The following is a 57,275-nucleotide window of genomic DNA, read 5'->3' on the forward strand; positions in this document are numbered from 1 at the left end:
CGCAGGCCAGCGCCAGTTCCAGCAGCACGCCGGCGAAACAGCTGCCGGGCTCGATCAGGGCGATCAAACTCCGGCTGGTGACGTCGAGCCGTTTCAGCGTGCGCTTGTAGTAGTGCCGGATTTCGGTGGACAACCAGTCGTTCGCGCCGAGGACACCGCGCTCGTTGGCCAGTACCGCTTCGAGATCGCCTTCGGTCCGCAGGACCCACGTTCCGAGCTCCGGTTCGTTGGTGCGCAGGCGAAGGATGACGTCGTCGAGTTCGCGCGTCATGGCAAGGAGCCAGTCGGGCTCGTCCATGCCCCGGACGGTGATGGTGACGGCGCGAAGACCGCGATCGACCTTCGCGGAGACGAAGCGGTACTCGATCGAGTCCGCCGTTTCGACGCGTTCGAGCGGATCCAACTCGATGCCTCGCGCGTCGTCGGGGCGGCCGCCACGCGCCGCGAGTTCACGAGCCCGCTGGGCGACCGCCTCGCGAAAGCCCTGTCGTGGCACGAGTTCGTCGACCAGTCCCCACTCCACCGCGGTACGTCCCTTGACCCCGTCGGGACGCGTGGCGAAGACGTCGGCGCGGTCCTTCCGGACCCGCCGCTTGTCGACCAGACGGGTCAGGCCACCGGTGCCGGGCAGCACGCCCAGCAGCGGCACCTCGGGCAGCGAAACGGTGGACGAACCGTCGTCGACCAGCAGAATCTTCTCGCAGGCCAGGGCGATCTCATAGCCGCCGCCGGCACAACTTCCGTTGACCGCGGCGAGGTAGATCTGACCGGAGTTCTCGGTGGCGTCCTCGATCGCGTTGCGGGTCTCGTTGGTGAACCTGCAGAAGTTGACCTTCCACTCGGGAGTCGAGGCGGCGAGCATCCGGATGTTGGCTCCGGCGCTGAACACGCCCTCCTTGGCGCTGGTGATCACCACCGCGCCCACCTCCGGATGCTCGAACCGCAGGCGCTGCACGGCGTCGTAGAGTTCGATGTCCACGCCGAGGTCATACGAATTGAGCTTAAGCTCGTAACCGGGGACCAGGCCGCCCTGCTCGTCGACGTCGAGCTCCAGCCACGCGATCGGCGGCTGAAGGCCGAGCCGCCAGTGACGGTAGCGGTCGGGCCGGCGATCGAACGAGACCGTACGCATGGGAATAATTCTCTACACAGAATTGGCGAACGTCAATGTTGTGTAGATCTTTTGCCGCAACGCGAACTTGACCGGCTGTTTCCCGGCAAGAACCCGGCATCGGAGTTCCACTGCGCAGCCGCCTACGCGACTAATCTTGTCGCATATCTGCGAACTGGCCCCCACGGCGACGGATCCGCCTTAGCGTTGACGCCATGTTCACCACCATCAGGTCGGATCACGCTCCCGAGGTGACCGCGCCGGACGGTTCCACCGTCCGCCAGTTGTGTGTGCTACCGGGGGTCGCCACCTTCGCCCGGTTCGAACTCGCGCCAAGCCAGGTTTCCCACGCCGTCTCGCACGCCTCGGTCCAAGAGGTCTGGTACGTCATCAGCGGCGGCGGCAGGATGTGGCGGCATCAGGACGGCCACGAGGAGATCACCGAGCTGGAGCCGGGCGTGTGCCTCACCATCCCGCTCGGCACGCGGTTCCAGTTCCGCGGCGGCCCGGACGGCCTTCACGTCATCGCCATCACCGCCCCGCCCTGGCCGGACGGTCCGGACGAAGCCCAGCGCGTCCACGGCCCCTGGTAGCCCCGCACACGGCCACGGCCGCCTCGCCGCCGGTGACCGGCGAGACGGCCGTGGTGCGGGCCTTGATCAGGACTCCGTGGTGTAGGGCATACGTTGGTCGACGGTCGATGTCCGGCGCACCTCTTCCGCACCGGTTATCGGGTCGACCCTCGCCTCGCTGGTGCGCTGGACCGGCGCGTTGATGCGGGCCTTGACGTTCTCCGCCACTTGTTCTTCGCGCATCCGGGTGAGCACCCCGAGCGTGATGGCGTGCGCCAAGGCCAGCACCAGCAGCATGACGCCGACCCGGCCGATGATCCCGGCCATCGAGCTGCCGCCGGGGAAGTCGATGGTCGACATCAGCGCGAGCACGCCCAGTACGACCAGATGGAACAGCACGGTGACCAGATTGGTCATCGAGCTGCCCGCCTGCCGGTCTCCCTTGTCCAGAAAGCGCTTTCCGCTGTGGTAAATGATCTGGCCGTCGATCACGACCAGGATCACCCCGACCACCAGGAAGGTCACATAGGCATTGGTGTCCACGACGGGCTCCTCTCCTACCAGCAGTGGGCTACCCGCCACGCTGAGGCGCGAAACCGCTTTCCCGCCCGTTCGGCCGTGCCTCACACCACCGTGTGACCCGGTGGAAGTCGTCATCCCGCGAGACGGCGGGTGCCATCCTCCTGCCGTGTGGTGACCCGCCGGGCATCGAGCAGTTCCAGGAGCGGCACGGCGACCCTGCGGGTGGTGCCGAGGGCACGCCGGGCCTCGCTCACCGAAAACGGTTGCGGCAGCTCGGCGAGGATCTCCACGGCTCGTTCGAGGGCGTCCGGGCCGAGCACCACGCCGTCGGAGATCCGGGTCAGCCTGCCCGCCCGGACCGCGGCCGCCAGTTCCCGGCCGCCGAGCCCCAGGCGCGCCAGATCGTCGGCTTCCGGCGCCCGGAACGGTTCCGTCGCCAGCCCCCGTTCCACGACCCGGACCGCTCGGTCGACCTCTGGGGGTAGGCCGGCTCCGGGTCGTCGCACCAGGCCTTCGGAGATCACGAGACCGGTCCCGGCGAGCAGTTCCGGCACCAGTTCGGCGCTGGGCAGGGCGGCGGCCTGCCGCAGGACCTCGATGGGCATTCCCGCCGCGACGGGATGTTCGGCGGACCAGCGGCCGAACCGGTCGATCGCCTCCCGCCTTCCGCGCGACCAGCTCTCCTCGTCGACGACCCAGTCACCGACGCGCGTTCCGGACACGGGAAAGCCCATCGCGCGCAGGTCCACGGCCTTGGCGAAGGCCGGTGGCCGTGCCCGTCCCGACGCGAGTTCCTCGGCTCGTGCCCGCGCGGCGCCGCGACGGTCCAGTGCCGGCGGGCGAACGTCCAGGATCTCGATGCCCGCCGCGATGCGATGCTCGCCCGGATCGCGGAGTAGCCCGACGTCCCCTACGCGCAGCGGAAGGCTTCTCGCGAGCCGTAACCGCGCCGCGCTCGCCCCCAGCGGCCTGACCCGCACCGGGACCGAAGCCGACCCGAGATGCAGTACCAGGTTCCGGTGCAACTGCCCCGCCGAACGCAACGCCACGTCCACCTCGTCGGTCGCGCGCCAGGCCCCCGGGGTGAGCAGCACCTCGCCGCGGCCGATGCGGCGCCGGTCGAGCCCGCGCAGGTTGACGGCGACGCGGGCGACCGCGCTCACCTCGTCGTGTGACTCGCCGAGCGATTGCAGGCCCCGCACGCTCACCGGCTCGCCGGCATGCTCCAGGACGTCACCCACACGAATGGTCCCGGCGGCGAGCGTTCCGGTGACCACGGTTCCCGCGCCGCGCACGCTGAACGCGCGATCGACCCACAGGCGAACGTCCGCCTCGCGGTCCGGGGCCGGGAGGCCCTCCGCCAAGGTGACCAGGCCGGAGCGGAGTTCGTCCAAGGACGTCACCACCGGCGAGGCGGCGAGCGAAGTCCCGGCGAGCGCCTCACCGGCCTGCCGGGCGGCGGGCGCGGGATCGGCCAGATCCGTTTTGGTGATCATCACCAGCCCGTGCCGCACCCCGAGCGCGTCCAACGCGGCCAGATGCTCGCCCGACTGCGGCATCCAGCCCTCGTCGGCCGCCACCACGAACAGCACCGCGGGCACCGGCCCGACCCCGGCGAGCATGGTGGCCACGAAGCGTTCGTGACCCGGCACGTCCACGAAAGCGAACTGCCTTCCCTGGATGGTCGTCCAGGCGAAACCCAGGTCGATGGTGAGACCGCGGCGCCGCTCCTCTTCGAGTCGATCGGGCCAGATGCCGGTCAGCTTGTGCACCAACGTCGACTTGCCGTGGTCGACGTGGCCCGCGGTGGCTACGACGAACATCGCCGCATCGCCCTGAGCAGGCTTTCGTCTTCACGGGGGTCGACGGTGCGCAGGTCAAGGAGGCAGCGGCCGCGCTCGACCCGCCCCACCACGGCGGGGTCGCCGGTACGCAGGCGTGCCGCCCACGAGGCGGGCAGGCTGACCGCGACGCTGGGCAGCGTGACGCCGGGCGCTCCGCCTCCGCCGACCTCCGCGACACAGTCGGCCACCGTGGCCTCCGGGATTTCGGCCACGAGCCGTTCCGCCCGGGGGCGCAGGGCTTCCTGGTCGAGTTCGAGCGTCCGCGCGACCGGCGGACGCGGGCCGCGCAAGGTCGCTTCGAGCGCCGCGAGGGTCAGCTTGTCCACGCGGAGCGCGCGGGCGGAAGGATGACGGCGCAGTCGCTCGACCAGTTCCGCCCTACCGAGCAGAAGCCCGGCCTGAGGACCGCCGAGCAGCTTGTCACCGCTGGCCGTGACCAGGTCGGCCCCGGCTTCCAGAACGCTCGTCGCGTCCGGCTCGTCCGGCAGCAGCCGATGCGGCGTGAGCAGGCCCGATCCGATGTCGACGACCAACGGCGCCCCCAGGCCCGCGAGCTCGGTGACCCCGGCCCCGGCGGTGAACCCGGTGACACGGAAGTTGGACGGGTGCACCTTGAGCACGAACGCCGTCTCCGGGCCGATCGCGTCGGCGTAGTCGTTCAGGGTGGTCCGGTTCGTCGTACCGACCTCGCGCAGGCGCGCCCCGGTGGACTCCAGCAGCTCCGGGATCCGGAACCCGTCGCCGATCTCCACCATCTCACCGCGGCTGAGCACGATCTCCCGCCCCGCGGCCAGGGCCAGCGCGACCAGCAGCAACGCAGCGGCGTTGTTGTTCACCACGTGCACTCCGCCCGCCGCGGGAACGGCTTCGGCCAGCGCGGCGAGCGCACCGCGACCCCGGCGGGCACGCCGGCCGGTCTCCAGGTCGAACTCGACATCGGTGGCTCGGCCCGCGGCGGCCACGGCGTCGAGCGCGGCGCCGGAAAGCGGAGCCCGGCCAAGATTGGTATGGACCAGAACGCCGGTGGCGTTGATGACCGGCCGCAGGCCGGACGCGGTGGCCGGCAGCGTGGCGATCACGTACTCGGTCACCGCGCCGGGTTCGATCTCCCCGGCGCGGGCCTTGTCCTGCGCCGCCCCGATGACCGACTTCACCAGCGCACGGCCCAGCGCGCGTTCGGCTTCCGCGATCGCGGGGTGCGCGAGAATCGCGTCGGTCCGCGGCACCAGCCGCCGACGATCGGGACTAGGCATGGCGGAGGCGGACGGGAATCGAACCCGCCAGCGGCGGTGTCCACCGCTCAACGGTTTTGAAGACCGCGCCGGCCACCAGACCGGATACGCCTCCCTGACTCATGCGCACATCCTCGCAACCCGGCGGGGAACGCGCGAACGGAGCACCATGGAGGCATGGCTTACCGGCTCACCCAGTACGCGCACGGTGGTGGTTGCGCCTGCAAGATCCCTCCTGGCGAACTCGAAGACGTCGTACGCGGCCTCACCGGCGCCCGGCCACGGGACCCGCTCGGCGAACTGCTGGTCGGCTTGGACGACGGGGACGACGCGGCGGCCGTGGCCGTCCAGCCGGGACTGGCCCTGATCGCCACCACCGACTTCTTCACCCCGGTGGTCGACGATCCCTACGACTGGGGACGGATCGCGGCGGCGAACGCCCTGTCCGATGTGTACGCGATGGGCGGAAAGCCCGTCGTCGCGGTGAACCTGCTCGGCTGGCCCCGGGAAGTGCTGCCGTTCGAACTCGCCACCGAAACCCTGCGCGGCGGGCTCGACGTGTGCGCCGAGGCGGGTTGCCATCTCGCGGGCGGGCACAGCGTCGACGATCCGGAACCGAAGTACGGTCTCGCGGTCACCGGCATGGCCGACCCCGAACGCTTGCTGCGCAACGATTCCGGTCGCCCAGGGCTTCCCCTTTCCTTGACCAAGCCGCTGGGCATCGGAGTACTCAACGCCCGTCACAAGGCGACCGGGGAAGTGTTCGGTGCGGCCATCGACGTGATGACCACCCTCAACGCCGACGCCGCGCGGGCCGCGCTCGAAGCCGGGATCACCTGCGCCACCGATGTGACCGGGTTCGGCCTCCTCGGTCATCTGCACAAGCTCGCCAGGGCCAGCGGGGTGACGGCCGTTGTCGACGCCACCGCTGTGTCCTATGTGGACGGTGCGAGGGAGGCGCTGGCGGCCGGGTACGTCAGCGGTGGTACCCGGCGCAACCTCGACTGGGTCCGCCCGCACGCCGGCCTCTCCGCGGTCACCGAAGACGAGGCGTTACTGCTCGCCGACGCGCAGACTTCCGGCGGGCTGCTGGTCGCGGGCGAGATCCCGGGCGCGCCGGTGATCGGCGAACTGGTGCCCCGGGGCGAGCACACGATCGTGGTGCGCTAGGCAGTGTTTCATCAAAGGCGCGCTAGGCCGCATTGCGAAGGCACGTCGGCCGGGATTGGAATACCGCCCCGCGCGGCGAGGTTCACCAGGGTGTGGACCTCGCTGAACGCGCCCTCGCCGCCGCCGACACGATCGCGGTCGTGGGCCTGAGCCGCGACCCGCGCAAGGCGGCGCACAGTGTGCCGGCGACGCTGCGGGCCGCGGGATTCCGGATCATCCCGGTGCACCCGTCGGCCGACGAACTGCTCGGCGAGAAGGTGTACCGGTCGCTGGAGGACATTCCCGAACCGGTGGACCTGGTGGACGTGTTCCGCCCCGCCGCCGAGGCCCCGGGGATCGCGCGGCAGGCCGTGGCGATCGGCGCGAAGACGCTGTGGCTCCAGCAGGGCATCGTGTCCAGAGAAGCGCGGCGGATCGCGGAGGACGGCGGCCTCACCTACATCGAGGATCGCTGCATCGCCGTCGTCCGCGCCCTCGCCGGAATCACCAAGGACTGACTCGGTTCAGGCTCCCGGCGGCGGCCCGTAACCGGGAGGCGGCGGCCCATAGCCGGACGACTGGCCATATCCGGGCGGTGGCCCATAGCCGGGCGGGGGCCCATACGCGGACGGTGCGGCGGACTGCTGTTTCGTCCAGGCGAGCCAGCGTCCGGTGGCGGGCAGCACGACCAGGATCACGGTCGCGATCGCCGGAGCCAGCACGACGAGCAGCCCGCCGACACCCGCGCCGGCCACGGTCGCCCGCGACTTGTCCGGAATCAGGTTGTGACTGAGCGAAAGCATCGCGATCACCGCGACGATGCCCTGCACGATCTGCACCAGGCTGCCGGCGAGGACCAGCCACCTCCCGGGAGTCCTGCGCACGAACAGCAGGATCGAGCCCGGACCGAGGGTGACCACCTCGATCGTGTAGGCGATCGCCTGCATCCACACCACCCACGCGACCTTGGCGCCCGCGAGATCCTTGGCGCTGCCGAAGTCGATGAGCGCGAAGACGATCCCGAAGAGCGCACCCAGAACGCCGAGCACCCCGGCGGCGATCGCGGTGCCTCCGCTGGGCTGCTGCCTCAACTCCGGATCGGCGCCCCCGGGGTACTGGGGCATGGGCGGGGGGTACTGCCCGGGTGGCTGCGGAAACCCTCCCGACCCCGGATTTCCGGGCTGGGGCGGATACGTCATGTCGATGTCCCCTCAGTCAAGCGCCGCGGTGACGGGCGGCGACTCGAAGAACAGTACAACGCGGGACAACCAGGGCGGTCAACTTTCCTTTCGCCACCCAAAGGTGCGCACTTCCCGTTCTCGGGCATCTTTCACCGAAATCTCCTTTTGTTCGCGATACGGTGTCCGCCTCGGGGCCCGGCCGGGACCGGGTCACCGCGAGCGGAGAGCGAACTCGTATGTCACAGGGAGGGTTCCGGCTTACGCGCCTGGCCCCGGTCACATCGCTCGTCCTCGCACTCGCCGTCGGCTGCGGCGACGCACCGGAGCCCGGCCCACCCCTTCCGAGCGGGGAAACCCCTGTGACACAACGGGAAATCAGGTTGCCGGCGGTCGATGCCGTCGTCGACTACCAGTTGGGTGGCGCGTACTCGCCCCCGGCGGGGGTCTCCGAAGTGGTCCGGGACAGTACCGCGAGCACCGTTCCCGGGCTCTACAACATCTGCTACGTCAACGGGTACCAGACTCAGCCAGGAGAGCGGGAAACGTGGCTCGCCTCCCGGCGTGACCTGCTCCTCAGCGGCCCGGACGGCCGGCCGCGGACGGACCCCGACTGGCCCGACGAGTTCCTTCTCGACACCTCCGCCGAAACGAAACGCCGACGGCTCACCGATATCGTCGGTCAGACGATCCGTGGTTGCCGCCAGAGCGGATTCGACGCCGTCGAAATCGACAACCTCGACTCGTTCAGCCGGTCAGGCGGCGCGCTCACCGCGGAGGACAACCTCGCCTACGCGGCCGAACTCGCCGGCGTCGCCCATGCCGCGGGCCTCGCGGTCGCCCAGAAGAACGCCGCCGAACTCGGGCCTCGTGCTCGACGGCAGGCCGGATTCGATTTCGCGGTGGCCGAGGAATGCGCCGCTTTCCAGGAATGCGCGGCCTACCGATCGGCCTACGACGACCGCGTGATCGACATCGAATACACCGACAACGCGCCTGCCTCTTTCTCCGAGGTGTGCGCAGATCCGGCGACGCCGAAGTCCACGATTCTCCGCGACCGCCGGCTGGTCCCGGCAGGCGATCCTTCCTACACCTACCGGCATTGCTGACCATGAGTGTCCGATGTAGACGCGACGCGGTGCCGGCCCGGCGTTCCGGATCAGAGTATTCCGGCGCGGGTTCTGCCCTTTCGGACCGGCGTCACCAGACCGGGCTTTCACCCCGCAACCTGTTCGACGACAAGGCGTCCAGAGGCAAGAAGCGACCAAACGAAATGACAGGGGTACACGCAATGACCAAAAGGCTGATCGCAGTCCTCCCGGCCATGGTGGCAGGAGTGGCGCTGCTGGCCGCGTGCGGGTCCGTGAGCGGAAACAACGCGCAGCCGGGCAACGCACCGGCCAGCGCGCCGTCATCACAGAGCGCCGGCAGCAGTTCTCAGGCTCTGGCCGGCGAGCGCACCGGGAGCAGCAGCGACCAGCCCACCACCGGCGGCATCGACTGCGGCGCCGTCACGCTGCCCAACGGCCAGCCGAGTTCCCTCATCGCCGATTCCAGTGACGCGGGCGTCGTCGGCTGCACCGAAGCGTTCAACGTCCTCGACGAATACCTGAAGGCCCCCGGCAACGGCAGCGGAACCCAGCGCAACAAGACCCTCTCGCGGGGATGGTCCTGCGCCGTCGACGCCGGTGCCGGTGCCACGGCCAGGAGCATCATCTGCTCGAACGGGAAGGACGACGGGCAGGGCGGGAAGACGGGCGGCGTCTCCTTCCACACCGAACCGGGCTGAGAGCAGGTGGTCAGGCGCCCGATGACCGGGTGTTCGTCTCGTGCTCGTGGAACCACTCGAGCGCCTGCGGGTTGATCTGTTGTCGCAACCCGGGTTTCTTGGTGTTGAAGTAGGCGGAGTAGGCCTCGGCGAACCACTCTTTGGGCGACGAGTACTGATAGTTCGAGATCTTGTAGGCAGCGCGTTGTGCTCGAAGGTAGCTGACCCACGTGTCGTACTGGTCGATGTGGTAAACGCGGCCGTTGACCTCCAACGCGGTGGCGCCGCCGTCGGGGAAGGTCCACGGCACCGAGATCGCCGTGCGCAGGAACCCGAGCACCCGCTGCCGCTGGGCCGGGGTGGGCGCGGGGTTGAAGCGTCTGAGGAACCGGTCGAAGGTGCCGTCGTCGAGTCGCTGGGCCACTTCCCCCGGTCTGAGGAGCGGGGCCAGGGACTCGGCGGCGGTCTGGTGCCCGGTGAACGTGACGCCGGTCAATCCGGCCTTGGCGAGGATCGCGCCGGCGACCTGGATCTCGGTGGTGAGGCCATAGGATTGCCAGCCGCCGAAGCGTACTTCCGCCGCCAGATTCTCTTCCCAGCCCACTTTCTGGTCGACGGCATGGCCGACCTCGTGCCGGACCGTCCACTTCACGAGGTTGCCCTGCTGCCCGAAGATGGTGCGGTTGCCCGCTTGCTCGACGCCGTATTCGGCGAGCAGCGCCTTGTCCATCTTCCGGCGCTGCCAGTCGATGTCGGTGTTCAGCATCGCGTAGAGGAACTGCGGGGCGCGGACGCCGCCGGCCAGGACAGGCTTGACCACGCCGACGGACTGGGTGGTGCCGTGGTAGAGGGTCGCGCTGCCCTCGGGGTTCGTGTCCAATTCGATGGCCAGCAGCTCATCGTTCGTGCGCACGTCGATCGTCGGTAGCTGGGCAAGCGCCGCATCGATGCGGTCGAGGAGCTTGTCGGAGAAGTGGCGGACGTCCGGTCCCGGCGCGGGGCCGATGCGGATGCCGTACTTGGTGCTCAGCCCGCGTTCGCGGGGGTTGAGCGCGCTGAGGTCCGTGCTCGTCGCGGACGGGCCGTTCTCTTCGCCGATTTCGGGGACCACCGGGTCGCCGTCGCTGCGTTGCACGGCGAGCGCGGCGCTCACCGCGGCGTTGCCCACAGTGCGCTGCAGCATGGCGACGCGATCGGCGGCGGTGCCGCCCATCGCCGGCGAGGGAGTCGGCCGCGGAGCCGACCGTTCTTCGTACCGGTCTTGGTGTTTTCGCACCCGCATTGTGCCCACTCTGCCGGGCGAGAGCGAAAAGGTGACCGGTCGCGAGGGCAAAGCGAAGGGCAGACGTCCGGGGTGTTACCAGCCTCCGCAGGGTAGCTCGGTGATCCTGCGCCCCACGGCCGACGCGACATGCCCGGTTAGCCGTGTGGTCGGAACGGAGCCGACTAGGGGACTCGAACCCCTGACCTGCTGTTTACAAGACAGCTGCTCTACCAGCTGAGCTAAGTCGGCAAGACCTGCCCATCGTAGCAACCGCTGCGGGCGCGCCGAGACCGACGGACCATGGGTGAAGTGGCGTAAACCACCGGATCGAGGCCGTTACGGTCGCGCCCCTGCGGCGATGTCCAAGGTGGGAAAGGGAGGTCGATGCCGTATGACGAGCACCCAGCGCGTGCGCGGTCCGGTGAACCGCAGACGCGGCTGGCACATTCTGGAGGCGCCCCGGGATCCGGCGGTCAGCCGGTCGAACAGGCGCAAACGTCCGACCGAGCCGCGGCAGCGGGCTTGGCACATCCTCGAAGCGCCGACCGGCGAGCAGCCCGCCCCGGACGCCGGCGCCGAGCACGGTCCGGCACTGCCCGACGACGCTACGGTCAACTTCGTTCTCGATCTGGTGCTGCGCATCGGTGAAGTGCAGATGGCCAGTGGTGCGGGCGCCTCGGACGTGACCGCCACGATCCTGGCCCTGACTTCCGCGTTCGGTTTGCCGCACTGCGAAGTCGACGTCATTTTCACGTCCATCACGGTCACTTGTCACCGAGGCACCGAGCTGGCGCCGGTGAGCGCGCTGCGCGTGGTCCGCTCGCGCGGCCTCGACTACACCCGGCTGTCCGCGGCGGAAATGCTGGTGCGGCAGATCATTCGCGGCAATGTCAGTGCCGAGGAAGCCCACGCGGAACTCCAGCGGATCACCTCCGCGCCGCATCCGTACCCGCGCTGGGTGGCGACGCTGGCCTGGGGCGGCATGGCCCTGTTCGTCACCCTCATCCTCGGCGGCGGCCCCGACGTGGCCGCGGGGGCGTTCGTCATCTCGGCGCTGGTGGACCGGCTCGGCCGCCTGCTCAACCGGTACTCCCTGCCGTTCTTCTTCCAGCAGGTCGTCGGCGGGACCGTGGCCACCGGGCTGGCCACGATCGCCGTGGGCACCGGGCTGGTGCCGATGCGCTTTTCGACCCTGGTCGCCGCGGCGGCGATCACGGTGCTGTTGTCCGGCCTTTCCACGGTCTCGGCCGTGCAGGACGCGATCACCGGCTACAACGTGACCGCGGCCGGACGCACCATGGAAACCGTCCTGATGAGTGCCGGGCTGATCGCCGGAGTGGCGCTCTCGCTGAACCTGGCGAACGTCTTCGGCCTTCCCCGGGTGGTGCCCGACCTTCCGGCGCAGACCGCGCTCGGCCTGCCGGTGGTCACCATCTCCGGCGCGGGCGCCGCGGCGTGCTTCGCGCTGGCGAGTTATTCCACCCTGCAGTCGATGCTGGTCGCCGCGGCGGCCGGGGCCATCGGAGCGGGAGCGTGGGGCGGCCTGATGGTGCTTTCACTGGATTCGATCAGCGCCTCCGCGCTGGCCGCGACCCTGGTCGGGTTCGGCGGAGGCGTCCTGGCACGGCGGCTCAAGGTCACCCCGCTGGTCGTCGCGGTGTCGGGCATCACACCGCTGCTGCCCGGATTGTCCACCTATCTCGGCCTCTACGAGCTCGCTACCAGGGCAAGCGGGGTCCCGACCCTCATGCGAGCCGTCGCCAGCGGGCTCGCGCTGGCCGCCGGAGTGGTGCTCGGCGAATATCTTGCCCAGCCGGTGCGCACGGGATTGGGCAGACTGGAACGCAAGCTGGCCGGTCCTCGGATGGCCGGGCCGCTGCGTCCCGCGAAGCGGCGACTGGAGTAGGCGGCGTTGCCCCAGCGTGCGGTATCGATCTTGTTTCCGGCCACGGGATAGTGTGGTCGGCGACGAAGCGCACAGGGAGCGGGTGACGTGAGCGAATCAGCGATCGGCCAGGGCTCGGCGGACTTCGTCGTGGTCGCCAACCGGCTGCCCGTCGACCTCGACCGGGGAGCCGACGGTACTCAGCGGTGGACGGCGAGCCCCGGCGGGCTGGTCTCCGCGCTGGAACCCTTCCTCCGCTCCCGCAAGGGCGCCTGGGTGGGCTGGCCGGGCGTGCCGGGCGTCGAAGTGGACCCGTTCGCCGACGAGGGCATGGTGCTCTATCCGGTCACGCTCACCAGCGAGGACGTACGTGACTACTACGAAGGCTTCTCCAACGCGACGCTTTGGCCGCTCTATCACGACGTGGTCGAGCGGCCGGTGTTCGACCGGCAGTGGTGGGAGGCCTACGTCAAGGTCAATCGCCGGTTCGCCGAGGCCAGCGCGGAGGTCGCGGCGGGCGGCGCGACCGTGTGGGTGCAGGACTATCAGCTCCAGCTCGTCCCGAGCATGCTCCGTGAACTGCGCCCGGATCTCCGGATCGGCTTCTTCCTGCACATCCCGTTCCCGCCGGTGGAGCTGTTCATGCAGCTGCCGTGGCGGGCCGAGATCGTCCGCGGGCTGATCGGCGCCGACCTGGTCGGCTTCCACCGCCCGGGCGGCGCGCAGAACTTCCTGTGGCTGGCCCGGACCCTGGTGGGCCTGGAACCCAGCCGTGGCGCGGTCGGTGTGCGGTCGCGGCCGGGCATGATGCAGGTGGGCAACCGGACCGTGCGCGTCGGCGCGTTCCCGATCTCCATCGACGCGACCGGCCTCGACGCGCTGGCCCGTACGAAGGAGGTCGCCGAGCGCGCCGCGCAGGTCCGCCGCGACCTCGGCAACCCGAGAACGCTGCTGCTCGGCGTCGACCGGCTCGACTACACCAAGGGCATCGACCTGCGCTTGCAGGCCTTGCACGAGTTGTTGCACGAGGGCCGGGTCCGTCCGGAGGATGTCACCTTCGTCCAGCTCGCCACCCCCAGCCGGGAACGGGTCGAGCACTACCAGCGGATGCGTGGCGAGATCGAGCAGATGGTCGGCCGGATCAACGGCGAATTCGCCCGCGTGGGCCACCCTGTCGTGCACTATTTGCACCAGTCGGTGAACCGTACCGAGCTGGCCGCGTTCTTCTCCGCGGCGGACGTCATGGTCGTGACGCCCCTGCGCGATGGGATGAATCTGGTGTGCAAGGAGTACGTCGCCTGCCGGCACGATCTCGGCGGCGCGCTCGTGCTTTCCGAGTTCGCCGGCGCGGCCGCCGAGCTGACCAGCGCCTTTCTGGTGAATCCTCATGATCTCGATGGGGTGAAAAACGCCTTGGAGGCGGCTATTACCCTCGACCCAGCCGAGGGCAGGCGTCGCATGCGCGCGTTGCGGCGTCAGGTCCTCACCCATGACGTCGACCGATGGGCGAGATCGTTCCTCGAAGCACTGGGGTCGGAACCTGTCTCGTAAGCTTCGCCCACCTGTCACACTGACACTTTGATGCTTAGAGCTCCTGAGGAGGAGTGTTGACCGCCGAGTCCTTGCCCGCCGAATTGCGTCGCGCGATCGTGCAGATCGCCCGCACGCCGCGACTTCTGGTCGCGTGCGACTACGACGGGACACTGGCTCCGATCGTGAGCAACCCGGACGAGGCACGACCGCTGCCCGAATCCGTGGGCGCGCTCCGCTCGCTTGCCGGGTTACACGAGACGACCACCGCGGTGATTTCCGGCCGCGCCCTGCGTGACCTGGCGATTCTCTCCCGCCTGCCGGGCGAGGTGCACCTGGTCGGCAGCCACGGTTCGGAATTCGACATCGGCTTCGTGCACGCGCTCGACGCCAAGGCCCGCGACCTGCACCGCAGACTGGAAAGCGAGCTGAACCGGCTGGCCGAAGGCGTGCCCGGGGTGCAGATGGAGGTCAAGCCGGCCAGTATCGCCGTGCACGTCCGCCGCGCCGAAGAAGAAGCGGCGAAGGAGGTGCTCGCCTCGATCCACAGTGGACCTTGCACCTGGCCCGGGGTCACCACCACGGACGGGAAGCAGGTCGTCGAGCTGGCGGTGGTCCAGACCGACAAGGGCCGTGCGCTGGACACGCTGCGCCACCAGGTCGGCGCCACCGCGGCGATCTTCCTCGGCGACGACGTGACCGACGAGAAGGCGTTCGCCCGGTTGTCCGGGCCGGACATCGGCGTGAAGGTCGGCAACGGGGAAACCCTTGCCGGATACCGGATCAGCGGCCCCGAAGACGTCGCGACCGTGCTCGCGTTCATCCTCGAAGAGCGCCGGAACTGGCTCTACGGCGAGCAGGCGCCCCCGATCGAGCGGTTGTCGATGCTGGCCAACGAGCGCTCGGTGGCGCTGGTCACCCCGGACGCCCGGTTGACCTGGCTGTGCCACCCCGGCCCCGACGCGCCCGCCCTCTTCGCCGACCTGCTCGGCGGCAGCGGCGCCGGCCATTTCTCGATCAAACCGCATCGCAACGGGCTGCCACTGGGGCAGCGGTACCTGCCGAACACGATGACCGTGGAAACCCGCTGGTCGCGGCTGCTGGTCACGGACTACCTCGAACCGGGCGGCCCGGCACACCGCACCGATCTGGTGCGGGTGATCTCCGGTTCGGCCGAAGCGTCGGTCGTCTTCGCACCACGTCCCGAATTCGGTGGTGTGCCGGTGCGGCTGGTGGCCGAAGAGGACGGCCTGCGCGTGCTCGGTACCTCCGAGCCGATCGTGCTTCGCGCCCCGGGGCTGTCCTGGGAGATCACCTCCGACGGCCTGCACGACACCGCCTCCGCCGTCGTCCAGCCGACCGCGCAGGACCCGGTCGTGCTCGAACTGCGGTGTGGCACCACCAGCCTCGGACCGCACGAGCTGTCCGAAGTGGATCGGCGTGCTCGCGCGGGCGCGTTCTGGAGCGACTGGGCGTCCGGGCTCAAGTTGCCTCACGTGGAGACCGAACTGGTCGCACGGTCGGCGCTGACCCTGCGCGGGTTGTGCAACAGCGACACCGGTGGCGTGCTCGCCGCGGCGACGTCGTCGCTGCCGGAGGAGATCGGCGGCGTGCGGAACTGGGACTACCGGTACTGCTGGATCCGCGACGCCGCGATGACCGTGCGGGAGCTGGTCGGCCTCGGTTCGGTGCAGGAGGCCGAGGGGTATCTGCGCTGGCTGCACGACGTGCTCGGCACGCTGGCGGGACCCGAGCGACTGCATCCGCTCTACACGATCTCGGGCACGCAGCTGGGTGCCGAAGCGGTGATCGAATCCCTGCCGGGGTACGCGGGTTCGCGCCCGGTGCGGGTCGGGAACCTGGCCAACCACCAGGTGCAGCTGGACGTGTTCGGCCCGGTCGTCGAGCTGGTGTGCTCGCTGGCCGAGGTCCGCGGCGAGCTGCGCGACGAGGACTGGCAGCTGGTGCGGGCGATGGCCGAGGCGGTCAGCAGGCGCTGGTCGGAGCCCGACCACGGCATCTGGGAGGAACGGCACGTGCCGCGCCACCGGGTGTATTCGCGCGTGATGTGCTGGGTGACCATCGACCGGGCCATCAAACTCGCCGATATCTACGAACGGCCGATCACCGAGGGCTGGCCGGAACTGCGCGACGCGATCGCCACGGACGTGCTGACCAACGGCTGGAACGGCGAGGTGCAGGCGTTCACCACCGCCTACGACGGCACGGACCTGGACGCGGCGTCGTTGTTCGTCGGGCTTTCCGGGCTGCTGGATCCCTCGGACGAGCGATTCCAGCACACGGTCACCGCGATCGAGGCGGAGTTGCGCAGCGGGTCGACGGTGTACCGGTACCGGCGCGACGACGGCCTGCCCGGTGGTGAAGGCGGCTTCCACCTGTGCGCGGCCTGGCTGATCGAGGCCTATCTGCTGTCCGGGCGCCGGACCGAGGCGGAGGAGCTGTTCGAGCAGCTCATCGACGCCGCGGGGCCGACCGGTCTGCTGCCCGAGCAGTACGACCCGATCGCCGAACGCTCCCTGGGTAACCACCCTCAGGCCTACTCGCACCTCGGCCTCATCCGCTGCGCCAAGCTTCTGGCCCAGTAGGGGGTTTTTGGAGGAGGCTCAGGCGTGGTGGGCGGCGTTGAGGGCTTCGGCGACGTTGGCCACCTCGAGGACGCGGATACCGTCGGGAAGTTTGCCGGGATCCGGCGGCACGATCGCGTGGGTGAAGCCGAGGCGCACGGCCTCGGCGAGCCGGCGCCCGACGCCGGTCACGCGCCGGATCTCCCCCGCCAGCCCGACCTCGCCGAGCGCGACCAAGCGGGGCGAGAGCGCCACGTCGTCCGAGGAGGACGCGATCGCCAGCACGACCGCGAGGTCGATCGCGGGCTCGGTCACCTTCATGCCGCCGACGGTGGCCGTGAACACGTCCTGCTTGCCGAACTTGATTCCGCCGCGTTTCTCCAGCACCGCGAGCACCATCCCGACCCGCGCCGAGTCCAGTCCGCTGACCGCCCGCCGCGGCTGCGGCAGGCTGCTCTCCGCCACGAGCGCCTGCACTTCGCACAGCAGCGGCCGCTTGCCCTCCACGGTTACCGTGATCGCGGTGCCGGGAACGGCCTCGGCATGCCGGTTCAGGAACAGCCCCGACGGATCGGGAACGCCGATGATGCCGTCGTCGCGCAGTTCGAAACAGCCGATCTCGTCGGCGGGGCCGAACCGGTTCTTCACGCCGCGCACCATCCGCAGGGTGGAATGCCGGTCTCCCTCGAACTGCAGCACGACATCGACCAGGTGCTCCAGCACGCGCGGGCCCGCCACCGAACCGTCCTTGGTGACATGCCCCACCAGAACCACCGGCAGCCCACGTTCCTTGGCCAACGCGACCAGTCCGGCGGTGACCGCCCGCACCTGGGTGACCCCGCCAGGTGCCCCTTCGGCCTGGGGCGAGGACATCGTCTGCACCGAGTCCACGATGAGGATGCCCGGTTTGACGGCGTCGACGTGCCCGATCACGGCCGCGAGATCGCTCTCCGCGGCCAGGAACATGCCGTCGTGCAGGTTTCCGGTGCGCTCGGCACGCAACCGGACCTGCCCCGCCGACTCTTCCCCGGTGACATACAAGGACGGGGCCGACACGCCATCACGTGCCGCCCAGCGGTAGGCGACTTCCAGCAGCAGCGTGGACTTGCCCACACCCGGCTCACCCGCGAGCAGCACGACCGCGCCCGGTACGAGCCCGCCCCCGAGCACGCGATCCAGTTCGGGCACGCCGGTGCGCCTTGCCTGCGCCGACTCCAGGTCGACCTGCGCGATCGGCCGGGCCGGCGCACTGGGCGCCCCGGCGGCGACCCTGGCTATCACCGGCCGGGCGTCGCCGCGCTCCTCGAGCGTGCCCCACGCCTGGCATTCGGGACAGCGGCCGACCCATTTGGCCGCCTCGTACCCGCACTCGCCGCAGCGGTAGCTGATCCCCTTCTTGGCCACTACGGCAAGCTAGCGGCACCCACCGACAGTTTCGGCCGGGTCAGCCGCCCGCACCGGCGGGCCGGGCGGCGGAGGCGCACGAAAGCGGTTTCGACGGGGACGCGATGGGCAGGTTGAGCGTGACCGGCCCGGCGTCGCGGAAGACGAACGTAACCGGCATCAACTGGCCGGGCCACACGACCGACTTCAGCCCCTGGAGGGTCACCGAAGCGTGCCCGATCTTGTTATCCGCGGCCTGGGTGACGCCGGTACCCGCGGCGGGACCGACCACGAGGGTGCTGCCGGCGACGACGGTCTTCTGGCCCCCGATGGTGCTCCCGGCGGCGTTCGGCGAGGTGACCGAGACCAGGTCGTCGTCCTTCGGGCCGCTGTTGGCGATGGTCAGCTTGAGCGGTGCGTCGGAGCCGGCGGTGTAGGCCTGCTCGCACTTGTCGTTGTTGGCCAGGCTCGCGTTGCGGACGGCGATCTGCCCCGCCTGTCCGAGCGCGCCGTTGACCGCAGGCAGCATGGTGTCGGTCTGGGTGATCTGGCCCGCGCCGCAGCCCGCGAGCATCAGGGCGGCCCCGAGGCCGAGCACGGCCGAGCCGAGCACACGACGTTTCACGGTCTTCAGTCCCTCCTAGAACCCGCACTACCAGTGGGCAGACTAGCCGGAGCCACGCGGGGTGGCGGAACCGGTGCCGATCCACACCCCCACGACCGTCCACAATGGATTCTTGATCAACCGGTGGACCACCTGCATGAGCACGCCGCCGGTTGGTTTGTCAACCCCCCGACTGGCCCGCAATACGGCCCTGACCTGCGAGGACGATCGCGGCCCGCTAGGTGGGGTCAGGACCGGCGTGGTAATATGGAGCCAGCGAAAGGGGCAGAGGACACATGGTTTTCAAGGTCGGAGAGACCGTCGTCTACCCGCACCACGGTGCCGCACTCATCGAAGCCATCGAGACCCGGGTGATCAAGGGCGAGGAGAAACAGTACCTCGTCCTCAAGGTCGCGCAAGGGGATCTCACGGTTCGCGTGCCCGCCGACAACGCCGAGATCGTCGGCGTGCGGGATGTCGTAGGCCAGGATGGTCTGAACCGCGTTTTCGACGTGCTGCGGGCGCCGCACACCGAAGAGCCCACGAACTGGTCTCGACGGTACAAGGCCAACCTGGAAAAGCTCGCGTCGGGTGACGTGAACAAGGTGGCCGAAGTGGTGCGCGACCTTTGGCGGCGCGAGAAGGATCGAGGCCTTTCCGCTGGCGAGAAGCGGATGCTGGCCAAAGCCCGGCAGATCCTGGTGAGCGAGCTCGCCCTCGCCGAGGGAACCGACGAGGGTAAAGCCGAGACACTGCTCGACGAGGTGCTGGAGACCGCGACGGTGTAGGGCCCGTTCCGAGAAGTCGCGTGCCCGGGGTGAAAAAGACCACGTGCACGCCGATGCCGGAAAGTATGGCCACGTCCGCCGTTCATGCGGGGTCGCGGGAAGCCCCCGTGGCGGTGGAACACGGTCATATGACGGGAACGAAACGTAATCGTCCCAACGCGCGGTGTGCAGCGATACGCGCGTCAGGTCGTCCGGCATGAAGGTGGCCGCTCTACTCATCGCCGACACCACGGCGGTGGACGTTCGAATCCGCGGAGAGGCACTGCTCACGCATGCCCTTCGCGGTTTTGGGCTATCCGATCACATCGACCGCGTTGTCGTCGCGGCACCACCCACCGCCGAGCCGCTCGTACGGACGGTGAGCGGGTGCCTGCTGCTCCCGGCCGGTGCGACTCGTGCCGAGTCGGTCCGGCTGGCCTTCGAGGCGGCCGCAAGCTGCGACGTTTTTCTGGTGCACGACGCCGCACGTGCTTTCGTCCCACCGGCCACGATCGAAGCCGTGATCCAGGCGGTCTGCCAAGGGGCGGAGGCAGTCGCTCCCGTGTTACCCGTGACCGACACGGTGAAACTCGTCGGCCCCGACGGCGTCATCGCCGCAACCGAAGACCGCACCCGGCTTCGCATCCTCCAGACCCCGTTGGGCTTCGCCGCCAAGGTGCTGCGAGAAGCCTGCGACGCGGGACTCGACCCGTTGTCCTCCCCGCCGGGTACCGTCCTCCCGGTCCCCGGGCATCCGAACGCGATCAGGCTCGAGACACCCTTCGACGCTGCGGTGGCCGAGGCGTTGCTGCGCGAGGAACGAGACGAGGAGAGCGGACGAGCGTGAGGATCGGCACAGGGACCGACGTGCATCCCGTCGAGGACGGGCGCGAATGCTGGATCGCCGGCCTGTTCTGGGAGGGTGTGCCGGGTTGCGCGGGCCATTCGGACGGTGACGTGGCCACCCACGCGCTGTGTGACGCCATGCTGTCCGCGGCCGGGCTCGGCGACCTCGGCGCGGTCTTCGGGACCAGCGACCCGCGCTGGGCCGGAGCACACGGCCCGGCGTTCCTGGCCGAGGTTCGGCGCCTGATCGAAGCGGCGGGGTGGCGGCTCGGCAACGCTTCGGTGCAGGTCATCGGGAACGCGCCACGAATCGGAACCCGCCGTGCGGAGGCGCAGGAGGTGCTGAGCGAGGCGGCGGGCGGCCCGGTCAGCGTCAGCGGCACGACCACCGACGGACTCGGGCTGACCGGGCGTGGCGAGGGCGTGGCGGCGGTGGCGAGCGCGCTGCTACTTCCCGCGACGGCTACATCACATGTCGGGCCCGCCTGACCTTCCGCCCGGCTAGCCTGGTCCTGTGACGATTCAGGCCGTGATGTTCGACTTCTCCGGCACGGTGTTCCGGCTGGAGCAGGACGCGAGTTGGCTTGCCGATTTCACCGACGAAGACGGGGTCGCCTTCGATGTGGAGGCGCAGACCGAAATCGTGCGGCGGATGACCGCCCCCACCGGTCAGGTCGTGCAACTTTCAGAGGAGTACCAGTACGCCTGGGACAACCGCGACCTCGATCCCGGACTGCACCGCAAGATCTACCTCGAGGTCCTGCAACGCTCCGGGCTGCCCGCCAAGCACGCGCACACGCTCTACTCCAGGCTGATCGATCCCCATGAATGGACGCCTTATCCCGACACCGAAGCCGTGCTGAAAAGCGTGTCCGGCAAGGGACTGAAAGTGGGCGTGCTGAGCAACATCGCTTTCGACATCCGGCCCGCCTTCTCGAGTCGCGGTTTGGCCGAGCACGTCGACGAATTCGTGCTCTCCTTCGAGGAAGGGGCCATCAAGCCGGATCCGGTGATCTTCGAAACGCTGCTGGACCGGCTGGGCGTCCCGCCGGAGAACACATTGATGGTCGGTGACAGCGAGGAGGCCGACGGAGGCGCGCGGGCGCTCGGTTGCCCCTTCGCACTGGTCGAGCCGCTGCCGACACACCAGCGTCCGGACGGCCTGCTCACCGCGCTTCGCGAGCACGGGGTCCTCTGAGAATAAGGGGGAAACCGGGCGGCCCGCCCGGTGCCGGGGGCCAGCCTCTACCATTTCAGGGTGGCCCTTCACCTTTACGACACCGCGACCAGGAGCGTGCGGGAATTTCACCCCGTCCGGAGCGGAATGGCGTCCATGTACGTCTGTGGGGCCACCGTGCAGGGAGTGCCGCACATCGGGCATGTGCGAGGCGCGCTGAACTACGACGTCCTGCGCCGCTGGCTGATCCACAATGGACTCGAAGTCCGGCTGGTGCGCAATGTCACCGACATCGACGACAAGATCCTGACCAAGGCCGCCGACGCGGATTATCCCTGGTGGGAGTGGGCGTTCCAGCACGAGCGAGCGTTCGAGGACGCCTATGCCGTGCTGGGCTGCCTGCCCCCGTCGATAGCGCCGCGCGCGACCGGGCACGTGACACAGATGGTCGAACTGATGGGGCGGCTGATCGACTCCGGTCATGCCTACGCCTCCGGTGGCGACGTTTATTTCGCGGTGAAAACCTTTCCGGGCTACGGCGAGCTTTCCCGCCAGCGACTCGACGAGGTCCAGCAGGGCGAGACGCTGGGCGAAGGCAAGCGGGATCCGCGTGACTTCACGCTGTGGAAGAGCGCCAAACCCGGTGAGCCGTCCTGGCCGACGCCGTGGGGGCAGGGCCGGCCGGGCTGGCATCTGGAATGCTCCGCGATGGCGACCGCCTATCTCGGCGCCGAGTTCGACATCCATGGCGGTGGGGTGGATCTGGTCTTCCCGCACCACGAGAACGAGCGCGCCCAGTCCCAGGCGGCCGGCGACCCGTTCGCCCGGTACTGGCTGCACAACGCCTGGGTGACGCTGTCCGGCGAGAAGATGTCGAAGTCGCTGGGCAACGTCGTGTCGATCGAGCACATGCTCGAGCGGCACCGGGCGGCCCACCTGCGTTACTACCTGATCCAGCCGCACTACCGCTCGACCATCGAGTACTCCGACGCCGCGCTTTCCGAAGCGGCCCAGGGCTACCGGCGGATCGAGCAGTTCCTGCGGCGCGTGACCGGCCGGACCGGACCGGTCACGCCCGGCAGACTGAGCGCTCCGTTCGTCGAAGCGATGGACGACGACCTCGCCACCCCGGCCGCGATCGCCGCGGTGCACGCCGTGGTGCGCGAGGGCAACGCCGCCTTCGACAACGGCAACGACGCCGAGGCCCGGTCCGCGGCCGGTTCGGTGCGCGCGATGATGGGCGTGCTCGGGCTCGATCCGCTGGCCCCCGAGTGGGCGGAGTCCTCCGATTCGGGTACCCCCACCCGGCAGGCGCTGGAGAAACTGGTGGACGACATGCTCACCGAGCGCCAAGAGGCCCGGGCGGCACGTGACTTCGCGCGCGCGGACGCGGTGCGCGATCGTCTGCTCGAGGCCGGCATCACCGTCGAAGACACCCCCGACGGTCCATTGTGGACTGTAAAGGACGTTTGATTCTCATGGCTGGCAACTCCCGGCGCCGGGGCGCGGTGCGCAACACAGGTTCGAAGAAGGGTGCCGTCGTCGGTTCCGGCGGCCAGCGCCGCCGGGGCCTGGAAGGCAAGGGGCCGACTCCGCGCGCGGAGATGCGTCCCGGCCATCCGGCCCAGCGGCGCGCCGCGGCCGCCGCGAAGGCGGCACAAGGCCGTGACCGCAAGCCCGAAGGGCCCGAAGTGATCGCCGGACGCAACCCGGTGGTCGAGGCCCTGCGCGCCGGCGTGCCGGGCACGACGTTGTTCGTCGCGCTCAACATCGACGCCGACGACCGCGTCACCGAAGCGGTGCGCCTGGCCGCGGACAAGGGCATCTCGGTGCTGGAAATCCCGCGCGAGGAGCTTGATCGCAAGACCAACCGCGCCGTGCACCAGGGCCTCGGGCTTCAGGTGCCGCCGTTCGAGTACGCGCACCCCGATGACCTGATGGCGCTCGCGCGTGACTCGGGTGAGCCGCCGCTGCTGGTCGCGCTGGACGGGGTGACCGATCCGCGGAACCTGGGCGCGGTGGTGCGGTCGGCGGCGGCGTTCGGCGCGCACGGAGTGCTGCTGCCCGCGCGACGCAGCGCGGGCATCACGGCCGTGGCGTGGCGGACGAGCGCCGGGACCGCGGCGAAGCTCCCCATCGCGGTCGCCACGAACCTCACCCGTCAGCTCAAGGCGTGGGCGAGCGAAGGACTGATGATCGCCGGGCTGGACGCCGACGGGAGCGTCGACATCGACGGTCTGGACCTCGCGGCCGATCCGCTGGTCGTGGTGGTCGGCTCCGAGGGACGGGGGCTGTCCCGGCTGGTCCGGGAAACCTGTGACGTCACCGTCTCCATCCCGATGGCCGCCGGAGTCGAGTCGCTCAACGCGTCCGTGGCCGCCGCCGTCCTGCTCGCCGAGGTCGCGCGCCGCCGCCGTATCGCCGGGCGGGTCTGAGCCCGGCACGCGCCCGGTCAGTCGGCGAAGGTGCGGAGCGCTTCCGGGCGGTGGATGGTCAGGCGCCGGCGTGCGGTGCTGATCACGCCCGCTTCGCGGAGCGCCCGGAGGGTACGCGCGGCCGCCTCGCGCGAGGCGGCCACCATGCCGGCGATGTCCTGCTGGCTGATCCGCAGCGCCACCACCACACCGTCCGACGTGGTCACTCCATAACGGTCGGCGAGATCGGCCAGCAGTTCGACGATCCGGCCCGCCGTGGTCCGGTCGGCGAACTGGCGCCGCCGCGCGTCGGCCGCCCGCAGCCGGCCGGTGATGACCCGGGAGACGACGGTCGCGATGCCGGGGTGCCCGCGCAGCAGACGGCTGAACTGCTCGGCGGTCAGGTAGAGCGCGGTCACGACGTCGACCGCGATGACCGCGCCGGAGCGTGGGCCACCGTCCATCGCCGCGATTTCGCCGATGATGTCGCCGGGTCCACAGACGTTGAGTACTGCCTCGTGCCCGCCCGGTCCGGCCGTCGTGACCTTCGCCCAGCCCGACACGATCACCAGCACCGAACGCGCCCGGTCTCCCTCGCTCATCAGCACGGTCCCCGAGCGGAACCGGCGCACGAGCGCGGCGGCACGGATCACTTCCCGCTGCGTCGGGTCCAGCATTCCCCAGAAATCCGTGGAAGCCATAGCGGCCCCTCTCCCACCGGCGTTCCTTCTGACGATGGTATGGACAAAATGCCGGACGGGGTAGCAGGTCCGGACATCACCACCGCTTCCGGACACCCGTGCGCCACGGCCCTCAGGCCGATCGAGGAGCAGCATGCACGTGCGGGGACGGTTCCAACGGAACGGACTCGGCCGCCGACCGGGAATATTCGCGGAGCCGTGACCGCCGTGGCCCACCCCGTGTGCCCCACTGATCCGGCTCTGGCTCACGAGCCGCACCCGGAACCGGAATTCGGAACGCGGAGGTCCTACGACGGCAAGCGCCGCTGGGCGAACCCGCGATTGACGCTCCAGAGGACTCCCGTAGTGGACAATCATCGCAACGATACTGGCCACTTTTTGACCAGTTGACCGCCGGACGCGGCCGGACGCAGGGCCGAACAGGTGAACGCGGCAGGGGCAGATGGATCAGGCATGAACACCGTCCAAGACTGGTCGACGTGGCGACACCCCACGGCCGGTGGCCGGTCTTCAGGCGCCGTGCCCGTCGAGCCGGCCGCACCGGTCCCGGCCGTCGTGGGGGCGGCCGGGACCGGAGGTGGTCGCCATGCTCGCGAAGGATCCGGACTCGGTGAGGAAGACATGACCTGATCGGGCGGACTGTGTCAGTTGACACGGAAACCACGGCGGTTTCCCGGAAAGCTCGTCCCCGTCGAGGACGGATACCGGGGAGAGGAGGCGCCGGCGTGGAACCACATGCCTTCGCTGTGTTGACGACGTTGCCGTGGTGATCGCCTCCGGTGGCCACGGCCGCCTAGAGGGGGCGGTGGGGCAGGCTTGGGTGTCGCCGGTCCCACCGTCGTGAGGGGGCGGACGGCCGTCTTCCCAGCGCCGCGACCGGCGCGGGGAAGGCGGCTGTTCGTGTCTCAGTGCTTGCTGTGAACGCGCCCAGCCGGTTACTTTGCCCAGGTAACTCGCGATTCGCAGAGGGTCTGTCAGCGCCACTGGACGCCGTAGCCGAGCCCCTGCGTCAGATTCCGGAACTCCCAACGGACTTCGCCGGCCGCGTCGGCCGTCAGAAGCTCCCCGCACGGACGGCCGTCATCCACCACGCGCATGGGAACCCCGGCGACCAGCCAAATCGACCCCGGCACGCGCGCCGGGTCGAACCGGACGCGCACCTCGAACCGGTCGCTGCGCCGGTAGGGCACGAGCACGTAGTGCGGCCGCATCGGCTGCCCGGGCGGAATCCGCATTTCGATTCCGTAGTCGTGGGCCTGCCCCGCGCTCAGCGAGGTGGGCAGCGCGATGGCGAAGCGGAAATGGCTTTCCGACGGATGTTCCCGCCGCACGAGCCGTCCGCCGTAGAGCACCGAAACGCCGAGTTCGTGCGCGGTCGTCCGGTCGGCGGGATGCCGGGGCACGCTCACCGACGGGATGATCTCGTCGACGCCGTCCCTGGTCGCGATGATCCTGCGCCGCTCCTGTACCACCGGCGACAGCGAATCCAGGCGCACCAAGGCATCGAAGGAGGCCACGTACCAACCGTCGTCGGGAACGCTTTCCCCGGCGGCTTCGGCGAGCAGCGCACAGGCCTCGTCGGCGCGCCTGCGCGCCGTGCGCTCGTCACGGCCGAGATGCGCGGCCAACCAGTTCATCCGCTCCTTGAGCAGCGCGTGGCGGGCCTCGGGGTGGATCGCCAGCGCCGCGGTGAGCGCCAGACCGAGGTCGCCGGGGAGCCGCGTGGCCAGTTCGCCGAGACGCCGGCCGAGCTTGCGCCGCACGACGGCGGGCTCGTCATGTTCGGCGATGTTGCACAGCAGACGCAGCCTCGGCCCGGCCAGGACCTCGATGTTCGGAGCGAGCACACCCCGGCCCCGGCGCAGGCGCTTGAGTTCGTCCACCAGTGTCGGCATCGTCTTCAGGCTAACGGGGGCGTCAGGCTAAGGTCAGCACGCTTGTCCGTAACACGGGGGGCCATCACACCGATGTCGTTCGTCTCGCCACTGTTTCTGTGGTACTTCCTGCCCGCACTGCTCGTCGCGGTGCTGGTTCTACCACGAAGCTGGCGCAACGGCGTGGTGGCGGTGGGCAGTCTGGTCTTCTACGCCTGCGGCGCGGGCGCGTTCACGTTCCTGCTCCTCGCCTGCATGGTGGTCAACTTCGTGGCCGGAACGGTGCTCGAGCCACAACGCTGGGGCAGCCCCACCACCCGGCGGCCGCTGCTGATCGGCGTGATCTGCTTCGACGTCGCGATCCTGCTGGTCTGGAAGTACGCCGGCTTCGCCACCCAGCAACTCGACTTCCTCGCGAAGGTCTTCGGTGGGGACTTCCCGGTCCTGCGCCTGGCGTTGCCGATCGGCATCTCGTTCTTCACCTTCCACCACATTTCCTATGTGGTGGACATCTACCGCGGCGAGCGCCCGGCGCTGCGGAACCCGGTGTCGTTCATCACCTACATCGCGATGTTCCCGCAGTTGGTGGCCGGGCCGATCGTGCGCTACCGCGAAATCGCCGACCAGCTCCCGCAACACCGCTCGCACCGGCTCGACGACATCGCCGCCGGCTTCCCCCGGTTCGCGCTCGGCCTGTGCAAGAAGACGATCATCGCCGACTCGCTGAGCCCGATGGTCGAGGCCTGTTTCGCCACCTCGGCGAACAACATGACCTTCGGCATCGCCTGGCTCGGCGCGGTCGGGTACACGCTTCAGCTGTTCTTCGACTTCTCCGGCTACTCCGACATGGCCATCGGCCTGGGCCGGATGCTGGGCTTCCGGCTGCCGGAGAACTTCGCTCGCCCGTACTCGTCGGTCACGGTCACCGAGTTCTGGCGGCGATGGCACATGTCGTTGTCCCGCTGGTTCCGCGACTACGTCTACATCCCCTTGGGCGGCAACCGGTCCGGCGCCGCGAAGACCTACCGCAACCTGTGCGTCGTGTTCGTGCTGACCGGTCTGTGGCACGGCGCGAACTGGACTTTCCTGGTGTGGGGCTGTTATCACGGCGCGCTGCTGATCATCGAGCGCGCGTTCGCCCTCGACGAGACCCCGCAGGGCCGCGTCCCACGGATCGCGCGGCGGGCGCTGACCCTGGTCCTCGTCGTGTTCGGCTGGGTGTTCTTCAAGTCCTCCGACATCGGGCACGCGCTGACCATGATCGGCCACATGTTCCTGCCGGACTTCTCGGGTCTCACCGACGTGGTCGGCGCGGCGCTGACCCATCAACGCCTGGTGATCCTGCTCGCCGCGCTCGCCGTGGTGTTCCTGCCCGCGCATCCGGTGACCGGCCCGCTCCTGGAGTCCTCCCGAAGCCGTCCGGCCACCAGCCTGCGCGTCGGCGTGATGACCGCCGGCCTGGCCTACGCCGCGATTCTGGTGGCCAACGGCACCTTCAGCCCGTTTCTCTATTACCAGTTCTGAGTCTTCCGTCCGGCCGAGGACCGGATAACGGACACGTCACGAATTGCTCGTGAGGGATTCCCCTCCGATCCGTCAAAGAAGATGACCGGCCAGGCAAAAGCGATCCGATTCAGTGGTAAAGGGCACGACAAAGGGTGCGGGCTCGACGAGCCCGCACCCTTTGTCAGTGGTGCCGGTTACGGCTCCAGAACCGCTTCCGAAACCTCCAGTTCGGTGCGCTCGGCCTCGATCGCCTCGTGGACCTCTTCGGTCCGCATGGCCTGGGTGACGGCCCAGTAGAAGATCACGAGGTTGAACACGACCACCACGCCGAGGTCGACCCACTCCGGCAGGAGGTTGATGTTCCCGCTCTCGCCGTAGCGGCCGAGATAGCCGATCAGCACGTTGCCCGCCAGCCACGGCACGATCCACAGCGCGTTGCGCGGCGAGAGCTTCGGCCGGTCGGACTTCGATTCGGTGGCCCGGGTGACGAAGAGCACGATCAGGCCCAGGACCATGGTGACGACGATCTTCCAGGTGATGTCGAAGCCGCTCCAGTAGATGATCAGGTTCGCGGCGACGAACCCGGCCGGAGCCAGCACCTGCGGCGCGGGCGTGCGGTACGGACGCGGGCGGTCCGGGTCGCGCCGGCGCAGCGCGATCAGCGAGACCGGCGCGAACGCGTACATGATCGCGGTCGCCGACGTGATCACGCTGACCAGAGACTGCCAGCTCGGGAACGGCAGGAACGAGATCTCACCGACCACGAACGACAGCACGATCGACCACACCGGGACACCCCGGAGGCTCAGCTTGCCCAGCCCCTTCGGCATCTGCTTGTCCCTGCCGAGTGCGTAGGCGAGACGCGCCGAGGTGCCGAGGTAGAGCAGGCCGGTGCCGGCGGGCGAAACGAACGCGTCGGCGTAGAGGATGTAGGACAGCCAGGCCGCGCCTGCCAGCGTCGCCAGGGTCGCGTACGGCCCGAAGGCGCCCTTCTCGATCGGGTTCGACCAGTCGTGCGCGATGCTCGACGGGTCGAGCGCTCCGATGAAGGCGATTTCCAGGCCCAGGTAGACGATCGTGCCGATGATCATCGCGACGAGGATCGCGCGCGAGAGGTCACGCTGCGGATCTCGCGCCTCACCTCCGACCTGCACGGCTTGCTCGAAGCCCTGGAGGGCGAAGACCACACCGACCGGGAGCGCGGCGAACACACCGTGGGCCCCGGACGGGGCGAAGCCGCCACCGGCACTGAAGTTGCCCGGGTGGAACCGCAGGGACAGCAGCACGCCGATGGTCAGCACCGGCACGGCCGTCTTCCAGATGACCGTGGCCGAGTTGCTCTCCGACAGCAGCTTCACGCCGACGAGGTTGATGAACGTGAACACCGCCATCAGCAGCGTGGCCCAGCCGAAGCCGCTCACGGTCAGCGTGTCGTCGGCGTGGAGCAGGTTCAGGTTGTCCTTGACCCACGAGATGTTGTCCAGGTACTCCAGGCTGGCCTCGACCTCGACCGGCGCGAGCGCGACCGCCTGCAGCCAGGCGACCCAGCCCCCGGCGAAGCCCGCGAGCGCGCCGAACGCGATCCGCGGGAACCGCGCCGTACCACCGGCCACCGGGTAGGCGGCACCGAGTTCGGCGTGCACCAGCGCGAGCGTCGCCATGATCACCGCGGTCAGCACCCACGAGAGGACCGACGCCGGGCCCGCGACCTTGGCCGCCTTGAGCGCGCCCAGCAGCCAGCCCGAGCCGATGATCGACCCGAGCGACACGAACATCAGGCCGTAGAAGCCGATCGACCTTTGTAGCCGGCGCGAGTCCGATTTTGTCGTCTCGACTGACGTATCCATCAAAACCCCGATTTCCGAGTTGCTCCCTATTTCGCGCCCCGCGCGGCACGGTTGCGGTAGCAACGATCAACCACACGAATGACGCGAACCATAGCGCGCAATGATGTCGAACTTCGGGGTGGGCGGGAATGAGCGGAATGTAACGGAACGGTTTCATCAGATCGAATGAGGCCCGATCCGGGAACTCCACCGCTCTGACGTGCGCATTTCCGGGAACCGAGTGAACGGGCATTTTTATCCGATATCAACACGATCGTGTAATTTGTCCGTTGTCTGCGATCGAAGTAGGCCGCGAGACGAAGAGGTATGAACCATGCGTTTCACGCGGCCCGCCGGGCCCCAGGCGTGGCGGGCCTGCCACGCGCACGCCCGGGAATGAAGTCCACTATGGACAGTAACGATCCGCGACAGGATGATCACGGATCGCTGGAAAACGACGGCTTCGGTGTCTGGAGTTCCGGAGCCGGAAAACGTTTACAGACCACGCGCCCCGGTGCACAGGGCACCGGGGCGCGATCTCGAGATGTTGCCTCCGCGGTGTGTGCCCGCCTCGGACGGGCGGGCACAGAACGTTTCGCGCGGGGCCCTCGTCAGGCCGAAACCTCTTCGGGGGCCGGCATGGTCTCCTCCTCCGCGGCCGCGGCGGCGGGCACCATGTGCTTGAGCGCCTCTTGAAGCGCGGTGTTCGTGGCGGTGAGGCGTTCGGTGACCTCGCGGCGGAACTCGAAGGCCTGCGTCCGGGCGTGCTCGGCTTCCGCCAGCTGACGTTCGGCGTCGGTCACCAGGCGAGTCGCCCGCTCCTCCGCCTCGCCGGTCTGCGCGGCGAGCCGTTCCTCGGTCTCCGAAACCTGGGTGGCAAGGGATTCTTCGGTCTCGGAAACCTTCCTCGCGAGCGAGTCCTCGGTCTCCGACACCTTCCTGGCGAGCGAGTCCTCGGTCTCGGAAACCTTCTTGGCCAGCGCGTTCTCGGTCTCGGTGACCTTCCGCTCCAGCGCCTCGGTGGTCTCGGCGGTCTTCCGCGCGAGCGCCTCGTCGACCTCGGCGGTCTTCTGCGCGAGCGAGTCGTTGGTCGCCTTCTCCGCCGCGGCACGGCGTTCGGCGGCCTCGCTGTCGAGCCGGTTCCGCTCCTGCTCGGCCTCACTGTCGAGCCGCTCGATCTCGCCGCGCGCCTGGGCCATCAGGTCGTCGTGCTCGGCCCTGAGCCTCGCGGTGAGGTCCTGGTACTCCGCCTCGAGTTCGGAGCGCCGCTGCTCGATCTCCGCCTCACGGTCGGCGACCCATTTGTCGGTCGCCTTGCGGGTGTCGAGGTCGTACTTCTCGGCCTCGGCGCGGATCTGCGCCCCCTGCTCTTCGGCGCGGGCGCGAAGTTCGGCGATCTCCTCCTCGGCGAGCTGCATCATGGTGCGCACGCGCTCGGTCATCGTGGCCGCGGAGTTCGGGTCCGTCGCCATGCGGGACAGCGCGGCCTTCGCCTCCGACAGCTCCTGCTGCGCGTAGGAGAGTGCCTTGGAGAGCTCGGAAACAGAGGACAGCGCGTCGTCGCGGCTGGCGCTCAGTTCTTTGAGCTCCGAGGACAGCTGGGAAAGCCGTTCGTCGACGGGCGGGCGGTCGTAACCGCGGAAGACCAAGGGGAACTGAGGAGCACCCACGGAAGGCTCCATGGATTGAATGGGCGTCTGGGCTGGAGGCATGCGGCGACCTTAGTAGGTCTCCGCAGCGCTTTCCATACCGCCATTCGGTTGTTCACGCTGTGTTCCTACAGGGCATGACCGCGTTGGCAAGCCTACAAGAACCTCGGCTCACCGTCGACTGGCCCGAGCCTGGTGTGGCGAGGACCGAGGGAGACCGGCCCCGGAGCGGGCGGTCATCGGCGGCATCGTGGGTGAGCTGCGGGTACTTCACCTCCGGCACGTCCGCCCCGCCCCGTATTGTCCCCAGCGTGGACCTGTTGCTCTACGTCGCGATCCCGTTCGTCGCCGCGCTGATCGGCTACGTCACCAAGCGGGTCGCGATCGAGATGATGTTCCGGCCGCTGGAGTTCCGGGGCATCCGTGGTCTGCACCTCGGCTGGCAGGGCGTGGTCCCCCGGCACGGCGGCCGGATGGCGGCGATCGCGACCGATCTGCTCACCGCCAACCTGCTCGATCTCGACGAGATCTTCGCGCGCGTCGACCCGGACCGGATCACTCGCGAAATCGAGCAACCGTTGCTGCGGGCCATCGACGAGATCACCCGCGACGTACTCGCCGAATGTCACCCGGCGCTGTGGGAGGCGCTGCCGGCGATGGCGCGCGAGCTCGTCATCAAGCAGTTGCAGGCCGGGGCTCCGCGCCTGGTGCGCGAACTGATGGCCGACATCCGCGGCAATCTGAGTTCGGTCCTCGACGTCAAGCACACCACCGTGCAGAACCTCACCCGCGACCCGGCTCTGCTGGTCCGGCTGATCCGCGAGACCTCCCGGCCGGAAATGGCCTTCATCGCCCGGTGCGGCATCTACTTCGGGTTCACGCTCGGGCTGGTGCAGACCGCGGTGTGGGCGCTCACCCGGAACCCGTTGGTGCTGCCCTTGTTCGGCGGTGGCATCGGCCTGCTCACCGACTGGCTGGCGATCAAGCTGATCTTCGTGCCACGCGAGCCGGTGCGCCTCGCCCGGTTCACCCTGCACGGGAAGTTCCAGCGCAGGCACGCCGAAGTGGCCCGGCAGTACGCCGATCTCGTGGCGCACGAGGTGCTCACGGTGCCGAACCTGGTGCAGGGCATCCTCCGCGGGCCACGCTCGGACCGGCTGGTCGCGCTGATCCGCCGGGCGGTGACCAAGACCCTGGAGGACACCGTCGAGCAGCCGCTGGTCAGGCCGGTCGTCGCGGCGACGATCGGCTCGGCGCGGATGCGCGAGATCAAGGACGCCGCCGCGGTCCGCGCGCTGGAACGGTTGCCCAGCACGCTGCGGCCTGCCGAGGGCTACCTGACCGAGGCGATGGATGTGGCGAACATGGTGGAACAGCGCATGCTCGCGCTCACCCCGCTCGAGTACGAAGGACTGCTGCGACCGGCCTTCCGGCAGGAAGAATGGAAGCTCATCACGGTCGGCGCGGTGATCGGTTTCCTCGTCGGTGAGCTCCAGGTCGTGCTCATGCTGCACTGACGACACACCGCCGGCCCGAGTGGTCGTGCCGGAAACCGGTGCGAACACCGGCTTTCCCCACACGTGATCGGCCGACCGGATACCGTGGCCGGGTGGCGCAAGAACCCCCGCAGCTTCCCGCCGTACACGAAGCCTGGCTCCCCCGGGAACACGCGTTGCACCGCCCACGGCACGGCGGCAGGCAGCTGACCGCGTTGATCTGCGCGGTGGTGTTCTTCGCGACGCCGACTCTGATGTGGGTGTTCGGTGCCCGGCCCGGTGAGATCGAAAATCACCGCCTCGCCGGTTTCCCCAGCCTGGGCGACGGCTGGGCGTTCTTCACCGGCCTGCCCAGCTGGGCCACCGATCAGCTCACCTTCCGCGCCGCGGCGATCCAGGCCGCGGACGGCATCAGTGAGACGGTCTTCGGCGAGTCCGCGCCGCACGACCAGAGTGGCTCGACCAATTCCGGCCCGCTGCCCGGCAGTCCTCCGCCGGCGGGCGGTGAACCCGCGCCCGTCAACGGGGGCACGGGGCCGCTGGACCAGGCCGGGTACCGCCAGGTCATCGAGGGCAGCAACGGCTGGCTCTATTACGGCATCGACGCCGAGGCGAAGTGCGCGCCGTCCCGCCAGCTCACGGAGACGATCGCCCGGATCAAGGAACTGCGCGACATCGTGCAGAGTTCGGGCCGGAAGTTCGTCTGGGTGGTGCCGCCCGACAAGTCGACCATGGTGCCGCAGTTCCTGCCCGCGAGTTATCCGGGCAAGGACTGCCAGCAGGCCGCCGAGGCCCCGCTCTGGGCACAGGTCGACGGCGCCGGAGCGGTGGACCTCCGTGCCGCGCTGCAGGAGGCGGAGCGCCAGCTGGGTCATCCCGTCTATCACCCGAACGACACCCACTGGACCGACGAGGGCGGCCTGGTGATGGCCGCCGCGACGGCCAACGCCGTCGAACCCGGTGTCACCCAGACCTGGAAATGGGGCCCGGTGGGCAGCTACACCGTCTCGGCCGACCTGCCGCCTCTGCTGGGCAAGCACGGCGACAAGACCAACGTGGTCTACGACCTCCGCCCCGACGGGATCACCGACCGCGCGGGCAAGATCAGCGAGATCGACACGCCGGTGGTCAGCAACGGCCCGCCCCTGACCGGCATGGTGGGCAAGAAGACCCTGGTCTACGGGGACTCCTTCACGATGGCGTCCTCGCGCTATCTGACCGGTGCCTTCTCCAACCTGACGATGCTCGCCTTCTACACCAACAAAACCAGCCAGGCGCAGGCGATCGACGAGTTCGTCAACTCCGACGTGGTGGTGCTGGAAACGGTGGAACGCAGCGTCTCCGGCGGCTACCTGCCGTTCTTCGACGAGGGTCTGCTCAACTCGCTACGGGCGAAACTGGCGCAACATCCGCTGCGGTGACCCGTCGCACCCGGTCTCGGCGATAGGTGATCAACCGGGCGATCAGGTAGATCAGGAACGAAATCGCGGTGACGAACGCGCTCACCGGTGCGCCGGGCGCGAGGGAGAGCACGATTCCGCCCAGTGCCGCGATTTCCGCGAACGCCACGGACAGCAGCGTCGCCCGCCACGGGCTCGCGGTCAGCCGGGTGGCCGCCGCGGCCGGGGTCACCATCAGCGCGACCACGAGCAGCGCGCCCACGATCTGCACGCCGAGCGCGGTGGCGACGCCGACCAGGACGGCGAACACCACGGACAGCAGCCGGGACGGCACTCCGCGGGCCGCCGCGACGTGCGGGTCGACGCCGGCGAACAGCAACGGCCGGTAGATCGCCGCCACGATCAGCAGCACCACGACGGCGGCCACGACGAGCACGAGAAGGTTGGTCGGCTGGACGGACACGATCTGGCCGACCAGGATGCCGAACTTGTTCACCGTGCGGCCCGGGTAGAACCACAGCAGCAGGACCCCGAGGCCCAGTCCGAACGACAGGATGGCGCCGATCACCGAATCACGTTCGGACTCGCGCCCACCGAGCAGACCGAGCAGCAGCGCCGCGATCACCGCGCCGGCCAGCGCGCCGAACTCGACGCCGACGCCCACCAGCAGCGCGGCGGCGGCACCGGTGAAGGCCAGCTCCGAAGTACCGTGCACGGCGAAGGACATCCGCCGCATGACCACGAGCGGGCCGAGGACGCCGGCCACCAGGCCGAGTACTCCCGCCGCGAGCAGCGCGGTGATGACGAACGGGAAGCCCAGCAGCTGCCAGGTCTGGCCGAAGTCGAAGATCTTGTCCATACTCACCTCACGACGCGACGTGGTGGGGTTCGTCCTCGCACAGCGCGCTGCGGGCCCCCGCGACATGGATCTGGCCGCCGACCCGGATCACCTCGACCGTCGTGCGGTACAGCTCGGACAGCGCCTCGGAGGTCATCACCTTCTCGGGCGTGCCGATCCGGAACCGGCCGTCGACGAGATAGAGCACGCGGTCCACATAGGGCAGCACGGGGTTGATCTCGTGAGTGACGAACAGCACGGCGGTGCCCGCTTCGCGGCGACGGCGGTCGATGAGTTCGCTGACCGCCCGCTGATGCGCGATGTCGAGCGAGAGGAGCGGTTCGTCGCACAGCAGCACGTCCGGCTCGCCGACCAGCGCCTGCGCCACCCGCAGTCGCTGTTGCTCACCGCCGGAAAGCGTGCCCACCGGGGCCTTGGCGTAGGACTCGGCGCCCACCGCCGCGATCGCGGCGGCCACCCGCCGGCGTCGCCGCCGGAACCTGCTCAGACCGGTACCCCAGCGGTGTCCGTCGAGCCCCAGCCCGACCAGGTCCACGCCGCGCAGGGTCGTCGCCTCCTGCATGGCCCGCTGTTGCGGCACGTAGCCGGGCGGGCGCCCACTGACGATCCTGGCCGTTCCCGAGGACAGATTCTGCAAGCCCAGCAACACTTTCAGCAGGCTGGTCTTGCCCGAACCGTTCGGGCCGAGGACCGCGACGAACTCGCCCGGCGCGACCGAAAGGTCGAGCCCGGACCACAGCATGCGGGAGCCGAATCCGAGACTCGCGCGCGAAATCTCCACCGCCGTCTTCACGAGCCGACCGCTCCTGCCAGGGCTTTCACTTGGCCGGTCATCCACGAAATGTAATCCACGGCGCCCTTGGGAAGGGTCTCTGTGACGCCCACCACGGGTACCCCGGCCTTCGTCGCCGTTCCGACGACCTGGGTTGTCGTCGGGGTGACGGTCTGGTCGTTGTTCAGCACCGCCTTGACCTCCTTCGCCGAGATGAGCCGGTTGACCTCGGCCAGCGCGGCCGCCGGCACGTCGGTCTCGTTCTCGACGGCCGTGGAGAACGCTTCCGGGGTGGCGTCGGTGAGTTTCGCCGTCTGGATCAGGTAATGCGGCACCGGTTCGGTGACGAGCACCTTGGTCCCCGGATGCGCGTCGCCGATCCGCGCCGTGTCGGCGGCGAGTGCTTCGACCTTCGCCTTGAAGGCGTTCGCGTTGGCGGTGAAGGTCTGCGCGGCCTCCGGCCTGAGCGTGCCGAGCTGGCCGACGAGGGAATCGGCGACCTTTTCGACGGCCGTGAAGCTGTACCAGACGTGCTCGTTGTCGTCGGTCGCCCCGGCGTCGCGGGCGATGTCGTAGGCGACGAGCTTGCGCGTGTTGGGCGCCTGTTCGGAGAGCTTGGTGAAGAAGTCGTCGTAGCCGCCACCGTTGCCGAGAGCGAGCTGGGCGCGCGTGAACGCGAGCACGTCGGACGGGGTCGTCTCGTAGGAATGTGGGTCGGCCGACGGGTCGTGGAGGATCGAGGTGACCGCCACCTGGTCACCGCCGACCGCGGAGGCGACGGCGCCCCACACGTCGGTGGACGCGACGACGGCGATCTTTCCCCCCGCCCCCGGTGAATCACCATGAGTGTTAGAACCGCCACATGCCGTGATGCCCAGTGCGACGACGGTCGCGACGGCGACCACGGCGGGCATACGCGGAATCATCTCGGCTACTCCCGAACTGCCAGGTCAGGCCGATCGCGGCCTTATTGGAAACGATTGTCGACTTCACTTTACCCTAACGGGTGACGCGAACGCGAGCTCGGTTACCGCCGCCTGAACGCCATGTGGCGGTGAGGCGGACGACCTTCGTCTTCTGCAATTCGATCTGAACCGTTACGGTTCCCCTATGGGGCGTCCTATGCGCATGAGGCGACAGGCGACACTGGCGTCGCTCGCCGCGGAACTCGGCGTGTCACGAACCACGGTGTCCAATGCCTACAACCGGCCCGACCAGCTGTCCCCGGAACTCCGGCGCCGCGTGCTGGAAACAGCGCGCCGCCTCGGCTACCCCGGTCCCGACCCGGTCGCCCGCTCACTGCGGACGCGTAAGGCCGGTGCGGTCGGTCTCCTCCTCACCGAGAACCTCTCCTACGCCTTCCGCGATCCCGCGGCCATCGGCGTGCTCGAAGGACTCGCGCTGGCCTGCGAGGACGCCGGGGTGGGACTGCACCTGGTCCCCGCGAGCCCCGGCCGGGAGGACGTCGCCGCGGTCCACCGGGCCGGCGTCGACGGTTTCGTCGTGTACTCGGTCCCCGACGACGACCCCCACCTGGCCGCCGTGATGGCCCGGCCGGTGCCGACGGTGATCATCGACCAGCCCCGGATCGAGGGCGTGGACCGCGTCGGCCCGGACGACGCGGCCGCCATCACGCAGCTCGCCGAACACCTGGTGGGTCTCGGGCACCGGAAGGTCGGCGTGTTGTGCATGCGGCTCGGCCGCGATCGCAACGACGGCTTCGTTCCGGTGGAACGCCAGCGCAGCGCGCACTTCCACGTGCAGAAGACCCGGCTGGAGGCGCTCGCGGCCGCCTTCGGGAAGGCCGGCGTCGAATGGTCTGACGTGCCGGTCGTGGAGCGCTTCGAGCACACCGTCGACGACGGGGCTTCCGCCGCCCGGCAGCTCCTGGACGCCTATCCCCAGGTCACCGCGGTGATCTGCACGTCGGACATTCTCGCGCTCGGCGCGCTCGCCGAGGCCGACCGCCGCGGGCTGCGCGTCCCGGGCGAACTGACCGTGACCGGCTTCGACGGGATCGCCGAGGCCGACCGGGCCGGGCTGACCACGGTGCACCAGCCGGTACTGGAAAAGGGCCGGGAGGCGGGGAAACTGCTGCTCGCCTCGGCCGATCACGTGAACGCGCGGGTGATCACGCTCGCCACGGAACTGCGCATCCGCGGCACGTCCGCGCCGCCTCGCACGATGGAGGAGCACTGGTTCGGCCCGTGACCGACGAGTCCGCGTCAAGATCACGTGAGGTCCGTCATTGCGGTTGTGATGGCGGGCGGGTCCAATGAAACACATGACCGCCACGGACGTTCTGCTCAAGCGCTACCACGATGCCGAAGACACCCTTCCGGGCGACCGGTCCTCGCCCCGGCCTTCGCTCCAGATCACCATCCTCACCTGTATGGACGCCCGGATCCGGGTCTTCGAGATCTTCGGGCTCATCCAGGGCGAGGCGCACATCCTGCGGAACGCCGGCGGCGTGGTCACCGACGACATGATCCGTTCACTGGCGCTGAGCCAGCGCAAGCTCGGCACCCAGGAAGTGATGATCGTGCAGCACACCAACTGCGGCCTGTCGCTGGTCACCGAGGACGACTTCAAGGACGAACTGGAGGACGCGACCGGCCTGCGGCCGACCTGGGCGGTCGAGGCGTTCCGGGAGGTTTCGGACAGCGTGCGCCGTTCGATGCAGCGGGTCAGGCGCAGCGATTTCCTGCTGCACAAGGACAACGTGCGCGGTTTCGTCTACGACGTGAAGACCGGGGAACTGACCGAGGTGCTCTGAGTTCTACAGTGTTCGGGTGCCCATCGACGCCGGGATCCTGATCGACTGGTTCGACGAGCGCGCCCGCGATCTGCCGTGGCGACGTGCCGACTGCACCGCGTGGGGCGTGCTGGTCAGCGAAATCATGCTGCAGCAGACGCCGGTGGCGCGCGTCGAACCGATCTGGCACGAGTGGATGAGCCGGTGGCCGGTGCCGTCGGCGCTCGCGGCCGCGAGTCAGGGCGAGGTACTGCGTGCCTGGGGCAAGCTCGGCTACCCGCGCCGGGCGCTGCGCCTGCACGAGGCCGCCACCGCCATCGCGACCGGCCACGACGACATCGTTCCGTCCGATGTGGACACTCTGCTCGCGTTGCCGGGGATCGGTGCCTACACCGCGCGTGCCGTCGCCGCCTTCGCCTACGGCAAACGGGTGCCCGTGGTGGACACCAACGTCCGGCGAGTGGTGGCCCGCGCGGTGCACGGCGCCGGTGACGCGGGCCCCGCCTCGGTCACGCGGGACATGGCCGACGTCGAAGCGCTGCTGCCGGCGGCCGAAGCGCCCGCGGCCCGGTTTTCCGCGGCACTGATGGAACTCGGCGCGCTGGTCTGCACGGCGCGTACGCCACGCTGCGCGGCGTGCCCGGTTTCCGGCTCATGCGCCTGGCAACGCGCGGGCCGCCCGGCCTACGCCGGCCCGGCCAAGGCGGTACAGCGCTACGCCGGCACCGATCGGCAGGTTCGCGGCCTCCTGCTGGACGTGTTGCGCGGCACGGAAGAGCCGGTGAGCAAGCGGCGCCTGGACGTGGTGTGGCCCGACGCCGGCCAGCGGGATCGCTGCCTCGCCTCGCTGCTGACCGACGGACTGGCCGAACAGACCGCCGACGGCCGCTTCGCGCTCCCCGGCGAACACAGCTAGCGGTCCAGGACCTCGGAGAGGAACGCTTCGACGGCACCCCGGTACTCGTCCGGCGCGTCGTCGTGCACCACGTGACCAGCGCCGGCGACGAGGATGTGACGGCCGTCGCGGGCGCGTGCCGCCATCTCCGCCTGCTGGCCCGGGGGCATCGCGGTGTACCCGGCCTCGATCACCAGCAACGGGCACCGCACATTGTCCACAAAGGACCAGTAGTCGCGCCGCCCCCATTCCGCGGCGATCCGGTACAGGTCTTCCAGGTCGGCGATGAGGTGGTACCCGTCCTCCCGCTCGGTGACGCACTCGGCGAAATAGTCCCCCGTGTCACCGAAGAACTCGCGTACGTGCGCGATCGACTGGAAGGGCACCGGCCAGGACTCGAAGTACCCGCGCCAGGCGTCGACGGTCTTGCCCCGCTGATCGGGCGCCATGTCTTCGACGACGACGGCGCGGACCAACTCTGGATGCGTCGCCGCCAGGGCGAAGGCGTGCAGGCCGCCCATCGAATGACCGATCATCACCGCGGGTTCGCCCAGCGACGCCACCAGCCCCGCCGCGTCCGCGACGAACCGTTCGGTCGTCCACGGGCCACCGCGAGGACCACGCCCGTGGCCTCGTGCGTCGAGGCCGATGACGTGCCCGTAACGCGTCAGCCACCGGGCGACCCGCCACCACGTCCGCGCCCGGCCCATCAGACCGTGCAGCAACACGATCGGCGGTCCGGTGCCCCCGAAATCGACCGTCATCGCCTCATTATCGACGACACCACGAACTGCGTCGTTGGTTACCGATCCGACGGCAGCTACGGCGGAAACGGGTCTTTGCAAGCGGTTCGGCTGCGGCCCGTCTCCGCCTACTTTCGGTCGTATCGGTAACTCCCTCGACGAGCGCGCCCCGTGCGGCGATCAGCGCGATGAGTAGGCTGGAACCATGGCAGTCGTGAAGATCAACGCGATCGAGGTGCCCGAAGGCGCCGGTCCGGAGCTGGAGAAGCGGTTCGCCCACCGGTTGCACGCGGTGGACAACCAGCCCGGATTCCTCGGCTTCGAACTGCTGCGCCCGGTCTCCGGCGAAAACCGGTACTTCGTCTACACGAAGTGGGAATCCGAGGAGGCTTTCCAGGCCTGGGCCGAAGGCCCCGCGAAGGAAGCCCACGCCGGGGAGCGCGCCCGTCCGGTGTCCAGCGGAGCGTCGTTGCTGGAGTTCGAGGTCGTTCCCTTGGACAGTGCCGAGTAACGACCCCCTCGACCGGGCGGCCGAGCTGATCGCCGGCGCGGACGCCCTGCTGGTGTGCGCCGGCGCGGGCATGGGCGTGGATTCCGGTTTGCCGGATTTTCGCGGCAACGAAGGATTTTGGCGTGCCTACCCGCCCTACGCCCGCCTCGGCCTGAGTTTCGCCGCACTCGCCGATCCCCAGCACTTCGCCGAAGATCCGGAACTGGCCTGGGGTTTCTACGGCCATCGGCTCCAGCTGTACCGGGAGACCGAGCCGCACGACGGATTCGACATGCTGCGGCAATGGGGCACCCGGAAGCCACTCGCCGTCCTCACGTCCAACGTGGACGGTCAGTTCGCCAAGGCCGGGTTCCCCCTCGTCACCGAGGTACACGGCTCGATTCATCACCTCCAGTGCGTCAAGCCGTGCGAACCGGACATCTGGCCCGTGGACGATCTCCAGGTGAGCATCGACGAGGACATGCGCGCGCGGGTCCCGCTTCCGGAATGCCGGCACTGCGGTGCCCTCGCCCGCCCGAACATCCTGATGTTCGGCGACTTCGACTGGATCTCCCACCGCAGCGACCTCCAGTTGCGCGAGCTGACCGAGTGGCGCCGCGCGCATCCACGCCCGGTCGTGCTGGAACTCGGTGCCGGCACGGCGGTTCCCACCGTTCGCCGCTACGCCGAACTCGCCAGCGCCGCGAACGGCGCCCTGATCAGGATCAATCCGCGCGATCCGGAAATCCGGCACGATCGCGGCATTTCACTGCCCTACGGCGCACTGGAGACCCTCACCGCCCTGCACGCGAGACTCGGGATCCAATAAGCCCACACCAGCGCTCCGCGTGGCTGTCTAGTAGCCCACACCGTCACCCACCACCACCCTCAACGGACACGCTCCGCGTGGCTGTCTAGTAATTGTCGGGCAGCGTGAGCTGGGCGTAGACCGCGCGGTGGTCCGAGCCCGGAAGGCCGAGCACCGCGTACCCGGTCACCGCGACCCTCGAATCGACGACCACGTGGTCGATCGTCACCGGCGGCGGCCACCCGCGCGACGGCCAGGTCGGCACGAAACCCTGACCGAGACGCTCACCCGCGTCGGCGTAGCCGGATTTCAGCAGCCGCCTGAACGTGGCGTGATCCAGGGTCGCGTTGAAGTCCCCGGCCAGGATCCGGATCGTCTTGTCCGGCGCCGGAAGCCCGCCGATCTCCTTCTTCCACGTCGGCACCGATGTGGTCGGCGGAATCGGGTGCACGGCGACCACCTCCACCGCCGCCCCGCCGAGGTCCACCCTGGCGCTCGGCTGGGCGATCAGTGACGGCCCGGCCAAGGACAGGGCGGTCACCGGGTAACGGGACGCGATGCCCGAACCCGCACCGTCGGAATCCGGTTTGAAGACCCGGTAGGGCAACACCTCGGACAGCCCGGCGCGGTCGAACTCCTCGACCGCCCTGGGCGTCAGCTCTTCCAGGTCGAGCACGTCGACGTTGTGCTCACGCACCAGTTCCACGATCGATTTCGCGTCCGCGCGGCCCAGGTAGAGGTTCGCCGCCATGATCCGTACCTGACGCCCCGAAGCCACCGGCGCGGGTACCGGCACCAGTCGCGGTATCAGCACGGCCGCGAGTGCCACGGCGACGGCCACCACGGTCACGCCGATCCACCAGTGGCGCAGCGTCAGGGCGAGGATTCCCAGCAGCAGTCCGGCGCCCGTCCAGTACGGAGTGAGCGCGAGCAGTGCGGCCGTGTACCGGTTGCCGTCGATGCCCGCGAAGCGCATCGCGGCCATTGCCACGAACAGCAAGGCCAGCACACCGAGCGCGATCATGCGCACAGTGTGCCTGCGGGTGCCGTACGTGGCCGAGGCGGGAACCGCCACCGCGCTGGTCTTCACCCGACCACTTGTACCCCTGTTTCCGTAGGGAGGGCGTCTGTGCGCCTCTTGACAGCAGGTTGTCAGCCGACCGGGGCATCTTGTCCTTCGACGCGACCTTGAGGAGGACGAGATGTCGCTGGCAATCCAGGCGGAAGGCCTGGTCAAACGCTATGGGGACACCGTGGCGCTGAACGGGGTGGACCTGGCGGTACCCGCCGGGAAGGTGGTCGGGGTACTCGGGCCGAACGGGGCGGGCAAGACGACGACCGTGCGCATTCTGGCCACCCTGCTCCGGCCGGACGCCGGGCACGCCACCGTGGCCGGGTACGACGTGGTGGCCGAGCCCGTGCGCGTGCGTGGCCTGATCGGGCTCACCGGTCAGTACGCCTCGGTGGACGAAGACCTGTCGGGCACCGAAAACCTGGTACTCATCGGCAAATTGCTCGGTCACTCCGGCAAAGCGGCGAAAACGCGTGCGATCGCCCTGCTGGATCGGTTCGGGCTGGCCGAGGCCGCGGGCCGCGCGGCCAAGACCTATTCCGGCGGGATGCGGCGGCGGCTCGACCTCGCGGCCAGTCTGGTCGGCCGTCCCCAGGTGCTCTACCTCGATGAACCGACGACGGGACTCGACCCGCACGCGCGCCGCGAGGTGTGGAGCGTGGTGCGCGGCCTGGTCGCCGACGGCACCACGGTGCTGCTGACCACGCAGTACCTCGATGAGGCCGACCAGCTCGCCGACAGCGTGACGGTGATCGACCACGGGCGCGTCGTGGCCGAGGGCCGTACCGACGAACTCAAGCGGCGCGTCGGCGGGCAGACCCTCCAGGTGCGGACGGCCTCGCTCGAGGATTTCGCCTCCGTGTCACGGATTCTCGCCACGCTGACCGGTGTCGAGCCGATCGCCGACCCCGAAATCGGTTTGCTCACCGTGCCCGCACCGGATCCGGCCGTGCTCTCGGCCCTGGTCCGGAAACTCGACGAGCACGGCATCACCGCGGACGAACTCGCCCTCCGCCTGCCCAGCCTGGACGAGGTCTTCCTGGCCCTGACCGGAAAACCCAGCGAGGAGGTTCCCGCATGACGACGCCTGGGTCGATCCGCGGCAGCCAAGGTAACCACAGTGACATCGCGGAGGAACGAGCATGACGACCGCTGTTTTGGAGCCGCCGCGCCACATCTCCGCCTCCCTGGCGGTACGGCACGGGCTTGCCCTGGCCGGACGCGGAATTCTCAAGATCCGCAAGAACCCGTCCCAACTGCTCGACGTGACGCTGCAGCCGATCCTGTTCATGATCATGTTCGTCTACCTGTTCGGCGGCGCGATCGCCGGCGGGACCGGCGCCTACCTGCAGCAGCTCACCCCGGGCCTGATGGTGCAGAACATCGTCATGGCCAGCATGGCCGCTGGCGTGGCGCTGAACACCGATGTCTCGAAGGGGGTGTTCGACCGTTTCCGCAGCATGCCGATCGCCCGGTCGGCGCCGCTGGTCGGCGCGGTGCTCGCGGACATCGTGCGTTATCTCGTGGCACTCGGGACCTTGGTGGTCACGGCGATGATCATGGGCTTCCGGGTGCAGACCGGCCCGTTGCCACTGCTCGCCGCGCTGGCGTTGATGGTGCTGACCGGGTTGTGTTTCTGCTGGGCGCCGGTGTTCGTCGGGATGCTCATGCGCAGCCCGGTCGCGGTGCAGGGCACCATGATCGCCTTCATCATGCCGCTGACCTTCGGCAGCAACGTGTTCGTGCCCGCCTCCACCCTGCCGGGATGGCTCCAGGCCTGGGTCCATGTCAATCCCGTCAGCCTGCTCACCGAGGTCACGCGGGGCCTGCTCAACGGCGGTCCGGTACTGGGCCCGTTACTCGGCGGGCTGGCTTGGCTGGCCGGCTTCGTCGTGGTGTTCTTCCCGCTGGCCATGCGGGCCTACCGGCACCGCGTTTCCTAGGGGGCCGGTGAACTCGGCGAGCAGAAGGGATGCGGCGTCGGACCGGGGCAGGGAGGAGCCCCGGCGGTAGGCATCCTGGTAAGCCTGCTCGCCGAGTTCTTTCCGGAGTTCGGTGACCAGGTCGCGAAGTTCCGGGTCTCCGAGGTCGAAGACACCCCGGAGCGACTGGCTCACGCCCAGTGCCCACGCGGACCGTTCCGGTCTGCCTTCCAACCGGAACAGCCGTGCGGCCGACTCGGCCACCTTGGCCCCGTCCGCCAGGTCCCTACGGTCCACAGTGGACCTCAGCGCGACCGGGATCCGCGCCCGGGCCTCGACGACGTCACCTTCGGAGACCGCCAGCGCGGCCGCACCCGTCGCCAGCCATTCGGCGGTGACGCGGTCCGGCAGCCGCCACCCGGAGGACCGGGCCTCCAGCCGGTCGAGGACTCGATGGGCCTCGACTAAGTCACCGGCTCGACGAGCCAGCTCCAGCGACATGAACACCGCCATCCCGGCGAGTTCGGCTCGGCCGCCTTCTTCGGCCCACCGGACGGCCTCGTCGAGGTCTCGCCGCGCTCCGGCGAAGTCGCCGGTGCGCATCCGCTCGCCCGCGAGCAAACAACGGTGCTGGACGAAGGTGTCGGCAGACCCCAGCTCACGTGCCATCTCCAGCCCTTGGGTAATGGCCTCGATAGCCTTCTCATGCTCGTTTCGCAGCGATCTCAGTTCCGCGAGCATCGCCAGTGACATCGAACTGCCCCAACGGTCACCCACCGCGTGAAATCCGCTCAGTGCCGCTTCCCAGGCACGGTCGGCCCGGTCCAGCTCACCGTTGTTCCGGGCGAGCAACCCATCGAACCAGTGCGCGGCGCCCCGTGTCCACGAATCGGGGTGAGCGAACGCTTTGCGCCGTTCCCGGTCGACCAGATCCGGTTCTTCCGCGAAAAGGGCCAGCCCCGGCAGGACGAGCGCCAGCGGCGGGTAATGGTCCATCGCGTCGCTACGGTGACAATCGTCGATCACCTCGCGCGGCGGGAATCTGTCGACGAAGCCCGCAAATCCGCTGAAGAGACACCAGAACGCGCGCAAGGTGGCGCGGCACCAGGCGGGAACGTCACCGTCGAGGGGCAGAACCTGGTCGACGAGCTCGGTGACCTGCTCGTGGAATCCGCGCACCGCCGTCCAGTACCACACCAGCGCCTGCACGAGCCGGAACGCAGTGGCGGCGTCACCGCGTTCGATCGCGCCATGCAACGCCGCGAGCATGTTGTCGTGCTCGGCGTCGAAGGTCGCGATGGCGGTCACCTGATCGCGGGTACGAAGGGCGGGTTCGTTTTCCTCGGCGACGGCCAGGAAAAAGGCACCGAACCGCTCGATCAGCAGTTCCCGCTCGCCCGCCTCGCCGAGCCGTTCCTCCCCGAACACCCGCAGTGTCTCCAGCATCCGGTACCGGTCACCGGAAATGTCCACAAAGGACTTTTCGACCAGCGAGCCGAGCACGTACACCACGTCCTCGGCGGGCAGCGATTCGTCCGCGCAGATCGCCTCGATCGCGGAAAGCGTCGCGCCACCGGGAAAAACGGACAGTCGCCGGGCGAGGATGCGATCCGGTTTCTCGAGCAGGTCCCAGCTCCACTCGACCACGGCACGCAGGGTTCGCTGCCGGGGCAAAGCGGTCCGGCTTCCCGACGTGAGCAGCCGGAAACGGTCGTCGAGGCGGTGAGCGATCTGCGCCACGCTCATCGAGCGCAACCGGGCCGCGGCCAGTTCCAGTGCCAGCGGCATACCGTCGAGACGACGGCAGATCTCGGTCACCGCGTCACCGGTTTTCCCGTCCAGCGTGAAATCCGCCCGCACGGTCGCCGCGCGTTCGGTGAACAGCCGGATCGCCTCGGGCGTGCTCATCGGCCCGACCTGGCACAGCACTTCGCCGGTGATCGCCAGCGGCTCCCGGCTGGTCGCCAGCACACTCAGTGCCGGCACGCGGGTGAGCAGGTCGTGCGCGAGTTGCGCGATCGCCCCGATCAGATGCTCGCAGTTGTCCAGCACCAGCAGCGCCTCGCCGCCCCGGAGCGATTCGGTGATGCGGTCCAGCGCGTGCACGGTTTCCCCGATCGGCGCGGTGACCAGGGGCGGGTCCATCGAACCGAGCGCACCCAGCACGGCGGTGGACACGTCACCGGGGTCCCGGACAGCGGCGAAGCCGACGAACCAGATTCGGCCTCGCTCATGCGCGGGATGCCGTGTCGCGGCCTCGGTCGCCAGGCGGGTCTTGCCCGCGCCACCGGGACCGACGAGGGTGACCAGCCGAGCGGACCCCAACGACTGCTGAATCAGCGCGAGCTCCTGTGAGCGCCCGACAAAGCTCGTCAGCGGTGCCGGAAGGGTCTCCGGACGGGTCACCGGGACTCGGGAAAGTTCCCCGCGCACCACCGCGAGATGCAACTGCTGGAGCTCCGCCGAAGGATCGACGCCGAGTTCCCCGGCGAGATCCGCGCGAACACGCTCGTACACGCCCAGCGCGTCGGACTGGCGGCCCACCGCGCACAACGCCCGCATCCGCAGACCGGCGAGACGCTCGCGCAACGGCTCCGCGGCCCCCGCCGCCTCCAGATCGGCCAGGATTTCGGTGTGGTGGCCGAGCTCCAGTTCCGCCTCGAACCGGTCCTGGATCGCGGCGGCTTTGAGATCCGCCAAGCGCGTCGCGGGCGGCTGGGCGAACGGCGCGTCGAGGACATCGGCCAGCGCCTCACCGCGCCACAGCCCCAGTGCCTCCGTCAGGACCGCGGCCGCCTCGGCGTACCGGCCCGAGGTGAGGTCGCGCCGCCCGCGAGCGGCCAACTCTTCGAACCGGTGCACGTCCACGTCCGGCGGACGGACTTGGAGGGCATACCCGCCGTTGACCGAAACCAGAAGGCCCGCGTCTCCAAGGACCTTCCGGAGCCGGGACACCAGCGACTGCAACGCGTTGATCGCGTCGGCAGGCGGCTCGGTGCCCCAGAGTCCGTTCACCAGCGAATCGACGCCGACCGGACGTCCCGGTTCGAGCGCGAGCCTGGCCAAGAGCATGCGCAGGCGGGCGCCACCGACCTCGATGGTCGCCCCGTCGCCGGAAGTCAGCAGCACCGGCCCGAGCAGTGAAACCCGCACCACACCAGGTTCCCAGACAATCGCCCGCGACAGGGCCACCGGCATGGTGGAGCCACTGACCGGGCTCCGTCGCCAAGGCGCGCGGGGCGTTCCGCGACGGTCTGTTCGCGCTCCTCGACTGTCCTCCGCCGAAGCCCTGACCGGGCTTCGGCAAGGGATCAGGCGCCGGGCTTGAGGTTCTGCTGGAAGTAGTTGATCACCTGCTGGGTGGTCTGCTTGCTGCCCGAGGACAGGTCGAGCGAAATGACCATCGCGCACAGCTTCCGGTCGTCCGCGCCGAAGAGCAAAATGCCGCCCAGGGAACCGACTCCCGCCACGTAATGGCCGGAAAGCCCGTTGCCCGACCAGGTTCCCTCGACGATCTGGCGCTGGTCGCCCATTTCGGTCTCCGCGCCCAGTTTGATGGCGTCATAGGAGATGCCCTGGTAATAGATGACCGTCTTGCCCGCCGTCGGGCCGCCACTGCCTTGCAGGAAGCACGTGGCGACCACGGTCGCGCCGACGTTCTGCGCGCCCATTCCGGCCAGGCCGCTCTGGCAGCTGCCACGGTCGGGCACCGTCCCGGCCAACTGCCGCAGACACGGCGTGAAACCCTGCTTGTCCTTTTCCCCGGCCTGATCGCAGCTCGCCGGGTCGCCTCCCGCCGCCTGCTGGATCGTCCCGCCGGACACGGCCGGGCCCTGGCCACCGGAGCCGCGGTTGACCAGCACCAGCGTCGTCACCAGAGCCGCGACCAAAACCAGCACGCCCGCACCGATCGACAACGGCAGCCGCAGACTCTTGCGCGCCGGAGCGGGCGCCGCGCGGAACGCGGGCGGCGGCTGCCACGACGGTCCCGGCTGACCAGGCTGACCGGGGCGACCGAGTTGAGGGGGTTGGCCGGGCTGGCCTGGGGGCCTGAGCATCGGTGACATCGCCGGGACCGTACGGGCCTCCAGCGCCGGTGGTGTGGCCGGCGCCTGCGCCGGAGCCGGACCGGGGTCCTCGTGCAGCCCGAACGCCACCGCCGTCTCCGGCTGGTCCTGCGTGGTCGGCATGACCCCGAGTTTTTCCGCGAGCAGGCTCGCGACCAGCGGCATCCGGCTCGGCCCGCCCACCAGGTAGACACCGGTGAGCCGCTGCGGGGTGAGCCCGGCATCACGAATCGTCGCGGCCAGCAGTTCCGCGCTGCGCAACAGGTTCGGCCGCACCAGCGCCTCGAGTTCGGCGCGGGTGACCAGCACGTCCTCGAACGGCTCGGGCATCGGCACCTCGGTATGCGCGTGCCGGGAAAGCGTTTCCTTCGCGTCGCGCACATCCTGCATCAGGGCACGCCGGATCCTGCGGTCGGCGACGCTCTCGGGACGCAGAACCCGTTGCCACTGCGCGGGATCGAGATGGGAAACCTGGCGCCCCACGTGCACCAGCAGTGCCTGGTCGATGTCGAGGCTGCCCAGGTCGGGCAGGCCGTTGTCGGCGAGAACGGTGAACCCGTGCGCGGTGACGCCCACCACCGCGCAGTCGAAGGTGCCCGCGCCGAGGTCGTACACCGCGAGGGTGCTTCCCGGGGGCAACGGCTTCGAACTCTGCGCGGCATAGTGGGCGGCCGCCGCCACGGGCTCGGGCAACAGCGTCGGCGCCGGACCGAAGCCGGCCTTGATCGCGGCCTGCCGAAGCGTGGCCTGCCGGTTGGCGCCCCACCGGGCGGGATGGGAAATCCGTACCTGGTCCAGCCGCTGACCGGAAAGCTGGCGCACGGCCTCTTCACCGACCCGGCGAAGGACCGCGGCGAGCGCGTCGGTCACCTGCACCACGTCGGTGCCGAGCAGCAAGGTGGCTTCGTCGATACGCCGCTTGGGGTTCGGCTCGAACCTTGCCGGGTCCAATCGTGCCTGGCGCTCGGCGTCCTGTCCGACCACCAGCACGCCGTCCGAGCCCGCGAACACGGCCGAGGACATGGTGACCGAACCGTCGATCTCGATCGCGCGCGGTCCGCGCCCGAACGCGGACAGCACCGCGACCGTGCTCGACGTGCCGAAATCAATCGCCAGGACGTTCATCGGCCTCCCCTCAGTCCGCCCAGACTCTCATATCGGAGCAGTCCCATTACGACATACCGACGATATTTCCGGCGTCCGAGCGCGGAGATGACGACAGCCCCCAGGAACGGTGTCCCTGGGGGCTGCCGGAGAGGCGGTTACTCAGTCGCCTTCGGACTCGCGGGGGTCGTTCGCCGCGCCGATGCTGACCGGCGGGGCGTCCGGGACCTCGAGCGGCTTCGGCTCACCACGGAAGGTGAAGTGCGCCTTGTCGTCCTTGTCCTCGGGCAGACCGCTCCAGCCCTCGACGTCGACGATGATGATCTGGCCGGGCTGGACCTCGCCGAAGAGGATCTTCTCGGAGAGCTGGTCCTCGATCTCGCGCTGAATGGTGCGGCGCAGCGGCCGGGCACCCAGCACGGGGTCGAAGCCACGCTTGGCCAGCAGAGCCTTCGCCTTGTCGGTCAGCTCGATGGCCATGTCCTTGGCCTTGAGCTGGGTCTCCACCCGACCCACCATCAGGTCCACCATCTCGATGATCTGTTCCTGGGTGAGCTGGTGGAAGACGATGATGTCGTCGATCCGGTTGAGGAACTCCGGCCGGAAGTGCTTCTTCATCTCCTCGTTGACCTTCTGCTTCATCTTGTCGTACCGCGACGCGTCGTCGGTACCCGAAGAGAAGCCGAGGCTCACGGACTTGGAGATGTCCTGGGTGCCCAGGTTCGAGGTGAAGATCAGCACGGTGTTCTTGAAGTCGACCGTACGGCCCTGGCCGTCGGTGAGCCTGCCGTCCTCCAGGACCTGCAACAGGGTGTTGTAGATCTCCTGGTGGGCCTTCTCGATTTCGTCGAAGAGGACCACCGAGAACGGCTTGCGCCGCACCTTCTCGGTGAGCTGGCCGCCCTCCTCGTAGCCGACGTAGCCCGGAGGGGCACCGAACAGCCGCGAGGCGGTGTAGCGGTCGTGGAACTCACCCATGTCGATCTGGATGAGCGCGTCGTCCTCACCGAACAGGAAGTTGGCCAGCGCCTTGGACAGCTCCGTCTTCCCGACGCCCGAGGGGCCGGCGAAAATGAACGAACCCGAGGGCCGCTTGGGGTCCTTCAACCCCGCGCGGGTACGGCGGATGGCCTGCGAGACCGCCTTGACGGCGTCCTCCTGACCGATGATCCGCTTGTGCAGCTCGTCCTCCATGCGGAGCAGACGCGTGGTCTCCTCCTCGGTGAGCTTGAACACCGGGATACCGGTCCAGTTGGCCAGGACCTCGGCGATCTGCTCGTCGTCGACCTCGGCGACGACGTCGAGGTCGCCGTCCTTCCACTGCTTCTCCCGCTCGGACTTCTGTCCCAGCAGGGTCTTCTCCTCGTCCCGCAGGCGGGCGGCGCGCTCGAAGTCCTGCGCGTCGATCGCGGACTCCTTGTCGCGACGGACCGAGGCGATGCGCTCGTCGAACTCGCGCAGGTCCGGCGGGGCCGTCATGCGACGGATCCGCATCCGGGCGCCCGCTTCGTCGATCAGGTCGATCGCCTTGTCCGGCAGGAACCGGTCGTTGATGTAGCGGTCGGCCAGGGTGGCCGCGGCCACCAGCGCGGAGTCGGTGATCGACACCCGGTGGTGCGCCTCGTACCGGTCCCGCAGACCCTTGAGGATCTCGATGGTGTGCTCCAGCGACGGCTCGCCCACCTGGATGGGCTGGAACCGGCGCTCCAGCGCGGCGTCCTTCTCGATGTACTTGCGGTACTCCTCGAGCGTGGTCGCGCCGATCGTCTGCAGTTCGCCGCGCGCCAGCATCGGCTTGAGGATCGACGCGGCGTCGATCGCGCCCTCGGCCGCGCCCGCACCGACCAGCGTGTGCAGCTCGTCGATGAACAGGATGATGTCGCCGCGGGTCTTGATCTCCTTGAGCACCTTCTTCAGGCGCTCTTCGAAGTCACCGCGGTACCGCGAGCCGGCGACCAGAGAGCCGAGGTCGAGCGTGTAGAGCTGCTTGTCCTTCAGCGTCTCCGGGACCTCGCCCTTGACGATGTTCTGCGCGAGACCCTCGACCACGGCGGTCTTGCCGACGCCGGGCTCACCGATCAGTACCGGGTTGTTCTTGGTCCGGCGCGAAAGCACCTGCATGACCCGCTCGATCTCCTTGCCGCGCCCGATCACCGGGTCGAGCTTGCCCTCACGGGCGGAGACGGTCAGGTTGCGGCCGAACTGGTCGAGCACCAGCGATGAGGACGGCGTGCCCTCACCGCGGCCCGCACCGGCCTCGGCGGGCTCCTTGCCCTGGTAGCCGGAGAGCAGCTGCAGCACCTGCTGGCGCACCCGGTTGAGGTCCGCGCCGAGCTTGACGAGCACCTGCGCGGCCACGCCCTCGCCCTCGCGGATCAGGCCGAGCAGGATGTGCTCCGTGCCGATGTAGTTGTGGCCGAGCTGCAACGCTTCGCGCAGCGACAGCTCAAGCACCTTCTTGGCGCGCGGGGTGAACGGGATGTGCCCGCTCGGCGCCTGCTGGCCCTGGCCGATGATCTCTTCGACCTGCTGGCGGACGCCCTCCAGCGCGATCCCCAACGACTCCAGCGCCTTGGCGGCGACACCCTCACCCTCGTGGATCAAACCCAAGAGGATGTGCTCGGTGCCGATGTAGTTGTGGTTGAGCATCCTGGCCTCTTCTTGAGCCAGGACGACCACCCGCCTCGCGCGGTCGGTGAACCTCTCGAACATTCCCACTCCCTCGACTGCTGCGCCGGCGGTGAGCCTCCGCCGCACCCGGCGGATTCAGCACCGTAGGTCCACTGTAGTAGCCATCCGGCCGTGCCGGACTACCACAGGGGCGGATCGCGTCACAGAAGCCGACTCCGCCGACTCGTGTCGGTCTGACGTATTCCCTGGTAGCTGACCCTCAGTGCAACGTAGCGCCGCCGTGGCGGATTCCGTCGCCGTGCCGTTGTCCGCTGAGCGCGAACAGCTCTCGGCCACCCCGCTGGCACCGTGACAAATACCCGGTAAGGTAAGGCAGACCTAACCAAGGACCTGCGCCGTCCGGAGTCACGGGAGGACCACGATCTACACCGCCCGCCACACGCGGACCCTGGACGGCCTGCGAGATTCCGTCACCCGGGTGGCGCCACTCCAGAGCCGGTGCGAGTTCCGGTCTGATTCGCCCGGCTCATGGCATCGCTGCGACGACTTCCTCGCCGATCCGTCGCACTTCACGGTCTGGCGCGAGCTGCTCGCGGAATGGCTACGCGCTCGCTTCGGCTCCGCGCCACCCCGGACGACGGCCGGCTACGTGATGTCCTGGTACCTGCAGGTGCCTGCGTACGCGGGAGCACTGTTACTCCACCACGAACGCCGGGTGGCCTCCCTCCGGCCCGCCGAACTGGCTTTCCGGCTCTCCGGCGACCGGCCCCATCCGGACGGGATAGCGGTGCTGGGAACGGCTTTCCATTGTCTGCCGGCCGATCCGGGTTCGGCACGCGCCGAAGCCACCGTCGTCGCCGGTGAACGGGCCCTCGCGGCCGTGTTCCGGGCGCGGTACCTCGCGCACGCGGCCCGGTTCGTCCGGGTCTACGGACCCCTCAGCGGCCTGGCACCGCGAATGTTGTGGGCTGCCGCGACCGACGCGCTCGACAACGCGTTGTGGTGGGCCGGACGTCAGGGTGGCGACGAGGGAGCGGGAGTCGCCGACGCGGCGCTGGTCCTCGATGCTCGCTACGCACCGCTGACATCGGCCTCGACGCTGCGTCCCGGCTCCGGCCGCGAGTGGCACAGACGCCGTGAAAGCTGTTGCTTCTCCTACCTCCTGCCGGGAGAGGTGGAATGCGCCGAATGTCCCCGGGTCTGCCCGCGGTGACGTTCACCACATCGGGTCACGCCCACCGGGACGGCTCCGGGTGCGGTGCCGGGACTTTCTTCCGCGACGCGCGTTCCGATGGCTGAAATCTTCGGCGGAGGACCGTCCGATACCGAACGAATCGCGCCGACGGCGCGCGGCGACGAAAAATAGCTCGCTTCGGCTACCCGTGGCGCTTCACGGCTCTTCACGGCGAGGGGAAATCTTGCCCGAATGGGCGACCCGGCGTGTAGGGGATCAACGACGCCGCGCCATGGCAGGCAAGCGGGGAGCCGATCGATTACGACATGCCCGCCGCGAGGTCCGCGATATAGCGGCCGGACTCGCTTCACGCGCGATTTCAGAGCCACGATTGACACACGCCCGGACGGGTATGCCGGCTAGAACTCAGTTCAAGAATGCCGCCGTCATCACAAGGGCCGCCGGAGTGATCCGGCGGCCCTGGCGACGCGGTTTTGACCGAACGTCAGTTCTTCTTGTGGTAGGCCTCCACGACCTCCGACGGGATACGTCCGCGATCGGAAACCTGGAAACCGTTCTTGCGCGCCCAGGCACGGATGGCCTGGTTCTGCTCACGGTCCACGGAAGCGGGACGGGCCACCGCGGCCTTGGCCGAGGGACGGCCCGCGGCGCGCTTACGGCCACCGGCGCGACGCGCGTGCTCGACATACTGCGCAAGCGCGTCACGCAACTCTTCGGCATTTTCGCTGGAGAGGTCGATCTGGTAGCTGATGCCGTCCAAACCGAACTCGACGGTCTCGTCCGCCTCGGAACCGTCGAGGTCGTCGACGAGGGACACCAGGACCTTCTGTGCCATCGGGGTTTTCCTCCTGTTTAAGCCAGTCAGAATGCGGTAGGGGCGACGCCCCTGGGGTCAGAAGCCATTGACTACGACATTAATACCCGGAAACGCGCTCCAATGCAAATCCTACTTATTGCGGACGCACGAGCGGGAAGAGGATCGTCTCGCGGATACCCAGCCCGGTGAGCGCCATGAGCAACCGATCGATCCCCATTCCCACGCCACCGGAAGGAGGCATTCCGTACTCCAGCGCCCGGAGGAAATCTTCATCCAGTCGCATGGCTTCGCTATCTCCGGCCGCCGCCAATCGAGCCTGTTCGGTGAGTCTTTCCCGCTCGAGGACCGGGTCGACCAGCTCGGAGTAACCGGTGGCCAGCTCGAATCCGCGAACGTAGAGGTCCCACTTCTCGGCGACGCCGGGCTCACTGCGGTGCTGCCGGGTCAATGGCGAGGTCTCGATCGGGAAATCGCGTACGAATGTCGGCTCGGACAGCTGGTCGCCGACGAGGTGTTCCCACAGTTCTTCAACGAGCTTGCCGTGTCCCGGTTTCGGGTCCACCTCCAGACCACGCGCCTGAGCGAACCCCCGCAACTTCTCCACCGGAGTCTCCGGGGTCACCTCCTCGCCGAGAGCGTCGGACAAGGAGCCGTACATGGTCAGAGACTTCCATTCACCCGATAGGTCATAGGGCGTTCCGTCCGCGAGTGTGACTTCCGTGCTGCCGAACACCGCCCGCGCGGCCTCCTGGATCAGCTCCCGGGTCAGCACGGCCACCGTGTCATATGTCCCGTACGCCTCGTAGAACTCCAGCATGGCGAATTCCGGCGAATGCGTGGAGTCACTGCCCTCGTTGCGGAAGTTGCGGTTGATCTCGAAGACCTTCTCGATGCCGCCGACCACACACCGCTTGAGGTAGAGCTCCGGTGCGATACGGAGATAAAGGTCCATGTCGAAGGCATTGGAGTGGGTCACGAACGGCCGGGCCGCGGCGCCGCCGTGCAGCGTCTGCAACATCGGGGTTTCCACCTCGAGGAAACCGCGGCGGTGAAACGAGTCACGCAGGGCGCGCAACACGGTGGCCCTTGTCCGCACCACGTCCCGGGCCCGGGGACGCAGGATCAGATCCACATAGCGCTGACGGACGCGGGTTTCCTCGGCGAGTTCCTTGTGCGCGACGGGCAGTGGCCAGAGCGCCTTGGCCGCCATGGCCCAGCTGTCGGCCATCACGGAAAGCTCGCCACGCCGGGAGGTGATCACCTCGCCGTGCACGAATACGTGATCACCGAGATCGACCTGTGATTTCCAGTCGGCCAGCGAGTCCTCTCCGACCCCGGCCAGACTGATCATCGCCTGCAACTCGGTGCCGTCGCCTTCGCGCAGGGTGGCGAAACAGAGTTTGCCGGTGTTGCGCAGGAACATGACACGCCCGGTGACACCGACGAGGGCACCGGTGGCCGTGTCCGGCGGCAGATCGGAATGGGCCGCCCTGATCTCGGCGAGGGTATGCGTGCGCGGCACCTCGACCGGATACGCCTGACCGCCCTCGGCGATTATCCGGTCGCGCTTGGCCCGCCGGACCCGCGACTGTTCCGGCAGGTCCTCTTCGGGTACGGGGCGATCGGAAGTGGGGGAATCGGCCATGGGCCTAGGGTACGAACCCGCCGATTCGCTGGGCCAACCGGATTACCTTTGGCTTCGCGTCCCGGTTGGTTCCGGAGGAGAAATAGGATCGACAGCGTGATCGAACCCACGTCCGACAGTGAACTGTGGTCGCGCCGGTCCCGGTCTTTCGGTGCCGGCGCCGCCGACTACGCCGAGCACCGGCCCGATTACCCGATCGAGGCGATTCGCTGGGGACTGCCTTCGGGCGCCACCGACGTGGTCGACCTCGCCGCCGGCACCGGAAAGCTCACCGGGAACCTGCTGGAGATGGACCTGCGGGTGACCGCGATCGAACCCGATCCCGGAATGCTGGCCGAACTGCGGCGCCGCCACCCCGGAGTGAGCGCGCTCGACGGCGTCGCCGAGCACATCCCGCTCCCGGATGGCCAGGCCGACGCCGTGCTGATCGGCCAGGCATTCCACTGGTTCGATCTGGACCGCGCCCTCACCGAGATCGCCCGGGTGCTGAAGCCGGGCGGCAGGCTCGTGGCGCTGTGGAACGAGGACGACCGCTCGGTGCCGTGGGTGGCCGCGTTTTCCGACGGCAGGCGCAGCAGCGTGAGCAGGGTGGGAATGTCGTCGGCCCCGGACAACTTCGAACACGAGGAGTTCGGGCCCTTCGAAGAGCGGACCTTCCGGCACGGGCAGCGGCGGACCGCGGACAGCTTGCTGGCCACCATCGCCACCCACTCGCACCTGATCGTCATCCCGGAGGACGAGCGTGTCGCCATCCTCGCGCGTCTCGGTGAATTCCTCGCCGCCAACCCGGAAACCGCCCAGGGCGAGTTCATCTATCCCCTGATCACCACCGCGCTGCGCGCCACGCGCCGGTGAACCTCACCCCTGCCGGGGGTGCTGGCGTTCGAAAGCCAGGCGCAGGCCGAGCAGGGTGAGGTCGGGGACGTGCTCGGTGATCGTCTCCGACTCCCCGATCACCAGTGGCGCGAGACCGCCGGTCGCCAGCACGGTGACTGCTCCGCCATCGGCCGACAGTTCGGCGACCATCCGCCGCACCAGGCCGTCCACCTGCCCGGCGAAGCCGTAGAGGATGCCGGCCTGGAGACATTCCACGGTGTTCTTGCCGATCACCGAACGCGGCCGGACCAGTTCCACCTTGCGCAACGCGGCGGCACGGGCCGCGAGCGCGTCCACCGAGATCTCGATTCCCGGTGCGAAGGCGCCGCCGAGGAACTCCC

The 57,275-nt window shown here is 68.9% G+C and carries 49 protein-coding genes and 2 tRNA genes (2 of these 51 only partly in view); 26 read left to right on the top strand and 25 right to left on the bottom strand.

The features are described 5' to 3' along the window. A protein-coding gene (gene boxC / locus ACFSXZ_RS14280) for a 2,3-epoxybenzoyl-CoA dihydrolase (protein ID WP_378265302.1) crosses the window boundary here: on the bottom strand, positions 1-1,132 show its 5' portion. Its footprint begins 485 nt before the window's first position; only the first 1,132 of its 1,617 coding nucleotides appear in the window; it begins with the start codon at positions 1,130-1,132; the stop codon falls past the left edge of the window. 194 nt (positions 1,133-1,326) lie between these two features. On the opposite strand from boxC, the gene ACFSXZ_RS14285 reads away from it, so the two are divergent. Next, the gene (locus ACFSXZ_RS14285; RefSeq protein WP_378265304.1) at positions 1,327-1,704 is read left to right on the top strand and encodes a cupin domain-containing protein; all 378 of its coding nucleotides are present in this window, start codon (positions 1,327-1,329) and stop codon (positions 1,702-1,704) included. A gap of 66 nt (positions 1,705-1,770) precedes the next feature. Here the strand turns inward: ACFSXZ_RS14285 and ACFSXZ_RS14290 are convergent, their stop codons facing one another. The 4 genes from ACFSXZ_RS14290 to ACFSXZ_RS14305 form a co-directional block, all read right to left on the bottom strand. Then, a complete protein-coding gene (locus ACFSXZ_RS14290) occupies positions 1,771-2,226 on the bottom strand; it encodes a hypothetical protein (RefSeq protein WP_378265305.1) in 456 nt (151 codons plus the stop codon). Positions 2,227-2,336: 110 nt separating this feature from the next. After that, positions 2,337-4,028, bottom strand: a complete 1,692-nt coding sequence (locus ACFSXZ_RS14295) for a SelB domain-containing protein (protein WP_378265307.1) — start codon at positions 4,026-4,028, stop codon at positions 2,337-2,339. Further along, positions 4,016-5,302: an L-seryl-tRNA(Sec) selenium transferase gene (selA, locus tag ACFSXZ_RS14300; RefSeq protein WP_378265309.1), complete on the bottom strand. Its 1,287-nt coding sequence runs from the start codon at positions 5,300-5,302 to the stop codon at positions 4,016-4,018. Before selA ends, ACFSXZ_RS14295 begins: the two co-directional genes overlap by 13 nt. Next, positions 5,302-5,396 (bottom strand) — tRNA-Sec (locus ACFSXZ_RS14305). The genes selA and ACFSXZ_RS14305 overlap by 1 nt, the downstream gene beginning before the upstream one ends. A 62-nt stretch (positions 5,397-5,458) precedes the next feature. Between ACFSXZ_RS14305 and selD the strand changes: the two genes are divergently transcribed. Both selD and ACFSXZ_RS14315 read left to right on the top strand, forming a co-directional pair. Next, positions 5,459-6,451 carry a selenide, water dikinase SelD gene (gene selD, locus ACFSXZ_RS14310; protein ID WP_378265311.1) on the top strand — a complete coding sequence of 331 codons (993 nt, stop codon included), beginning with the start codon at positions 5,459-5,461 and terminating at the stop codon, positions 6,449-6,451. A gap of 92 nt (positions 6,452-6,543) precedes the next feature. Further along, entirely contained in the window at positions 6,544-6,948 is a 405-nt protein-coding gene (locus ACFSXZ_RS14315) for a CoA-binding protein (protein WP_378265313.1), read from the top strand. 6 nt (positions 6,949-6,954) lie between these two features. On the opposite strand, the gene ACFSXZ_RS14320 is transcribed toward ACFSXZ_RS14315, so the two are convergent. Next, positions 6,955-7,554, bottom strand: a complete 600-nt coding sequence (locus ACFSXZ_RS14320) for a hypothetical protein (protein ID WP_378265315.1) — start codon at positions 7,552-7,554, stop codon at positions 6,955-6,957. Positions 7,555-7,970: 416 nt separating this feature from the next. On the opposite strand from ACFSXZ_RS14320, the gene ACFSXZ_RS14325 reads away from it, so the two are divergent. Together ACFSXZ_RS14325 and ACFSXZ_RS14330 are read left to right on the top strand one after the other, a co-directional pair. Further along, a complete protein-coding gene (locus ACFSXZ_RS14325) occupies positions 7,971-8,717 on the top strand; it encodes an endo alpha-1,4 polygalactosaminidase (RefSeq protein ID WP_378265317.1) in 747 nt (248 codons plus the stop codon). 182 nt (positions 8,718-8,899) lie between these two features. After that, positions 8,900-9,397 (top strand): hypothetical protein, encoded by a 498-nt coding sequence (locus ACFSXZ_RS14330; protein WP_378265319.1) that lies wholly within the window; start codon positions 8,900-8,902, stop codon positions 9,395-9,397. Between the two features lie 10 nt (positions 9,398-9,407). Here the strand turns inward: ACFSXZ_RS14330 and ACFSXZ_RS14335 are convergent, their stop codons facing one another. Together ACFSXZ_RS14335 and ACFSXZ_RS14340 are read right to left on the bottom strand one after the other, a co-directional pair. Beyond that, positions 9,408-10,658 carry a hypothetical protein gene (locus ACFSXZ_RS14335; RefSeq protein WP_378265321.1) on the bottom strand — a complete coding sequence of 417 codons (1,251 nt, stop codon included), beginning with the start codon at positions 10,656-10,658 and terminating at the stop codon, positions 9,408-9,410. A 158-nt stretch (positions 10,659-10,816) separates the two neighbouring features. Next, positions 10,817-10,889 (bottom strand) — tRNA-Thr (locus ACFSXZ_RS14340). 142 nt (positions 10,890-11,031) lie between these two features. On the opposite strand from ACFSXZ_RS14340, the gene ACFSXZ_RS14345 reads away from it, so the two are divergent. The 3 genes from ACFSXZ_RS14345 to otsB all read left to right on the top strand — a co-directional run bounded on the left by ACFSXZ_RS14345 (position 11,032) and on the right by otsB (position 16,661). Next, positions 11,032-12,546, top strand: coding sequence for a threonine/serine exporter family protein (locus ACFSXZ_RS14345; RefSeq protein ID WP_378265323.1), 1,515 nt, complete (start codon positions 11,032-11,034; stop codon positions 12,544-12,546). Positions 12,547-12,633: 87 nt separating this feature from the next. Continuing rightward, a complete protein-coding gene (locus ACFSXZ_RS14350) occupies positions 12,634-14,076 on the top strand; it encodes an alpha,alpha-trehalose-phosphate synthase (UDP-forming) (RefSeq protein ID WP_378265325.1) in 1,443 nt (480 codons plus the stop codon). 56 nt (positions 14,077-14,132) lie between these two features. Then, positions 14,133-16,661, top strand: a complete 2,529-nt coding sequence (otsB, locus tag ACFSXZ_RS14355) for a trehalose-phosphatase (RefSeq protein ID WP_378265327.1) — start codon at positions 14,133-14,135, stop codon at positions 16,659-16,661. Positions 16,662-16,679: 18 nt separating this feature from the next. On the opposite strand, the gene radA is transcribed toward otsB, so the two are convergent. Both radA and ACFSXZ_RS14365 read right to left on the bottom strand, forming a co-directional pair. After that, positions 16,680-18,044, bottom strand: a complete 1,365-nt coding sequence (radA, locus tag ACFSXZ_RS14360) for a DNA repair protein RadA (protein WP_378265329.1) — start codon at positions 18,042-18,044, stop codon at positions 16,680-16,682. Between the two features lie 40 nt (positions 18,045-18,084). Continuing rightward, a complete protein-coding gene (locus ACFSXZ_RS14365; RefSeq protein WP_378265331.1) occupies positions 18,085-18,648 on the bottom strand; it encodes a hypothetical protein in 564 nt (187 codons plus the stop codon). Between the two features lie 275 nt (positions 18,649-18,923). Here ACFSXZ_RS14365 and ACFSXZ_RS14370 point away from each other — a divergent pair, with 275 nt between their 5' ends. The 6 genes from ACFSXZ_RS14370 (at position 18,924) to rlmB (ending at position 23,852) form a co-directional block, all read left to right on the top strand. Continuing rightward, on the top strand, positions 18,924-19,415 hold the full coding sequence (locus ACFSXZ_RS14370) for a CarD family transcriptional regulator (RefSeq protein WP_017985377.1): 492 nt from the start codon (positions 18,924-18,926) through the stop codon (positions 19,413-19,415). Between the two features lie 196 nt (positions 19,416-19,611). Further along, a complete protein-coding gene (locus ACFSXZ_RS14375; RefSeq protein ID WP_378265333.1) occupies positions 19,612-20,241 on the top strand; it encodes an IspD/TarI family cytidylyltransferase in 630 nt (209 codons plus the stop codon). Next, on the top strand, positions 20,238-20,729 hold the full coding sequence (ispF, locus tag ACFSXZ_RS14380; protein WP_378265335.1) for a 2-C-methyl-D-erythritol 2,4-cyclodiphosphate synthase: 492 nt from the start codon (positions 20,238-20,240) through the stop codon (positions 20,727-20,729). Before ACFSXZ_RS14375 ends, ispF begins: the two co-directional genes overlap by 4 nt. Positions 20,730-20,754: 25 nt before the next feature. Then, positions 20,755-21,438, top strand: a complete 684-nt coding sequence (locus tag ACFSXZ_RS14385; RefSeq protein ID WP_378265337.1) for an HAD family hydrolase — start codon at positions 20,755-20,757, stop codon at positions 21,436-21,438. Between the two features lie 60 nt (positions 21,439-21,498). Next, entirely contained in the window at positions 21,499-22,890 is a 1,392-nt protein-coding gene (cysS, locus tag ACFSXZ_RS14390) for a cysteine--tRNA ligase (protein ID WP_378265339.1), read from the top strand. A 5-nt stretch (positions 22,891-22,895) separates the two neighbouring features. After that, positions 22,896-23,852, top strand: coding sequence for a 23S rRNA (guanosine(2251)-2'-O)-methyltransferase RlmB (gene rlmB / locus ACFSXZ_RS14395; RefSeq protein WP_378265341.1), 957 nt, complete (start codon positions 22,896-22,898; stop codon positions 23,850-23,852). 17 nt (positions 23,853-23,869) lie between these two features. On the opposite strand, the gene ACFSXZ_RS14400 is transcribed toward rlmB, so the two are convergent. Continuing rightward, a complete protein-coding gene (locus tag ACFSXZ_RS14400; RefSeq protein ID WP_378265343.1) occupies positions 23,870-24,532 on the bottom strand; it encodes a Crp/Fnr family transcriptional regulator in 663 nt (220 codons plus the stop codon). Between the two features lie 974 nt (positions 24,533-25,506). Beyond that, a complete protein-coding gene (locus ACFSXZ_RS14405) occupies positions 25,507-26,427 on the bottom strand; it encodes a hypothetical protein (RefSeq protein WP_378265345.1) in 921 nt (306 codons plus the stop codon). 72 nt (positions 26,428-26,499) lie between these two features. Between ACFSXZ_RS14405 and ACFSXZ_RS14410 the strand changes: the two genes are divergently transcribed. Further along, positions 26,500-27,930, top strand: a complete 1,431-nt coding sequence (locus ACFSXZ_RS14410) for an MBOAT family O-acyltransferase (RefSeq protein ID WP_378266453.1) — start codon at positions 26,500-26,502, stop codon at positions 27,928-27,930. A gap of 176 nt (positions 27,931-28,106) precedes the next feature. Here ACFSXZ_RS14410 and ACFSXZ_RS14415 read toward each other — a convergent pair whose 3' ends face one another. After that, on the bottom strand, positions 28,107-29,759 hold the full coding sequence (locus ACFSXZ_RS14415) for an APC family permease (RefSeq protein WP_378265346.1): 1,653 nt from the start codon (positions 29,757-29,759) through the stop codon (positions 28,107-28,109). A gap of 590 nt (positions 29,760-30,349) precedes the next feature. Beyond that, entirely contained in the window at positions 30,350-31,408 is a 1,059-nt protein-coding gene (locus tag ACFSXZ_RS14420) for a hypothetical protein (protein ID WP_378265348.1), read from the bottom strand. Positions 31,409-31,698: 290 nt separating this feature from the next. On the opposite strand from ACFSXZ_RS14420, the gene ACFSXZ_RS14425 reads away from it, so the two are divergent. Beyond that, positions 31,699-32,904, top strand: a complete 1,206-nt coding sequence (locus ACFSXZ_RS14425; RefSeq protein ID WP_378265350.1) for a DUF445 domain-containing protein — start codon at positions 31,699-31,701, stop codon at positions 32,902-32,904. A gap of 92 nt (positions 32,905-32,996) precedes the next feature. Beyond that, positions 32,997-34,304: an alginate O-acetyltransferase AlgX-related protein gene (locus ACFSXZ_RS14430; protein WP_378265352.1), complete on the top strand. Its 1,308-nt coding sequence runs from the start codon at positions 32,997-32,999 to the stop codon at positions 34,302-34,304. Here the strand turns inward: ACFSXZ_RS14430 and ACFSXZ_RS14435 are convergent. Genes ACFSXZ_RS14435 through ACFSXZ_RS14445 form a run of 3 tightly spaced genes read right to left on the bottom strand, consistent with a single transcriptional unit; the run spans position 34,261 to position 36,840 of the window. Then, entirely contained in the window at positions 34,261-35,142 is an 882-nt protein-coding gene (locus tag ACFSXZ_RS14435) for a metal ABC transporter permease (RefSeq protein WP_378266454.1), read from the bottom strand. The two genes, ACFSXZ_RS14430 and ACFSXZ_RS14435, sit on opposite strands and share 44 nt — an antisense overlap. A gap of 7 nt (positions 35,143-35,149) precedes the next feature. After that, positions 35,150-35,884, bottom strand: a complete 735-nt coding sequence (locus ACFSXZ_RS14440; RefSeq protein ID WP_378266455.1) for a metal ABC transporter ATP-binding protein — start codon at positions 35,882-35,884, stop codon at positions 35,150-35,152. A 47-nt stretch (positions 35,885-35,931) separates the two neighbouring features. Further along, the gene (locus tag ACFSXZ_RS14445) at positions 35,932-36,840 is read right to left on the bottom strand and encodes a metal ABC transporter solute-binding protein, Zn/Mn family (RefSeq protein ID WP_378265354.1); all 909 of its coding nucleotides are present in this window, start codon (positions 36,838-36,840) and stop codon (positions 35,932-35,934) included. A 184-nt stretch (positions 36,841-37,024) separates the two neighbouring features. Here ACFSXZ_RS14445 and ACFSXZ_RS14450 point away from each other — a divergent pair, with 184 nt between their 5' ends. The 3 genes from ACFSXZ_RS14450 (at position 37,025) to ACFSXZ_RS14460 (ending at position 39,585) form a co-directional block, all read left to right on the top strand. Beyond that, the gene (locus ACFSXZ_RS14450) at positions 37,025-38,125 is read left to right on the top strand and encodes a LacI family DNA-binding transcriptional regulator (protein WP_378265356.1); all 1,101 of its coding nucleotides are present in this window, start codon (positions 37,025-37,027) and stop codon (positions 38,123-38,125) included. Between the two features lie 73 nt (positions 38,126-38,198). After that, positions 38,199-38,690, top strand: coding sequence for a beta-class carbonic anhydrase (locus tag ACFSXZ_RS14455; protein WP_378265358.1), 492 nt, complete (start codon positions 38,199-38,201; stop codon positions 38,688-38,690). A 16-nt stretch (positions 38,691-38,706) separates the two neighbouring features. Then, positions 38,707-39,585: an A/G-specific adenine glycosylase gene (locus ACFSXZ_RS14460; protein WP_378265360.1), complete on the top strand. Its 879-nt coding sequence runs from the start codon at positions 38,707-38,709 to the stop codon at positions 39,583-39,585. On the opposite strand, the gene ACFSXZ_RS14465 is transcribed toward ACFSXZ_RS14460, so the two are convergent. Then, positions 39,582-40,328, bottom strand: a complete 747-nt coding sequence (locus tag ACFSXZ_RS14465; protein WP_378265362.1) for an alpha/beta fold hydrolase — start codon at positions 40,326-40,328, stop codon at positions 39,582-39,584. The genes ACFSXZ_RS14460 and ACFSXZ_RS14465 overlap by 4 nt on opposite strands. A 184-nt stretch (positions 40,329-40,512) precedes the next feature. Between ACFSXZ_RS14465 and mhuD the strand changes: the two genes are divergently transcribed. Beyond that, positions 40,513-40,818: a mycobilin-forming heme oxygenase MhuD gene (gene mhuD / locus ACFSXZ_RS14470; protein WP_378265364.1), complete on the top strand. Its 306-nt coding sequence runs from the start codon at positions 40,513-40,515 to the stop codon at positions 40,816-40,818. Beyond that, positions 40,808-41,626 (top strand): SIR2 family NAD-dependent protein deacylase, encoded by an 819-nt coding sequence (locus tag ACFSXZ_RS14475; RefSeq protein WP_378265366.1) that lies wholly within the window; start codon positions 40,808-40,810, stop codon positions 41,624-41,626. Before mhuD ends, ACFSXZ_RS14475 begins: the two co-directional genes overlap by 11 nt. A gap of 85 nt (positions 41,627-41,711) precedes the next feature. Here ACFSXZ_RS14475 and ACFSXZ_RS14480 read toward each other — a convergent pair whose 3' ends face one another. Then, positions 41,712-42,695: an endonuclease/exonuclease/phosphatase family protein gene (locus ACFSXZ_RS14480; protein ID WP_378265368.1), complete on the bottom strand. Its 984-nt coding sequence runs from the start codon at positions 42,693-42,695 to the stop codon at positions 41,712-41,714. A gap of 112 nt (positions 42,696-42,807) precedes the next feature. Here ACFSXZ_RS14480 and ACFSXZ_RS14485 point away from each other — a divergent pair, with 112 nt between their 5' ends. Both ACFSXZ_RS14485 and ACFSXZ_RS14490 read left to right on the top strand, forming a co-directional pair. Then, positions 42,808-43,758, top strand: coding sequence for an ATP-binding cassette domain-containing protein (locus tag ACFSXZ_RS14485; protein WP_378265370.1), 951 nt, complete (start codon positions 42,808-42,810; stop codon positions 43,756-43,758). Between the two features lie 61 nt (positions 43,759-43,819). Continuing rightward, positions 43,820-44,620 carry an ABC transporter permease gene (locus tag ACFSXZ_RS14490; protein ID WP_378265372.1) on the top strand — a complete coding sequence of 267 codons (801 nt, stop codon included), beginning with the start codon at positions 43,820-43,822 and terminating at the stop codon, positions 44,618-44,620. Here the strand turns inward: ACFSXZ_RS14490 and ACFSXZ_RS14495 are convergent. The 3 genes from ACFSXZ_RS14495 to ACFSXZ_RS14505 all read right to left on the bottom strand — a co-directional run bounded on the left by ACFSXZ_RS14495 (position 44,534) and on the right by ACFSXZ_RS14505 (position 52,482). Beyond that, positions 44,534-47,752 carry a BTAD domain-containing putative transcriptional regulator gene (locus ACFSXZ_RS14495; RefSeq protein WP_378265374.1) on the bottom strand — a complete coding sequence of 1,073 codons (3,219 nt, stop codon included), beginning with the start codon at positions 47,750-47,752 and terminating at the stop codon, positions 44,534-44,536. The genes ACFSXZ_RS14490 and ACFSXZ_RS14495 overlap by 87 nt on opposite strands. Before the next feature lie 158 nt (positions 47,753-47,910). Next, the gene (locus tag ACFSXZ_RS14500; RefSeq protein ID WP_378265376.1) at positions 47,911-49,791 is read right to left on the bottom strand and encodes an Hsp70 family protein; all 1,881 of its coding nucleotides are present in this window, start codon (positions 49,789-49,791) and stop codon (positions 47,911-47,913) included. Positions 49,792-49,932: 141 nt separating this feature from the next. Next, positions 49,933-52,482 (bottom strand): ATP-dependent Clp protease ATP-binding subunit, encoded by a 2,550-nt coding sequence (locus ACFSXZ_RS14505; RefSeq protein WP_378265377.1) that lies wholly within the window; start codon positions 52,480-52,482, stop codon positions 49,933-49,935. Between the two features lie 397 nt (positions 52,483-52,879). On the opposite strand from ACFSXZ_RS14505, the gene ACFSXZ_RS14510 reads away from it, so the two are divergent. Beyond that, positions 52,880-53,614 carry a (2Fe-2S)-binding protein gene (locus ACFSXZ_RS14510; protein ID WP_378265378.1) on the top strand — a complete coding sequence of 245 codons (735 nt, stop codon included), beginning with the start codon at positions 52,880-52,882 and terminating at the stop codon, positions 53,612-53,614. Between the two features lie 466 nt (positions 53,615-54,080). Here ACFSXZ_RS14510 and ACFSXZ_RS14515 read toward each other — a convergent pair whose 3' ends face one another. Further along, a complete protein-coding gene (locus ACFSXZ_RS14515) occupies positions 54,081-54,431 on the bottom strand; it encodes a histone-like nucleoid-structuring protein Lsr2 (RefSeq protein WP_378265380.1) in 351 nt (116 codons plus the stop codon). Between the two features lie 115 nt (positions 54,432-54,546). Then, positions 54,547-56,058 (bottom strand): lysine--tRNA ligase, encoded by a 1,512-nt coding sequence (gene lysS, locus ACFSXZ_RS14520; RefSeq protein ID WP_378265382.1) that lies wholly within the window; start codon positions 56,056-56,058, stop codon positions 54,547-54,549. A gap of 96 nt (positions 56,059-56,154) precedes the next feature. On the opposite strand from lysS, the gene ACFSXZ_RS14525 reads away from it, so the two are divergent. Beyond that, positions 56,155-56,913: a class I SAM-dependent methyltransferase gene (locus tag ACFSXZ_RS14525; RefSeq protein ID WP_378265384.1), complete on the top strand. Its 759-nt coding sequence runs from the start codon at positions 56,155-56,157 to the stop codon at positions 56,911-56,913. 3 nt (positions 56,914-56,916) lie between these two features. On the opposite strand, the gene ACFSXZ_RS14530 is transcribed toward ACFSXZ_RS14525, so the two are convergent. Continuing rightward, positions 56,917-57,275: the 3' portion of a type III pantothenate kinase gene (locus ACFSXZ_RS14530; RefSeq protein WP_378265386.1), read on the bottom strand. It continues 421 nt past the right edge of the window; only the last 359 of its 780 coding nucleotides appear in the window; its start codon lies beyond the right edge, outside the window; the stop codon is at positions 56,917-56,919.

The organism is Amycolatopsis pigmentata (genome assembly GCF_042684065.1).
In the GTDB taxonomy this organism is placed as follows: domain Bacteria; phylum Actinomycetota; class Actinomycetes; order Mycobacteriales; family Pseudonocardiaceae; genus Amycolatopsis_E; species Amycolatopsis_E pigmentata.

Excerpts from the sequence above, each read along its gene's own strand:
- ACFSXZ_RS14435 (WP_378266454.1), bottom strand. The coding sequence starts at position 35,142 with ATGGACAAGATCTTCGACTTCGGCCAGACCTGGCAGCTGCTGGGCTTC.
- ACFSXZ_RS14485 (WP_378265370.1), top strand. The coding sequence starts at position 42,808 with ATGTCGCTGGCAATCCAGGCGGAAGGCCTGGTCAAACGCTATGGGGAC.
- ACFSXZ_RS14505 (WP_378265377.1), bottom strand. The coding sequence starts at position 52,482 with ATGTTCGAGAGGTTCACCGACCGCGCGAGGCGGGTGGTCGTCCTGGCT.
- ACFSXZ_RS14500 (WP_378265376.1), bottom strand. The coding sequence starts at position 49,791 with ATGAACGTCCTGGCGATTGATTTCGGCACGTCGAGCACGGTCGCGGTG.
- selD (WP_378265311.1), top strand. The coding sequence starts at position 5,459 with ATGGCTTACCGGCTCACCCAGTACGCGCACGGTGGTGGTTGCGCCTGC.
- ACFSXZ_RS14375 (WP_378265333.1), top strand. The coding sequence starts at position 19,612 with ATGAAGGTGGCCGCTCTACTCATCGCCGACACCACGGCGGTGGACGTT.
- ACFSXZ_RS14295 (WP_378265307.1), bottom strand. The coding sequence starts at position 4,028 with ATGTTCGTCGTAGCCACCGCGGGCCACGTCGACCACGGCAAGTCGACG.
- ACFSXZ_RS14335 (WP_378265321.1), bottom strand. The coding sequence starts at position 10,658 with ATGCGGGTGCGAAAACACCAAGACCGGTACGAAGAACGGTCGGCTCCG.
- ACFSXZ_RS14465 (WP_378265362.1), bottom strand. The coding sequence starts at position 40,328 with ATGACGGTCGATTTCGGGGGCACCGGACCGCCGATCGTGTTGCTGCAC.
- ACFSXZ_RS14330 (WP_378265319.1), top strand. The coding sequence starts at position 8,900 with ATGACCAAAAGGCTGATCGCAGTCCTCCCGGCCATGGTGGCAGGAGTG.
- ACFSXZ_RS14445 (WP_378265354.1), bottom strand. The coding sequence starts at position 36,840 with ATGATTCCGCGTATGCCCGCCGTGGTCGCCGTCGCGACCGTCGTCGCA.
- ACFSXZ_RS14405 (WP_378265345.1), bottom strand. The coding sequence starts at position 26,427 with ATGCCGACACTGGTGGACGAACTCAAGCGCCTGCGCCGGGGCCGGGGT.
- ACFSXZ_RS14400 (WP_378265343.1), bottom strand. The coding sequence starts at position 24,532 with ATGGCTTCCACGGATTTCTGGGGAATGCTGGACCCGACGCAGCGGGAA.
- ACFSXZ_RS14410 (WP_378266453.1), top strand. The coding sequence starts at position 26,500 with ATGTCGTTCGTCTCGCCACTGTTTCTGTGGTACTTCCTGCCCGCACTG.
- ACFSXZ_RS14440 (WP_378266455.1), bottom strand. The coding sequence starts at position 35,884 with ATGCTGTGGTCCGGGCTCGACCTTTCGGTCGCGCCGGGCGAGTTCGTC.
- ACFSXZ_RS14320 (WP_378265315.1), bottom strand. The coding sequence starts at position 7,554 with ATGCCCCAGTACCCCGGGGGCGCCGATCCGGAGTTGAGGCAGCAGCCC.
- ACFSXZ_RS14450 (WP_378265356.1), top strand. The coding sequence starts at position 37,025 with ATGGGGCGTCCTATGCGCATGAGGCGACAGGCGACACTGGCGTCGCTC.
- ACFSXZ_RS14415 (WP_378265346.1), bottom strand. The coding sequence starts at position 29,759 with ATGGATACGTCAGTCGAGACGACAAAATCGGACTCGCGCCGGCTACAA.
- ACFSXZ_RS14455 (WP_378265358.1), top strand. The coding sequence starts at position 38,199 with ATGACCGCCACGGACGTTCTGCTCAAGCGCTACCACGATGCCGAAGAC.
- ACFSXZ_RS14285 (WP_378265304.1), top strand. The coding sequence starts at position 1,327 with ATGTTCACCACCATCAGGTCGGATCACGCTCCCGAGGTGACCGCGCCG.
- mhuD (WP_378265364.1), top strand. The coding sequence starts at position 40,513 with ATGGCAGTCGTGAAGATCAACGCGATCGAGGTGCCCGAAGGCGCCGGT.
- selA (WP_378265309.1), bottom strand. The coding sequence starts at position 5,302 with ATGCCTAGTCCCGATCGTCGGCGGCTGGTGCCGCGGACCGACGCGATT.
- ACFSXZ_RS14370 (WP_017985377.1), top strand. The coding sequence starts at position 18,924 with ATGGTTTTCAAGGTCGGAGAGACCGTCGTCTACCCGCACCACGGTGCC.
- rlmB (WP_378265341.1), top strand. The coding sequence starts at position 22,896 with ATGGCTGGCAACTCCCGGCGCCGGGGCGCGGTGCGCAACACAGGTTCG.
- ACFSXZ_RS14490 (WP_378265372.1), top strand. The coding sequence starts at position 43,820 with ATGACGACCGCTGTTTTGGAGCCGCCGCGCCACATCTCCGCCTCCCTG.
- ACFSXZ_RS14345 (WP_378265323.1), top strand. The coding sequence starts at position 11,032 with ATGACGAGCACCCAGCGCGTGCGCGGTCCGGTGAACCGCAGACGCGGC.
- lysS (WP_378265382.1), bottom strand. The coding sequence starts at position 56,058 with ATGGCCGATTCCCCCACTTCCGATCGCCCCGTACCCGAAGAGGACCTG.
- ACFSXZ_RS14515 (WP_378265380.1), bottom strand. The coding sequence starts at position 54,431 with ATGGCACAGAAGGTCCTGGTGTCCCTCGTCGACGACCTCGACGGTTCC.